The organism is Rhizobium redzepovicii (genome assembly GCF_019793435.1).
Lineage (GTDB): Bacteria > Pseudomonadota > Alphaproteobacteria > Rhizobiales > Rhizobiaceae > Rhizobium > Rhizobium redzepovicii.
In genome coordinates this window covers 114,783-170,963 of the sequence record NZ_JAILYH010000001.1, presented here as the reverse complement: position 1 = coordinate 170,963, position 56,181 = coordinate 114,783, and the positions used below count along the sequence as shown (strand labels likewise).

Annotated in this window: 54 protein-coding genes (2 of these 54 running past the window's edge); 23 read left to right on the top strand and 31 right to left on the bottom strand. The window is 62.8% G+C overall.

Annotated elements, in window-relative coordinates; translation table 11 throughout:
* Positions 1–482, bottom strand: partial view of a sulfate ABC transporter substrate-binding protein gene (locus K6N12_RS00795; protein WP_183778023.1) — the start only. 544 nt of this gene lie to the left of the window's left edge; 482 of the gene's 1,026 nt are visible here — the first part of the coding sequence; the start codon lies at positions 480–482; its stop codon lies beyond the left edge, outside the window.
* 359 nt (positions 483–841) lie between these two features.
* Between K6N12_RS00795 and K6N12_RS00790 the strand changes: the two genes are divergently transcribed.
* Positions 842–1,858, top strand: a complete 1,017-nt coding sequence (locus K6N12_RS00790) for a porin (protein ID WP_183778025.1) — start codon at positions 842–844, stop codon at positions 1,856–1,858.
* 49 nt (positions 1,859–1,907) lie between these two features.
* Here the strand turns inward: K6N12_RS00790 and K6N12_RS00785 are convergent, their stop codons facing one another.
* The 8 genes from K6N12_RS00785 to K6N12_RS00750 all read right to left on the bottom strand — a co-directional run bounded on the left by K6N12_RS00785 (position 1,908) and on the right by K6N12_RS00750 (position 11,238).
* Entirely contained in the window at positions 1,908–2,363 is a 456-nt protein-coding gene (locus K6N12_RS00785) for a PTS sugar transporter subunit IIA (RefSeq protein WP_183778027.1), read from the bottom strand.
* A gap of 41 nt (positions 2,364–2,404) precedes the next feature.
* A complete protein-coding gene (locus tag K6N12_RS00780) occupies positions 2,405–3,097 on the bottom strand; it encodes a response regulator transcription factor (protein WP_183778029.1) in 693 nt (230 codons plus the stop codon).
* Positions 3,094–5,802 (bottom strand): sensor histidine kinase, encoded by a 2,709-nt coding sequence (locus tag K6N12_RS00775; protein WP_222148573.1) that lies wholly within the window; start codon positions 5,800–5,802, stop codon positions 3,094–3,096. Before K6N12_RS00775 ends, K6N12_RS00780 begins: the two co-directional genes overlap by 4 nt.
* A 204-nt stretch (positions 5,803–6,006) precedes the next feature.
* Complete coding sequence (gene kdpC, locus K6N12_RS00770; protein WP_183778033.1) at positions 6,007–6,576, bottom strand: potassium-transporting ATPase subunit KdpC; 570 nt, start codon at positions 6,574–6,576, stop codon at positions 6,007–6,009.
* A 13-nt stretch (positions 6,577–6,589) separates the two neighbouring features.
* Complete coding sequence (gene kdpB / locus K6N12_RS00765; protein ID WP_222148572.1) at positions 6,590–8,650, bottom strand: potassium-transporting ATPase subunit KdpB; 2,061 nt, start codon at positions 8,648–8,650, stop codon at positions 6,590–6,592.
* Positions 8,651–8,715: 65 nt separating this feature from the next.
* Complete coding sequence (kdpA, locus tag K6N12_RS00760; RefSeq protein ID WP_183778037.1) at positions 8,716–10,419, bottom strand: potassium-transporting ATPase subunit KdpA; 1,704 nt, start codon at positions 10,417–10,419, stop codon at positions 8,716–8,718.
* Between the two features lie 69 nt (positions 10,420–10,488).
* Complete coding sequence (locus K6N12_RS00755; protein ID WP_003594574.1) at positions 10,489–10,578, bottom strand: K(+)-transporting ATPase subunit F; 90 nt, start codon at positions 10,576–10,578, stop codon at positions 10,489–10,491.
* 300 nt (positions 10,579–10,878) lie between these two features.
* Positions 10,879–11,238, bottom strand: coding sequence for a copper resistance CopC family protein (locus K6N12_RS00750; protein WP_222148571.1), 360 nt, complete (start codon positions 11,236–11,238; stop codon positions 10,879–10,881).
* A 495-nt stretch (positions 11,239–11,733) separates the two neighbouring features.
* Between K6N12_RS00750 and K6N12_RS00745 the strand changes: the two genes are divergently transcribed.
* On the top strand, positions 11,734–12,777 hold the full coding sequence (locus tag K6N12_RS00745) for an NAD(P)-dependent alcohol dehydrogenase (RefSeq protein WP_183778042.1): 1,044 nt from the start codon (positions 11,734–11,736) through the stop codon (positions 12,775–12,777).
* Between the two features lie 15 nt (positions 12,778–12,792).
* Here K6N12_RS00745 and K6N12_RS00740 read toward each other — a convergent pair whose 3' ends face one another.
* From K6N12_RS00740 to K6N12_RS00725, 4 genes are all read right to left on the bottom strand, one after another.
* A complete protein-coding gene (locus K6N12_RS00740) occupies positions 12,793–13,362 on the bottom strand; it encodes a DedA family protein (RefSeq protein WP_183778044.1) in 570 nt (189 codons plus the stop codon).
* Positions 13,363–13,395: 33 nt separating this feature from the next.
* Positions 13,396–14,763: an FAD-containing oxidoreductase gene (locus K6N12_RS00735; protein ID WP_183778046.1), complete on the bottom strand. Its 1,368-nt coding sequence runs from the start codon at positions 14,761–14,763 to the stop codon at positions 13,396–13,398.
* Positions 14,760–15,221, bottom strand: coding sequence for a DUF4126 family protein (locus K6N12_RS00730; protein WP_183778048.1), 462 nt, complete (start codon positions 15,219–15,221; stop codon positions 14,760–14,762). Before K6N12_RS00730 ends, K6N12_RS00735 begins: the two co-directional genes overlap by 4 nt.
* 89 nt (positions 15,222–15,310) lie before the next feature.
* Positions 15,311–16,498, bottom strand: a complete 1,188-nt coding sequence (locus K6N12_RS00725; RefSeq protein ID WP_183778051.1) for an acyl-CoA dehydrogenase — start codon at positions 16,496–16,498, stop codon at positions 15,311–15,313.
* Positions 16,499–16,672: 174 nt separating this feature from the next.
* On the opposite strand from K6N12_RS00725, the gene K6N12_RS00720 reads away from it, so the two are divergent.
* On the top strand, positions 16,673–17,011 hold the full coding sequence (locus tag K6N12_RS00720) for a cupin domain-containing protein (protein ID WP_097629064.1): 339 nt from the start codon (positions 16,673–16,675) through the stop codon (positions 17,009–17,011).
* Here the strand turns inward: K6N12_RS00720 and K6N12_RS00715 are convergent, their stop codons facing one another.
* The gene (locus tag K6N12_RS00715; protein ID WP_183778053.1) at positions 17,012–17,965 is read right to left on the bottom strand and encodes a LysR family transcriptional regulator; all 954 of its coding nucleotides are present in this window, start codon (positions 17,963–17,965) and stop codon (positions 17,012–17,014) included.
* A gap of 175 nt (positions 17,966–18,140) precedes the next feature.
* Between K6N12_RS00715 and K6N12_RS00710 the strand changes: the two genes are divergently transcribed.
* The 7 genes from K6N12_RS00710 to mmsB all read left to right on the top strand — a co-directional run bounded on the left by K6N12_RS00710 (position 18,141) and on the right by mmsB (position 25,273).
* Entirely contained in the window at positions 18,141–19,346 is a 1,206-nt protein-coding gene (locus K6N12_RS00710) for an ABC transporter substrate-binding protein (RefSeq protein WP_097628948.1), read from the top strand.
* Between the two features lie 5 nt (positions 19,347–19,351).
* Positions 19,352–20,134 carry an ABC transporter ATP-binding protein gene (locus tag K6N12_RS00705; RefSeq protein ID WP_097628949.1) on the top strand — a complete coding sequence of 261 codons (783 nt, stop codon included), beginning with the start codon at positions 19,352–19,354 and terminating at the stop codon, positions 20,132–20,134.
* A complete protein-coding gene (locus K6N12_RS00700) occupies positions 20,134–20,835 on the top strand; it encodes an ABC transporter ATP-binding protein (protein ID WP_222148570.1) in 702 nt (233 codons plus the stop codon). The genes K6N12_RS00705 and K6N12_RS00700 overlap by 1 nt, the downstream gene beginning before the upstream one ends.
* A 4-nt stretch (positions 20,836–20,839) precedes the next feature.
* Positions 20,840–21,727, top strand: a complete 888-nt coding sequence (locus K6N12_RS00695) for a branched-chain amino acid ABC transporter permease (RefSeq protein WP_003553893.1) — start codon at positions 20,840–20,842, stop codon at positions 21,725–21,727.
* Position 21,728: 1 nt separating this feature from the next.
* The gene (locus K6N12_RS00690) at positions 21,729–22,718 is read left to right on the top strand and encodes a branched-chain amino acid ABC transporter permease (RefSeq protein ID WP_131710857.1); all 990 of its coding nucleotides are present in this window, start codon (positions 21,729–21,731) and stop codon (positions 22,716–22,718) included.
* 68 nt (positions 22,719–22,786) lie between these two features.
* Positions 22,787–24,382 carry a GMC family oxidoreductase gene (locus tag K6N12_RS00685; RefSeq protein ID WP_183778057.1) on the top strand — a complete coding sequence of 532 codons (1,596 nt, stop codon included), beginning with the start codon at positions 22,787–22,789 and terminating at the stop codon, positions 24,380–24,382.
* 9 nt (positions 24,383–24,391) lie between these two features.
* The gene (gene mmsB, locus K6N12_RS00680) at positions 24,392–25,273 is read left to right on the top strand and encodes a 3-hydroxyisobutyrate dehydrogenase (protein ID WP_183778059.1); all 882 of its coding nucleotides are present in this window, start codon (positions 24,392–24,394) and stop codon (positions 25,271–25,273) included.
* 7 nt (positions 25,274–25,280) lie between these two features.
* On the opposite strand, the gene K6N12_RS00675 is transcribed toward mmsB, so the two are convergent.
* The 9 genes from K6N12_RS00675 to K6N12_RS00635 all read right to left on the bottom strand — a co-directional run bounded on the left by K6N12_RS00675 (position 25,281) and on the right by K6N12_RS00635 (position 34,178).
* Positions 25,281–26,060: an ABC transporter ATP-binding protein gene (locus K6N12_RS00675; protein WP_183778061.1), complete on the bottom strand. Its 780-nt coding sequence runs from the start codon at positions 26,058–26,060 to the stop codon at positions 25,281–25,283.
* 97 nt (positions 26,061–26,157) lie between these two features.
* Positions 26,158–26,916, bottom strand: coding sequence for a fumarylacetoacetate hydrolase family protein (locus K6N12_RS00670; RefSeq protein WP_183778069.1), 759 nt, complete (start codon positions 26,914–26,916; stop codon positions 26,158–26,160).
* 89 nt (positions 26,917–27,005) lie between these two features.
* Positions 27,006–28,385, bottom strand: a complete 1,380-nt coding sequence (locus K6N12_RS00665) for an FGGY-family carbohydrate kinase (protein ID WP_183778070.1) — start codon at positions 28,383–28,385, stop codon at positions 27,006–27,008.
* Positions 28,382–28,702, bottom strand: coding sequence for an L-rhamnose mutarotase (rhaM, locus tag K6N12_RS00660; protein ID WP_097628956.1), 321 nt, complete (start codon positions 28,700–28,702; stop codon positions 28,382–28,384). Before rhaM ends, K6N12_RS00665 begins: the two co-directional genes overlap by 4 nt.
* The gene (locus K6N12_RS00655; RefSeq protein WP_097628957.1) at positions 28,699–29,706 is read right to left on the bottom strand and encodes an ABC transporter permease; all 1,008 of its coding nucleotides are present in this window, start codon (positions 29,704–29,706) and stop codon (positions 28,699–28,701) included. Before K6N12_RS00655 ends, rhaM begins: the two co-directional genes overlap by 4 nt.
* Complete coding sequence (locus K6N12_RS00650) at positions 29,703–30,704, bottom strand: ABC transporter permease (protein WP_097628958.1); 1,002 nt, start codon at positions 30,702–30,704, stop codon at positions 29,703–29,705. The genes K6N12_RS00655 and K6N12_RS00650 overlap by 4 nt, the downstream gene beginning before the upstream one ends.
* A 9-nt stretch (positions 30,705–30,713) precedes the next feature.
* Positions 30,714–32,249, bottom strand: a complete 1,536-nt coding sequence (locus K6N12_RS00645) for a sugar ABC transporter ATP-binding protein (RefSeq protein WP_183778072.1) — start codon at positions 32,247–32,249, stop codon at positions 30,714–30,716.
* A 72-nt stretch (positions 32,250–32,321) separates the two neighbouring features.
* Positions 32,322–33,317, bottom strand: a complete 996-nt coding sequence (gene rhaS, locus K6N12_RS00640) for a rhamnose ABC transporter substrate-binding protein (RefSeq protein WP_183778074.1) — start codon at positions 33,315–33,317, stop codon at positions 32,322–32,324.
* Positions 33,318–33,365: 48 nt separating this feature from the next.
* On the bottom strand, positions 33,366–34,178 hold the full coding sequence (locus tag K6N12_RS00635; RefSeq protein ID WP_097628961.1) for a DeoR/GlpR family DNA-binding transcription regulator: 813 nt from the start codon (positions 34,176–34,178) through the stop codon (positions 33,366–33,368).
* A gap of 197 nt (positions 34,179–34,375) precedes the next feature.
* Here K6N12_RS00635 and K6N12_RS00630 point away from each other — a divergent pair, with 197 nt between their 5' ends.
* Positions 34,376–36,472, top strand: coding sequence for a bifunctional rhamnulose-1-phosphate aldolase/short-chain dehydrogenase (locus K6N12_RS00630; RefSeq protein WP_183854567.1), 2,097 nt, complete (start codon positions 34,376–34,378; stop codon positions 36,470–36,472).
* 213 nt (positions 36,473–36,685) lie between these two features.
* Entirely contained in the window at positions 36,686–37,978 is a 1,293-nt protein-coding gene (gene rhaI, locus K6N12_RS00625; RefSeq protein ID WP_222148569.1) for an L-rhamnose catabolism isomerase, read from the top strand.
* Positions 37,979–38,026: 48 nt separating this feature from the next.
* Here the strand turns inward: rhaI and K6N12_RS00620 are convergent, their stop codons facing one another.
* Complete coding sequence (locus K6N12_RS00620; RefSeq protein WP_037074429.1) at positions 38,027–38,485, bottom strand: carboxymuconolactone decarboxylase family protein; 459 nt, start codon at positions 38,483–38,485, stop codon at positions 38,027–38,029.
* Between the two features lie 127 nt (positions 38,486–38,612).
* On the opposite strand from K6N12_RS00620, the gene K6N12_RS00615 reads away from it, so the two are divergent.
* A complete protein-coding gene (locus tag K6N12_RS00615; RefSeq protein WP_183778080.1) occupies positions 38,613–39,482 on the top strand; it encodes a sigma-70 family RNA polymerase sigma factor in 870 nt (289 codons plus the stop codon).
* Positions 39,483–39,647: 165 nt separating this feature from the next.
* On the top strand, positions 39,648–40,862 hold the full coding sequence (locus K6N12_RS00610; RefSeq protein ID WP_183778082.1) for an amidohydrolase/deacetylase family metallohydrolase: 1,215 nt from the start codon (positions 39,648–39,650) through the stop codon (positions 40,860–40,862).
* Positions 40,863–40,900: 38 nt separating this feature from the next.
* Here K6N12_RS00610 and K6N12_RS00605 read toward each other — a convergent pair whose 3' ends face one another.
* Positions 40,901–41,740 carry an IclR family transcriptional regulator gene (locus K6N12_RS00605; RefSeq protein WP_131710852.1) on the bottom strand — a complete coding sequence of 280 codons (840 nt, stop codon included), beginning with the start codon at positions 41,738–41,740 and terminating at the stop codon, positions 40,901–40,903.
* 205 nt (positions 41,741–41,945) lie between these two features.
* On the opposite strand from K6N12_RS00605, the gene K6N12_RS00600 reads away from it, so the two are divergent.
* Positions 41,946–42,803 (top strand): SDR family oxidoreductase, encoded by an 858-nt coding sequence (locus K6N12_RS00600; protein ID WP_097629066.1) that lies wholly within the window; start codon positions 41,946–41,948, stop codon positions 42,801–42,803.
* Between the two features lie 91 nt (positions 42,804–42,894).
* Here the strand turns inward: K6N12_RS00600 and K6N12_RS00595 are convergent, their stop codons facing one another.
* Entirely contained in the window at positions 42,895–46,506 is a 3,612-nt protein-coding gene (locus K6N12_RS00595; protein WP_222148568.1) for a hydantoinase B/oxoprolinase family protein, read from the bottom strand.
* Between the two features lie 85 nt (positions 46,507–46,591).
* Between K6N12_RS00595 and K6N12_RS00590 the strand changes: the two genes are divergently transcribed.
* Complete coding sequence (locus tag K6N12_RS00590; RefSeq protein ID WP_222148567.1) at positions 46,592–47,122, top strand: winged helix DNA-binding protein; 531 nt, start codon at positions 46,592–46,594, stop codon at positions 47,120–47,122.
* A gap of 55 nt (positions 47,123–47,177) precedes the next feature.
* On the opposite strand, the gene K6N12_RS00585 is transcribed toward K6N12_RS00590, so the two are convergent.
* Entirely contained in the window at positions 47,178–47,393 is a 216-nt protein-coding gene (locus K6N12_RS00585; protein ID WP_183854552.1) for a hypothetical protein, read from the bottom strand.
* A gap of 124 nt (positions 47,394–47,517) precedes the next feature.
* Between K6N12_RS00585 and K6N12_RS00580 the strand changes: the two genes are divergently transcribed.
* Entirely contained in the window at positions 47,518–48,141 is a 624-nt protein-coding gene (locus K6N12_RS00580; protein WP_097628969.1) for a TetR/AcrR family transcriptional regulator, read from the top strand.
* Between the two features lie 71 nt (positions 48,142–48,212).
* Entirely contained in the window at positions 48,213–48,410 is a 198-nt protein-coding gene (locus K6N12_RS00575; protein ID WP_222148566.1) for a hypothetical protein, read from the top strand.
* A 102-nt stretch (positions 48,411–48,512) separates the two neighbouring features.
* On the opposite strand, the gene K6N12_RS00570 is transcribed toward K6N12_RS00575, so the two are convergent.
* Complete coding sequence (locus K6N12_RS00570) at positions 48,513–48,944, bottom strand: DUF1810 domain-containing protein (RefSeq protein WP_222148565.1); 432 nt, start codon at positions 48,942–48,944, stop codon at positions 48,513–48,515.
* A 90-nt stretch (positions 48,945–49,034) separates the two neighbouring features.
* Positions 49,035–49,313, bottom strand: coding sequence for a hypothetical protein (locus K6N12_RS00565; RefSeq protein WP_183778318.1), 279 nt, complete (start codon positions 49,311–49,313; stop codon positions 49,035–49,037).
* Positions 49,314–49,587: 274 nt separating this feature from the next.
* Between K6N12_RS00565 and K6N12_RS00560 the strand changes: the two genes are divergently transcribed.
* Positions 49,588–50,958, top strand: coding sequence for an amidase (locus tag K6N12_RS00560; RefSeq protein ID WP_183854546.1), 1,371 nt, complete (start codon positions 49,588–49,590; stop codon positions 50,956–50,958).
* A 65-nt stretch (positions 50,959–51,023) separates the two neighbouring features.
* Positions 51,024–51,884: a sugar phosphate isomerase/epimerase family protein gene (locus tag K6N12_RS00555; protein ID WP_183778094.1), complete on the top strand. Its 861-nt coding sequence runs from the start codon at positions 51,024–51,026 to the stop codon at positions 51,882–51,884.
* Positions 51,885–51,902: 18 nt separating this feature from the next.
* Here the strand turns inward: K6N12_RS00555 and betC are convergent, their stop codons facing one another.
* Complete coding sequence (gene betC / locus K6N12_RS00550) at positions 51,903–53,417, bottom strand: choline-sulfatase (protein ID WP_222148564.1); 1,515 nt, start codon at positions 53,415–53,417, stop codon at positions 51,903–51,905.
* A gap of 94 nt (positions 53,418–53,511) precedes the next feature.
* Here betC and K6N12_RS00545 point away from each other — a divergent pair, with 94 nt between their 5' ends.
* The 3 genes from K6N12_RS00545 (at position 53,512) to K6N12_RS00535 (ending at position 55,562) form a co-directional block, all read left to right on the top strand.
* Positions 53,512–54,417, top strand: a complete 906-nt coding sequence (locus K6N12_RS00545) for a choline sulfate utilization transcriptional regulator (RefSeq protein WP_183778098.1) — start codon at positions 53,512–53,514, stop codon at positions 54,415–54,417.
* An 88-nt stretch (positions 54,418–54,505) separates the two neighbouring features.
* Positions 54,506–54,706 carry a hypothetical protein gene (locus K6N12_RS00540; protein ID WP_222148563.1) on the top strand — a complete coding sequence of 67 codons (201 nt, stop codon included), beginning with the start codon at positions 54,506–54,508 and terminating at the stop codon, positions 54,704–54,706.
* Positions 54,707–54,767: 61 nt separating this feature from the next.
* Positions 54,768–55,562 carry an HpcH/HpaI aldolase family protein gene (locus tag K6N12_RS00535; RefSeq protein ID WP_222148562.1) on the top strand — a complete coding sequence of 265 codons (795 nt, stop codon included), beginning with the start codon at positions 54,768–54,770 and terminating at the stop codon, positions 55,560–55,562.
* 14 nt (positions 55,563–55,576) lie between these two features.
* On the opposite strand, the gene K6N12_RS00530 is transcribed toward K6N12_RS00535, so the two are convergent.
* Positions 55,577–56,181 carry the 3' portion of a spermidine synthase gene (locus tag K6N12_RS00530; protein WP_222148561.1) on the bottom strand. It continues 76 nt past the right edge of the window, so the window shows 605 of its 681 coding nt (coding positions 77–681); its start codon lies off the right edge, out of view; the stop codon is at positions 55,577–55,579.

Below are 56,181 nucleotides of genomic sequence, written 5' to 3'. Positions count from 1 at the left end.
CCGCCCGAGGTCTTCGGGTTCGGTGTGATCACCTGCACGTCGTCCTTGACCAGGTCGCCCCAATCCTTGATGCCCTTCGGGTTGCCCTTGCGGACGAGGAAGACGATCGTCGATGTATAAGGCGTCGAATTGTTGGGGAATTTCGTCTTCCAGTCGGCCGGGATCTTGCCGGTGGCCTTGGCGATGGCGTCGATATCGCCTTCGAGGGCAAGCGTCACGACATCGGCGTCGAGACCGTCGATGACCGAGCGGGCCTGGGCGCCGGAACCGCCATGCGAGGCCTGGATCGTGACGGCTTCACCGTTGTCCTTTTTCCACTTCGCAGCAAATGCGGCGTTGAAATCCTTGTACAATTCGCGCGTCGGATCATAGGAAACGTTAAGCAACGTCTGATCCGCGAAAGCCGGAGCGATGCTCCCGATCGCGAAGCTGCCTGCCATGACCGCGGCTGCGATGAGCCGGGTGAGCCGTTGTGTCTGCATGGGAACCCTCCTGTTATCTGTCTTAACTCTATCAAGTCAGTCGTATAATGAAACGAAGGTTCTTCCGGCACGGGCCCTGCTGGTAGAATGTCATTCCATTTGAGGGGTGATTTTGAAATGGACGTGCCGAAGTTGGCCGCGGCCAATTTATGCCGCCCGCCGTCACTCGAGCGACCGTGCTTTTTTGGCCACAGTTCCTCCACGAAAGCGCCATGGTGGCGCTGATTTTTGCCCAGATTTTGCCGCGATGACACTTGCGGATTCCTATATGGCCACCGTGCGTCCGTTTTTTCCGGCCGCTACGCGGGGGCATCCCTTGAAATGTGCCTCGCATTCCAAACCTGTTAGGGCCATTCAAAATGAATATCAGAACTATCCTTTTTGCCTCCGTTGCCGCCCTTGCCGCGGCCTCCGGAGCCCGCGCAGCCGACGCCATCGTGGCGGCGGAACCCGAGCCCGTGGAATATGTTCGCGTTTGCGACGCCTACGGAACCGGCTATTTTTATATTCCGGGGACGGAAACATGCCTTTCGGTCGGCGGCTACATCCGTACCGAAGTGCGCTTCGGCGACCAAATCTCCGGCGATTCCGACGTAAACTTCTGGACTCGCGGTCAGGTCACCTTCCAGGCCAAGAACGACACCGAGTACGGCACGCTGACCGGCGTCATCACGCTGCGTTACAATGCCGACAATGCCTCCGATCAGGAAGCTCTGCTGGATGAAGGCTATATCGACATCGCCGGTTTCCGCGTCGGTAAGCTCTACAGCTGGTGGGATGACGACATGAGCGGCGAGACCGATACGCTCGCCAGCAACGAGACCACCCACAACTCGATCCGCTATCAGTACGAGAACGGCGCTTTCGCTGCCGGTCTCTCGGTCGACGAGCTGGAAGAAGACTATGCCACCAAGCCGGGCGAAGGCCCGAACAACTTCGGTGTCGCAGGCCAGGTTTCCTACAAGGCCGGCGCCGTCAGCGCTTACCTGCTTGCCGGTTATGACACCGACACCAGCGAAGTCGCCGTCCGCGGTATCGTCTATGCCGACATCGGCCCGGGCACGCTCGGCATTGCCGGCGTTTGGGCAAGCGGCGCCAACTACTACTACGAAGAGTCCGAATGGACGATCGCAGCAGAATACGCCTTGAAGATCAACGATAAGTGGTCGGTTACCCCCGGCTTCCAGTACTTCGAAAACATCGCTCTCGAAGCTGACGGCAATGGCTTCACAGGCGGCAGCGCCTACACGACTGGCGTCACGATCGACTATCGCATCGTCGACGATCTCCGTACGAAGCTCAGCGTGCAATATCACGATGAGGACGAAGGCGACGACGAAGTGTTCGGCTTCCTGCGCTTCCAGCGCGATTTCTAAGATTGCCTGATTGCAGACGAGGAGGCGCGACCCTTGGGCCGCGCCTTTTTCATACCCTGGAGTCGGCGATGAAATCGGAATAAAATTCGTCGACCGTCCTTGCCTTGCGCATGGCGGCGAGCACGCCGTCCGATTGCAGCCGCCGGGCGATGGCGGACAAGACGTTCAGATATTCGCCGCGATTGTTCTCCCCGAAAAGCAGCACGACCGCGATATCGGTCGGGATATCGTCGATCGCCTCGAAATCCAGCGGCTGGGCGAAGCGGAGGAGCAGGCCGCGCGGGCTCGTCATGCCGTCGATCGCCGCATGCGGAATGGCGATACCGTTGCCGATCCCTGTGGAGCCGAGCTTCTCGCGCGCTTCAAGCGCTTTCAGGATGGTCTGGCCGTCGACCGAGAAAGCCTTGCCGGCCTTCTCCGCTATCCCCTGCAGCGCGCGCCATTTGGTCGGCGCCGGCACGCCGATGAAGGTGTGTTCCGGCCGGATGATGTTGGGAAGGTTCATGTCATTCTCAATACTGTTCGGGCAGCGGGAGGCAAGGGCGGTCAGTCCGGTTCCCTGAGCCGGTAGCCGACGCCGGTCTCGGTGGTGATATAGTGCGGCTGGTCGGGAATCTGTTCGACTTTTTGCCGCAGCTGCCTGATGTAGACGCGCAGATATTGCACATCCGCCGCCGGCCCCCATACCTGCTTTAAGAGAAACTGGTGGGTCAGCACCTTGCCGGCGTGCTGGGCGAGCACCCGCAGGATGTCGTATTCCTTTGGCGACAGTTTTATGTCCTGGCCGTCGACCTTGACGATGCGCTTGACGAGGTCGATCGACAGCCCGCCCGTCTGGAAGATTGCCTTTTCCCCTTGCTGCTGCAGGCGGTGGCGCAGCGCTACGCGGATGCGGGCGCCGAGTTCGTTGACGCCGAAAGGCTTGGTCACGTAATCGTCGGCGCCGCTTTCCAGCGCCGTGACGATGCCGGCCTCGTCGGTGCGGCTGGAGAGGATGACGATGGGCACGGATAGCCCATCATCGCGCCACGCCTTTAAGAGGTCGTGGCCAGATATGTCGGGCAGGCCGAGGTCGAGCACGATAAGATCGGGCAGGCTGTCGGCGACCGACTGACGGGCGCTGGCGGCATTTGCCGCTTCCTGCACCTCGTAACCTTGGGCGTTCAGGCCGACGCGGAGCAGTTTGCGGATCGGCGGCTCGTCGTCGACGACGAGGATTTTGACGGCTGAACCGGTCATTTGAGTTCATCCAGTTTCGGAATGTCGTTGGGCTTCGGCAGGCGGATGGTAAAGACGGCGCCGGGGCGACCCGTCCGGTTGCCGGCCGCGATCGTGCCGCCCATCGCCTCGATGAAGCCGCGGCAGATGGAAAGGCCAAGCCCGGTGCCGGCGCGCACCTGATCGCCCTTGCGCACCCGGTAGAAGGTGTCGAAGACACGGGTAAGATCGGCCGGCGGGATGCCCGGGCCTTCGTCGGAGACCTGCACAACGACATTGTCGGCATCGGCCCAGCCGCCGATATGGATCACCGATCCTTCGGGCGCGTATTTCGCGGCATTGTCGAGCAGGTTGAAGATCACCTGCTCGAACAGCACCGGATCGACGCGCACCATCGGCAGGTCGGCTGGAATGCTCGTCTCGGTTCTGTGCCGTTCGAGCATCTTTGCGGCGCGACGCAGTGCGCTGCCGACGATATCGCCGGCATAATGCAGCGCGCCGTTCGGCTCCATCGCGCCGGATTCGATCTTGGTCATGTCGAGCAGATTGGCGATGAAACGGTTGAGCCGCTCGGATTCGTCGACGACGGTGGAAAGCAGGTCGCTGCGATCTTCCTCCGGCATCGAGGTGAAATAATCGCGCAGCGTGCCGGCGGCGCCGAGGATGGCGGCAAGCGGGGTCTTCAGGTCATGCGAGATCGACGTGAGCAGCGCCGAACGCAGCCGGTCGGCTTCGGCCGCGAGCCTCGCCCGGTCGACATCGGCGACGAGCTGGACGCGTTCGATGGCAAGCGCCGCCTGGTCGGCCAGCGCGTCGAGCAGCCGCTGCTGCTCGGGCGTCAGCAGCGGCCCGTCGCGTCGGTCGCTGTCGAGGCCGATGACGCCGACGGCGGTGCGGCCGGTTCTCAGCGGCACGTAAAGGCGCTTGGCGCCGGGCAACGTGTCGGCGCCGCGGCCGGCGGCGTGATTGTGCTCCCAGGCCCAGCGGGCGGCGGCGATATCGGCATCGTCGAGCGTGTCGTCGGGCGGATATCCGGCCTTGACGGCGATGCTACCCTCCTCAGGCAAGAGCAGCACGACGCGGACCTTCAGCATCGAGGCGAGCTGGAAGGCGGTTGCCCAGAGCACGTCGTCGAGCGTGCCGGTGCCGGCGAGCTTCTTCGAGAAGAGATAGAGATCCTCGGTCGTTCGCGCCCGCTGCCGAGCGGCGGCGGCCTGACGCTGCACGCTCGCGGTCAGATTGCTGGCGATGATGGCGACGCCCAAAAAGAAGAACAGGGCAAGCACGCTTTCCGGATCGCTGATCGTCAGCGTGTAGCGTGGCGGCAGGAAGAAAAAGTTGAAGGACAGCGCGCTGAGGATGCAGCTGTAAAGCGCGGGCCGCAGCCCATGCAGCACGGCCGAGGTCAGCACCGCCATCAGGAAGACCAGGGCGAGGTTGCGCACGTCGAGGACCTGGTCGAGCACGATGCTGACGCCGAGCGCGATCGCGACATAGACGGTTGCCAGCAGATAAGCCCGCAAATCCAGCTGCGGCGCGGTGGCGGCCGCCTTGACGCCGCGCGCGGTGGTCCCGTCCTTCTCGGTGCCAGAGATGACGTGGACGCTGATCTCGCCGGCCTTGCGGATCAGCTCGTCGGTGATCGAGCGGCCCCACCAGTCGCGCCAGGTCGGCTTCTTCGGCGCGCCGATGACGATATGGGTGACATTGTTGGCGCTGGCGTGGCGGACGAGTTCGTCGGCCACCTCACGGCCGGGGATGGTGATGGCCTCGCCGCCGAGCTGCTCGGCAAGCCGCAGCGTCGAGGCGATCGTATCGCGCTCGGCTTCGCTGAGGTTGATCGAGCGGTTGGTCTCGACATAGACGGCCGCCCAGGGCGCCCGCAGCCGCGAGGCCATGCGAGAGGCGTAACGCACCAGCGAGGCCGACCGCGGGTGATGATCGACCGAGACGAGGACGCGTTCGCCCGCCGCCCAGGGGCCTGATATGGCGTGGGCCTGCATATGGGTGAGCAGCTGATCGTCGACACGCTGGGCGGTCTTGCGCAGCGCAAGCTCCCTCAGCGCCGTCAGATTGCCGGGCGTGAAATAGTTGGTCAGCGCCCGCTCGGCGGTGCGCGGCATGTAGACCTTGCCGTCATGCAGGCGCTTGATGAGGTCGTCCGGTGTCAGGTCGATGATCTCGACGTCGTCGGCAAGGTCGATGATCGAGTCCGGCACCGTCTCCCGCACCCGGATGCGGGTGATCTGCGAGACGACGTCGTTCAGGCTCTCGACATGTTGGATGTTCAGCGTTGAATAGACGTCGATGCCGCGGTCGAGCAGCTCCTTGACGTCGAGGTAGCGCTTCGGATGGCGGCTGCCCTCGGCATTGGTATGGGCGAGTTCGTCGACCAGCACGAGATCTGGCCTGCGGGCGAGGATGCCGTCGAGATCCATCTCCTCGAGCAGCCTTCCCTTATAGTCGATTTCGACGCGGGGGATGATCTCGAAGCCGGCGAGCAACGCCTCGGTCTCCTTGCGGCCGTGGGTCTCGACGACGCCGATGACGACATCGAAGCCATCGGCGATCTTGGCGCGGCCGGAGAGGAGCATCTCATAGGTCTTGCCGACGCCAGGGGCGGCGCCTAAGAAGATCTTCAGACGGCCGCGCGTTTCCGCCCGGGCTTTTTCGAGCAGCGCATCGGGCGATGGCCTGCCGGCCTGGTCGCGGTTGTCGTCTGGCATGCGTGTGGTCTTTCTGCCAATGCCTGTGCTTGAGGACGGGCGCTACGCCTACTGCTCCCTCATTCCCGTGCTCGTCACAGGAATCCAGCCACGCGAAGTCCTTCGCGTGAAAGGAAGTATCCCGCGTCGCAGACGCGACGCTGCTGGATCCCTGTGACAAGCACAGGGATGAGGGAAGAGAAGGCGGCACCCAGCCAACGAAACTCACTCAGTCATAGAAGCATCAAGGCTCTGGTTCAACGCCAGAACATTGACGGTGGGTTCGCCGAGAAGGCCGAGTTCGCGGTCGTGAACGGCGCCGTCGACCAGCGTCTTTACCTTGGCCTCATCCACGCCACGCGCCTTGGCCACGCGGGCCACCTGGAAGTAGGCGGCGTCGGGCGAAATGTCGGGATCGAGGCCGCTGCCCGATGCGGTGACGAGGTCGGCGGGCACCTCGGCATTGGGGTTCGTCGCCTTGTAGGCCTCGTAGTCGCCCTTGACGCGATCGATCAGTTTCTGGCTGGTCGGGCCGAGGTTCGAGCCGCTGGAGGCGGCGGCATTATAGCCGTCGCCGGCAGCCGAGGGACGGCCGTGGAAATACTTGTCTGAGGTGAAGGCCTGGCCGATCAGTGTCGAGCCGATCACCTGGCCGTTCTTCTCGACCAGGCTGCCGTTTGCCTGGGCGGGAAAGAGGGCCTGGGCCGCCCCGGTCATGGCGAGGGGGTAGAGAAGGCCGGTGATCGCGGTGGTGGCGACGATCATGACGACGGCCGGGCGAAGTTCTTTCAACATTGTTCCTGCTCCTTTAAGCGAGGCCGAGGGCTGCGACGGCCAGGTCGATCGCTTTGATGCCGATGAAGGGGACGATGATGCCGCCGAGGCCGTAGATCAGAAGGTTGCGCGACAGAAGCGCGCCGGCGCCGATCGGACGGTAGCGCACGCCCTTCAGCGACAACGGGATCAGCGCGACGATAACAAGCGCGTTGAAGATGATTGCCGAGAGGATGGCGCTTTGCGGCGTCGAAAGCCCCATGATGTTGAGCACGCCGAGTTGAGGGTAAAAGGTCAGGAACATCGCCGGGATGATGGCGAAATATTTGGCGATGTCGTTGGCGATCGAAAAGGTCGTCAGCGCGCCGCGCGTCATCAGGAGCTGCTTGCCGATCTCGACGATCTCGATAAGCTTCGTCGGGTCGCTATCGAGGTCGACCATGTTGCCGGCCTCGCGAGCGGCGACCGTGCCGGTGTTCATGGCGACGCCGACATCGGCCTGGGCAAGCGCCGGCGCATCGTTGGTGCCGTCGCCGCACATGGCGACGAGCTTGCCCTTGGCCTGCTCCTCGCGCATCAGCGCCAGCTTCATCTCCGGCGTCGCCTGGGCGAGGAAATCGTCGACGCCGGCTTCGGCAGCGATGGCCGCGGCCGTCAGTGGATTGTCGCCTGTGATCATCACGGTGCGGATGCCCATGCGGCGCAGCTCCGTGAAGCGCTCCCGGATGCCGCCCTTGACGATATCCTTCAGCTGGATGACGCCGAGCAGCCGGCCGTCGCGGGCAACGGCGAGCGGCGTGCCGCCCGATTTGGCGACCTCGTCGGCGAGCAACTGCAGTTCGCGCACGACCTCGCTGCCGTTCTTCGAAGGGGCGTCGCCGTTGACATAGGTCAGCACGGCGTCGACTGCCCCCTTGCGGATCGAAGCGCCCTCGAGGTCGACGCCGCTCATGCGACTCTGGGCGGTGAAGGGCACGAAGGTGGCCTTGAGGCTCGCCATGTCACGGCCGCGGATCGCATATTGCTCTTTGGCGAGCACGACGATGGAGCGTCCTTCAGGCGTTTCGTCGGCCAGCGAGGCAAGCTGGGCGGCGTCGGCGAGATCCTGTTCGGAAACGCCGCGAACCGGGCGGAAGCTCGTCGCCTGGCGGTTGCCGAGCGTGATCGTGCCGGTTTTGTCGAGCAGCAGCGTGTCGACGTCACCGGCAGCTTCGACGGCGCGGCCGGACATGGCGAGCACGTTGAAGCGGACGAGACGGTCCATGCCGGCAATGCCGATCGCCGACAGCAGCGCACCGATCGTCGTCGGGATCAGGGTGACGAAGAGGGCGACGAGAACGATGATCGGGATCGAGCCGCCGGCATAGATGGCAAAGCTCGGGATCGTCGCGGTGGCGAGCACGAAGATCAGCGTCATGCCGGCCAGCAATATGTTAAGCGCGATCTCGTTCGGCGTCTTCTGGCGCTCCGCACCTTCGACCAGCGCGATCATCCGGTCTATGAAGGTCGAGCCGGCGGCTGCGGTGATGCGGACGCGGATCCAGTCGGACAGCACCTGGGTGCCGCCGGTGACCGCCGAGCGGTCGCCGCCGGATTCGCGGATGACCGGGGCGGATTCGCCGGTAATTGCCGCCTCGTTGACGGAGGCCACCCCTTCGATGACCTCGCCGTCCGAAGGTATGATATCGCCGGCCTCGACCAGCACGACGTCGCCGACCTTGAGACTGGTGCCCGGCACCATGCGGTAGTCGCTGCCATTGTTGGTGGCGAGCAGCTTGGCTTGGGTTTCGGTGCGGGCCTTGCGCAGCGAATCCGCCTGCGCCTTGCCGCGGCCTTCGGCGACGGCTTCGGCGAAATTGGCAAAGAGCACGGTAAACCATAGCCAGAGATTGATCTGGAAGGAGAAGCCGAGATTGCCGTTGCCGGCTGCGAGGTCGCGCAGGAAAAGCACGGTGGTCAGCACCGAGACCGTGGCCACGACGAACATGACCGGATTTCTGGCAAGTGCGCGCGGGTCGAGCTTCTTGAAGGCGGCGCCCACGGCCGGAATGAGGATGCGACTATCGACGATACTCGCGGATTTTGCCTGGCTCATAAGAGACTCCAGCTTTGAAACGAGGATGGTGGACGAAACCTGTGACGCAGGGTCATGGCATCGCCTCAGAAGGTTTGCCCGGCGATCATGACCAGGTGCTCGACGATGGGGCCGAGTGCTAAGGCCGGGAAGAAGGTCAGGCCGCCGACGATCAGGATGGTGCCGACGAGCAGACCGACGAAGAGCGGGCCGTCCGTCGGGAAGGTGCCTGCCGAGGCCGGGACCGTCTTCTTGCCGATCAGCGAACCGGCGATGGCAAGCGCCGGGATGATGACCAGGAAGCGGCCGGCGAGCATGCCGATGCCGAGCGTCACGTTGTACCAGGGCGTGTTGCCCGTCAGTCCGCCGAAAGCCGAGCCGTTATTGGCCGCAGCCGAGGTATAGGCATAGAGGATTTCGGAGAAGCCGTGCGGGCCGGCGGTGCCGATCGAGGCGACGGCGGAGGGCAGCACCGTGGCGATCGCGGTGAAAACCAGCATGACGAGCGGCAGGCAGAGGATGGCGAGGACAGCCATCTTCATTTCCTTCGCCTCGATCTTCTTGCCGAGATATTCCGGCGTGCGGCCGACCATCAGGCCGGCGACGAAGACGGCGACGATGATGAACAGCAGGATGCCGTAGAAGCCCGCACCGACCCCGCCGACGATGATCTCGCCGAGTTGCATGTTGATCAGCGGAATGAGGCCGCCAAGCGCGGTGAACGACCCGTGCATGGCGTTGACCGCGCCGCAGGAGGCGGCGGTAGTGATGACGGCAAAGAGCGAGGAGAGGGCGACGCCGAAGCGGACTTCCTTGCCCTCCATGTTGCCACCGCCAAGACCGAAGGCGTGCATCAGCGGGTTGCCGGCCGCTTCCGCCCAATAGGTGACAACGACGCCGGCGAGGAACAGCACGCCCATCGTGGCGAGGATTGCCCAGCCCTGGCGCTGATTGCCGACCATACGGCCGAAGACATTGGTCAGCGCCGCACCGATCGCGAAGATCGAGACCATCTGGATGAGGTTGGAGATCGCATCGGGGTTTTCGAACGGATGAGCGGAATTGGCGTTGAAGAAGCCGCCGCCATTGGTGCCGAGCATCTTGATCGCAAGCTGCGAGGCGACGGGGCCGACGGCGATCGTCTGCTGCGCGCCTTCGAGCGTCGTCGCATTGACATAGGCTCCGAGTGTCTGCGGCACGCCGAGATAGACATAGACGAGCGTCAGCACGATGCAGATCGGCAGCAGCACGTAGAGAGTCGCCCTCGTCATATCGACCCAGAAATTGCCGATCGCCTTGCCCGAAGCACGCGAGAAGGCGCGGATGAAGGCGAGTGCGATCGCAATGCCGGTCGCGGCCGACACGAAGTTCTGGACGGTGAAGCCGGCCATCTGGGTGAGATAGGACATGGTGCTTTCGCCGCCGTAGTTCTGCCAATTCGTATTGGTGACGAAGCTGACGGCGGTGTTGAAGGCAAGCTCCGGCGGGACGGTCGCCATGCCGGCCGGATTATAGGGAAGCCCGGCTTGGAAGCGCTGCAGCGCATAAAGCGCGATGACGCCGAGAAGATTGAAGAGCAGCATGGCGAAGGCATAGGAGGTCCAATGCTGCTCCTCGCCTTCGCTGGTGCCGGCCGCGCGGTAAAGTCCCCGTTCGATCGGAACGAGGACGGGCGACAGGAAGGTGCGCTCGCCGCTGAAGACACGCGTCATGTAGCCGCCGAGCGGTTTGACGAGCGTAAGCACGATCCCGCAATAAAGCAGGATCTGAAGCCATCCGTTGAGGGTCATGGAGGTCAACTTTCAATACCCGGCGGCTTCTCGGTCACGTATGCGCGACCCCGGAAGCGCCGATTCTCTTCAAAAGCGTTCTGGGCGAAGCAGAGCGTAGGTGAGGTAGACGGTAAGAAACACGGTCACGGCACCGCTCAAGATATAATCGAGGGTCATCGTCGTTTCTCCGGTCAAAGCCTGTCGCAGGCTCGTGTGTAGGCAAAGCACAGCGCGAAGAATAGGATCGCGGTGCCAAGCAGAATGATATCCATCATGATCGTGACTCCTGTTGTTCTTGTTGGAGTCAGACAAGACAAAGGGCGCCATTCCCTGGGGAAGGCCGCCTTTCATGCTTTCTGGCGTGGAGATGATCGGTCGATCTCTCGGGTTTCAATATGGAGCCGGAGGCCATAAAGGTTCGAGACGGCCGGAGGGCCGTCAATATAAAAATCTTATAAATGGCTTTCAGGCAGCGAGCTAATGATCGACCCGGAACCGGTATTGGCCTTCGGCACTGCGGCCGTCCATCGAGAGGACGCGCCAGTCGACGGTATAATCGCCGGGTGCCATGGCAGGATCGAGCGGAACCTTGAAGATCGATCCCTCAGGGCCGGAGAGAAACGGCTTGCCGGTGGGAAGCGCCGTTCCCTGTGCATTCAGCAGGACGGCAGTCGAGCGGGCAAGATCGACCGGGCCGCTGAAGGTGAGCTCGAGATTGGCCGGCACCAGCCGTTCTTCCTGCTGCGGCGGGAGCGACGCTTGCTCCAGGGCCGCAGACGCTTCACCTGCGGTGAAGAGAAGGGATGCGAACAGACAGAATGACACGATCGACTTCATGATGGTCTTCCTTATCTTGCCGATCCGCATGGGCCGGAGCCGTCATGCTTCCGCGACGCCATGCCGGCGCATGGCTAATAACGCTGCAAGCGATGATTTCGATCCCTTGTCTTTACAACAATACGTACCGGCCGCGGTTGGCGGTCTTTCGGCAGTGCGGCGATCAGGTCCACAAGCCGTTGCCAGAACTGCCGCAATGACCTTGATATCGTCGGGCCGTTGGATCGATTTCCGCCGGCATTATCGTGATTTTTCTTCATCTCTCTGCCTGTCCTCGTGGCCGGGATGCTCGAATGAAGAATGTACTCCTCGACGGTCAAGGCTGGAATCATACAGAGGTCTTGGAAGACAAATCTTTCGGATTATAGGAAATGGGCATTTCATCGCATGTTGAGCAAAAGCTTGATCTCTTCGATTGAATTGCCGCCCCTTAAAGTCTTATAGTCGCTTCAACGGCACGCGACGAACCGCGGGCACAAGGGAAGGAAACCGATCATGACCAAAGTCCGTGCGCTGGTACTGGAGCGCCAGCATGAGCTTGCGCTTCGCGATATTGATCTGCCGCTCGAAACAGGGCCGGGGCAGGTCAAGATCAAGATTCATACCGTCGGCGTCTGCGGTTCGGACGTTCACTATTATACCCATGGAAAGATCGGCCCCTTCATCGTCGACGCGCCGATGGTGCTCGGCCATGAGGCGGCGGGCACGGTGGTCGAGGTCGGGGCCGGGGTGACGCATCTGAAAGTCGGCGACCGCGTCTGCATGGAACCCGGCATTCCAGATCCGAATTCCAAGGCAAGCCGGCTCGGTATGTATAATATCGACCCGGCCGTGACCTTCTGGGCGACGCCGCCGGTCCACGGCGTGCTGACGCCTGAGGTCGTGCATCCCGCCAATTATACCTTCAAGCTGCCGGACAATGTCAGCTTCGCCGAAGGCGCCATGGTCGAGCCCTTCGCGGTCGGCATGCAGGCGGCAGCCAAAGCGAAGATTACGCCTGGGGATACCGCCGTCGTCCTCGGCGCCGGCCCGATCGGCACGATGGTAGCAATCGCCGCCTTGGCCGGCGGTTGCGCCCGGGCGATCGTCGCCGATCTCGCCCAGCCGAAGCTCGATATCGCCGCGCAATATCAGGGCGTCATTCCGGTCAATATCCGCGATAAGAACCTGAGCGAAGAGGTCGTGCGGCTGACCGACGGTTGGGGTGCCGACGTCGTTTTCGAATGCTCCGGCTCGCCGAAGGCCTGGGAGACGATCATGGCGTTGCCGCGCCCGGGCGGCGTCATCGTCGCCGTCGGTCTGCCGGTCAACCCTATCGGCTTCGATGTTTCTACGGCATCGACCAAGGAGATCCGTATCGAGACGGTGTTCCGCTACGCGCACCAGTATGAGCGCTCGATCGCGCTCCTGGCATCGGGCCGCGTCGATCTGAAGCCGCTGATATCAGAGACCTTCACATTCGCAGATTCGATCAAGGCCTTCGATCGCGCCGTCGAGGCAAGGCCGAGCGACGTCAAGCTGCAGATCGTCATGGAATAAAGGCTCTAAGCGTCGCTACGAGTGCCTGGCGCTTGGTCTCATCCTGCGAAAGGCAAGGGCCGCGGCGGCGGCGACAGCCGCGGCTCCGATAGCAATCAGCAGATGGCGGTGAAGGGAAAGGTGGCCCAATATCTGCTCGATGCCGTGCCCGAACAAATAGCCAAGCGCGGTGAAAAGCTGCCCCCAGATCAAAGCGGCGATGGCATTCAGGACGACGAATTTTCCGGTCGATATCCGCGTCGTCCCGATGACGACAGGGCTGATCGTGCGCAATCCGACGAGGAAACGAAACGCAAGGATGAAGCCGGTCGGATATTTTTCCAGAAGTTGGGTAACGCGGGCGAGCGCTGGCTTTTCCATCAGCCGGCGGACGAGGCTCCATCGGGCCGCGTAACGGCCGGCAAAGAACCAGAACTGATCGCCGGCGAAGGATCCGGCCATGGCTGCGAGCGACGCCGACCAATAGGGAAGCAACCCGCGATGAGCGACCACGCCGCCGAGAAAGGCGGCCGTTTCGCCTTCGAAGGCAGCGCCCAGAAAGATTGCCAGCAGGCCGTAATTCTCGATCAGCAGTTCGATGGACACGCGGGTTCGCCTCCAGCTCTTCCCGAGGTCAGGTCACGGCTGAACCGGCTTCAGATCGCCAAGCAGCGTCGGGATCAGCTCCGACACCGTCGGATGGATCGGCACCGCCCATTGCAAGGCGGGATAGGTGGTGCCCGCATTCATCGCGTCGATAAGCCCATGGATCACCTCGTCGCCCTCGATGCCCAAGATCGCAGCGCCGAGGATCTGCTTGGTCTCGGCATCGGCAATCACCTTCATGAAGCCCCTGGTCTCGCCGCGCTCGGTGGCGCGGCCGACGCGGCTCATCGGCCGGGTCGAGACCATGATCTTGCGCCCCGACTCCCGCGCCTGTTTCTCCGTCATGCCGACGCGGCCGAGCGGCGGGTCGATGTAGAGCGCATAGGCCGGAATGCGGCTTGAGACCTTGCGGTCCTCGCCGTCGAGGAGATTGGCGGCGGCGATCTCGAAATCATTGTAGGAGGTGTGGGTGAAGGCGCCGTGGCCGTTGCAGTCGCCGAGCGCCCAGATGCCCTCGACATTGGTGGCGAGCCCGTCGTCGACGGTGATGAAGCCGCGTTTATCGGTGGCGACGCCGGCGGCATCGAGGCCGAGATCGTCGGTGTTCGGCGTGCGGCCGGTGGCGATCAGCAGATGGCTCGCATCGATTGTCGCCGAGCCGGCGGTGACGCTTACCCCGCTGCCGTTTCCGGCAAAGGCAATGTTGCCGGCATCGGTGTGCACGCCGATGCCTTCGGCACGCAGGATGTCGGCGATCGCATCCGATATATCCTCGTCCTCGCGCGATGCGAGCTTAGGGCCATGCTCGATGACGCTGACTTCGGCGCCGAAGCGGCGATACATCTGCGCAAATTCCAGCCCGATATAACTGCCGCCGATCACCGCCAGATGCCGCGGCAGCGTGTCGAGCTGGATGATCGAGGTGCTGGTGAGGTAGTCGATATCATGGATACCCGGCAGCTCGGGGATAACAGGCCGCGCGCCGACATTGAGGAAGATGCGCGGCGCAGTCAGCGTCTCGCCGTTGACGCGGACGGTCTTCGGGCCTTCGAAACGGGCATGGCCGTAGATCACGCTCATGCCGTCCATCCCGGTGAGCCAGCCGATGAGGCCGTTGCGGGCATTCATCGTCACGGTTTCGGCGCGGGCTCTGACCACCTTCATATCGATGGCGATCTCGCCGGGAATCTTGACGCCGTACGCGGCGCCGCTTCTGGCGACATGGGCGGCGCGGGCGCTGGCGACCAGCGTCTTGGTCGGCATGCAGCCGGCATTGACGCAGGTGCCACCGAGGAATTTGCGCTCGATCAGCGCCACCTTCATGCCCTTTTCCACCATGCGGGCGGCAAGCGACGGGCCGGCCTGGCCGGCGCCGATAACGATAGCGTCGAAATTTGTCATGCGACGGCTCCCACGATCAGCACCGCGCCGATGACGGCGACGGCATCCTCGATAAGGGCGGCCGGCAGGTCCTTGCCGAAGGAGGCGGCAAGCCGGCTGCGGGCGGCAGCGCCGCCATAGGTGCCCATGACGGCGCCGATCACGCCGGCTATCAGCCCGCCGAAGAGCAGGCCGCTGGCGGCCCCGATTGCAGCACCCGACAGCGCGCCTGAGACGATGCGGGCACCGAACTGCATTGGCACCTTGCGCGACGGCGTCGACGGCAGCTGGTCGGCGACCAGCTCGGTGACCGCGAGGATCGTGAAGATCCACGGCGTCCAGCGATAGCCCATGAAGGCAAGCGGCGTCTGCGACAGGTCGAACCAGCCGAGTGCTGCGCCCCAGGCGACGGCGGCCGGCGCCGTCATGGTGCGAAGGCCTGAAATGACACCAATCAGCAATGCAAGAAGCAGAAACATGCGATCCCCCTCATTGCCGGCTTTGTGCCGCGAGAGGGAAGGTTGCACATTGTCAGGCGCGTGGCAATTCGCCTTGCCCTGCAAGCGAGTTAGTTCGCAAAGGCGGCGATGCCGGTGATCGCTCGACCGATGATCAGCGCGTGGATGTCGTGGGTGCCCTCATAGGTGTTGACTACTTCGAGGTTGACGAGATGACGGGCGATGCCGAATTCGTCGGAGATGCCGTTGCCGCCGAGCATATCGCGGGCCGCGCGCGCAATCTCCAGCGCCTTGCCGCAGCTGTTGCGCTTGAGGATCGAGGTCAGTTCCACCGGCGGATGTCCTTCCTCTTTCATGCGGCCGAGCCGCAGACAGCCCTGCAGTCCGAGCGAGATCTCCGCCGCCATGTCGGCGAGCTTCTTCTGGATCAACTGGTTGGCGGCGAGCGGCCGGCCGAACTGCTTGCGCTCCAGCGTATATTGCCGCGCCCTGGCGTAACAATCCTCGGCAGCACCAAGCGCGCCCCAGGCGATGCCGAAGCGGGCCGAGTTGAGGCAGGTGAACGGTCCTTTCAGGCCGGTCACGCCGGGCAGAAGATTTTCCTCGGGCACGAAGACCCCGTCCATCACCACTTCGCCGGTGATCGAGGCGCGCAAGCCGACCTTGCCATGGATGGCAGGCGCCGAAAGCCCCTTCCAGCCCTTTTCGAGGATGAAACCGCGGATAAACCCGTCCTCGGTCTTGGCCCAGACGACGAAAACATCGGCGATCGGCGCGTTCGAGATCCAGGTCTTCGAGCCGGTGAGGCTGTAGCCGCCGTCGACCTTTTTCGCGCGTGTCGCCATCGAGCCGGGATCGGAGCCGTGATCGGGTTCGGTCAGGCCGAAACAGCCGATCCATTCGCCGGTGGCGAGTTTCGGCAGGTATTTCAGCTTCTGCGCCTCAGAGCCGAAGGTGTCGATCGGCACCATGACCAGCGAGGACTGCACGCTCATCATCGAACGATAGCCGCTGTCAACCCGCTCGACCTCGCGGGCGATCAGGCCGTAGGCGGTGTAACCGAGGCCGGCGCCGCCGTAATCCGGCGAGATCGTCGGGCCGAGCAGGCCGAGTTCGCCCATTTCGCGGAAGATTTCAGGGTCGGTCTTTTCATTGCGGAAGGCGTCGAGAACGCGGGGCGCGAGCTTTTCCTGCGCATAGGCATGGGCCGTATTCTGCACCATGCGCTCCTCGTCGGTCAGTTGCTCCACCAAGCGGAACGGGTCGGCCCAGTCGAAAACCTCGCGCGTATGCTGCATGTCGGCGCCTCCTCACCCTTGACTCAGGCTTGCCTCGCTCAAGGTCGCATAAACCCGCCAGCCGACCGCGTCAACAGAAGGCCGCCTCATCGAAAAGACAGGGCGCGCCATCTTTTCAAAAGCGCCGGCATGCTCCACTTTGCCGGCGATCGATTCTGGAACGAGGAGACGGAAATGTCGTCAAGCGATCTGTTCGTATCGGCTGAAGGCGCCGAATGGGTCAATCCCGAGCCCGGCGTTACCAGGCGCATCATGACCTGTCTTCCGGAGATGATGATGGTTGAAGTCGCCTTCGAGAGCGGTGCCGTCGGTGCGGCCCATTCGCATCCGCACATCCAGGCAAGTTATGTCGCCGAGGGCAGCTTCGAGGTAACGATCGACGGCCGGACCGAGGTGCTCAAGCAGGGCGGCAGCTTCATCGTGCCCCCCAATCTCGTCCACGGCGTCAAGGCGCTGGAAAAGGGCCGACTGATCGATAGCTTCACGCCGCACCGGGCTGAATTTCTCAAATAGTCAGCTTTCGGCTTCCGAGCGACGCGCCGGGCCGGCGGGAGTGACATAGGGTGGCACGAAGCGAGCATCCTCGCCGCGCACCGCCTCGCGCAGAAAGTCGATGACGGCGCGCACCCGCGGCGCCTGTTTCAGGTCGCGGTGGCAGGTGATCCAGTAATGGCGCTTGAGGTCGACCTCCTCGGGCAGCACGCGCACGAGCTCGGGATAACGGCTGGCGAAAAAATAGGGCAGGATGCAGAGGCCGAGGCCGTTTCGGGTGGCGGTGAGCTGGGCGAAGATGCTGGAACTCTGGAATTGCGGCTTGATGCGCGGATGCACATCGCTGAGATAATCCAGGCCCGGCGCGAAAATCATTTCCTCGATATAGCTGACGAAGGGATGCTCAAGCAGGTCCTCGCGGCAGGTGATGGCAGGCGCTTTCGCCAGATAGTCGCGCGAGCCATAGATCTGCAGGTGATAATCGGTCAGCTTCTCGGCAAAATAAGGCCCACCCTTCGGCTCGTCGAGCACGACGGAAAGATCGGCCTCCTTGCGCGACAGCGACATGATCTGCTGAATCGTCACCAATTCGAGCGAGAGATGCGGATGCTGGGCGGCAAAGCGGTGCAGAACGGTCGCAAAGAAGAAATTGGCAAAACCCTCGGGCGCGCTGAAGCGCACGAGGCCGCGCTGTGCCATCGAGCCATCGGCGAGGTCGGCGCGCAGCCGCTCGGTCTCCTGCTCCATTTTCTCGGCCGTTTCGACGAAACGCGTGCCCATGGCGGTCAGCACATAACCGCGCGGATTGCGCTCGAAAAGCTTGACCTTGAGGGTGAATTCCAGCCGGTCGATGCGCCGCGAGACGGTCGCATGGCTGGAGCGCAGCTGGCGGGCCGCCGTCGACAGCTGTCCGGTGCGGGCGACGGCTAGAAAAAACTGAAGATCGTCCCAAGTAAACTGCGGCGGATTGTTCATCGCGATCCCCATCTGTTCAAAAACGAACAGATACTGTTTGGAATTAGTTGTAAACCACCCGTTGCTTCAACGCGGAATTTCCGTGATCGTAGGGAGAGGGTCCGTCGTTCTGAGGAGTGCGGCTGGCCAAATCTGAACAGAACCGCAATCTGGCTCATCTCTGGGAGGAGAGAATATGCGTAAGAATCTCGTTGCATCAGTTGCATTTCTGCTGGCGAGCAGCACCGCGGTGCTCGCGCAGAGCGCGACCGACGGCAAGGTCAAGATCGGCATCCTGAACGACCAGTCGGGCGTCTATGCCGATTTTGGCGGCAAGTCTTCCGTCGAAGCCGCCAAGATGGCGGTCGAGGATTTCGGCGGCAAGGTACTTGGTGTGCCGGTCGAGATCGTCGATGCAGACCACCAGAACAAGCCTGATATTGCCTCCAACATCGCCCGCCAGTGGTATGACACCGAGCAGGTGGATGCGATCATGGAACTGACGACCTCGTCGGTGGCGCTCGCCGTGCAGGCGATCGCCAAGGAAAAGAAAAAGATCGACATCGTCACCGGTGCGGCGACGACCGATCTGACCGGCAAGGCCTGCTCGCCCTACGGCTTCCATTGGGCCTACGACACCCATGCGCTCGCCGTCGGCACTGGCGGTGCACTGGTCAAGCAGGGCGGCGACAGCTGGTTCTTCCTGACCGCCGACTATGCTTTCGGCTATTCGCTGGAGCAGCAGACCACCGACTATGTCAAGGCGAGCGGCGGCACGGTCGTCGGCGCCGTCCGCCATCCGCTGTCGACTCAGGATTTCTCGTCCTTCCTGCTGCAGGCGCAATCCTCAGGCGCCAAGGTGATCGGCCTTGCCAATGCCGGCCTCGATACCTCGAACGCCATCAAGCAGGCGGCCGAATTCGGCATCACACAGGGCGGCCAGCATCTGGCGGCGCTGCTCTTCACGCTCGCCGAAGTCCATGGCCTCGGCCTCGAAGCGGCGCAGGGGTTGACGCTCACCGAAGGTTTTTACTGGAATCGCGACGACGAAAGCCGGGCCTTCGCCAAGAAATTCTTCGCCCGCACCGGCAAGATGCCGAATATGATCCACACCGGCACCTATTCGGCGGTGACGCAATATCTGAAGGCGGTGCAGAAGGCCGGCACCGACGAGACGGAAGCCGTCGCCAAACAGCTGCATGAAATGCCTGTCGATGACGTCTTCGGTCGCGGCGGCACGGTCGGCGCCAACGGCCGCATGATCCACGACATGTACCTGCTGCAGGTCAAGAAGCCGGCCGACAGCAAGGAGCCGTGGGACTACTTCAACGTTCTCGCCACCATTCCTGGCAAGGAAGCCTATATCGACCCCGCCAAGAGCGGCTGCGATCTGGTGAAGTGAGCGCAATGGCGGTTTCCGCGATTGAAACTAAGGAAAAACCGCGGGTGGTCTTATCCGCCCGCGGCCTGCGCCGCGATTTCGGCGGCTTCACCGCCGTCAAGAACGTCGATCTCGACGTGCATGATGCCAGCGTGCATGCGCTGATCGGCCCGAACGGCGCCGGCAAGACGACGGTCTTCAACCTGCTGACCAAGTTCCTGCAGCCGACATCGGGCACGATCACGCTGATGGGCACCGACATCACCGGAACGCCGCCCGACAGGGTGGCGCGCATGGGGCTGGTGCGCTCCTTCCAGATCTCGGCGGTCTTCCCGCATCTCTCCGTTCTCGACAATGTGCGCGTGGCGCTGCAACGGCCGAACAATCTTTCCACCCAGTTCTGGCGGCCGCTCTCGGCGCTCGACCGGCTGAACGAGCGCGCCGAGCAGCTGCTCGCCAGCGTCGGGCTTTCCAAGGAGCGCGATCATATCGCCGCCGATCTTTCCTACGGCCGCAAGCGGGTGCTGGAGATCGCCACGACGCTGGCGCTCGATCCGAAGGTGCTGCTGCTCGACGAGCCGATGGCCGGCATGGGGCTTGAGGATGTCGGCGTCGTCTCGGCGATCATCCGCGATGTCGCCCGCGACCGGGCGGTGCTGATGGTTGAGCACAATCTCTCCGTCGTCGCCAATATCTGCCAGCATGTCACCGTGCTGCAGCGCGGCGAGATCCTTGCCGAGGGCGATTATGCCACTGTCAGCCAGGACGAGCGCGTGCGCGTGGCCTATATGGGCACGGAGGAGCATTGATGGCCGCTCTCCTCGAAATTCAGGGATTGAACGCCTGGTACGGCGAAAGCCATGTCCTGCACGGCGTCGACATGCGGGTGGCCGAAGGCGAGACGATCACCATTCTCGGCCGCAACGGCGTCGGCAAGACGACGACGCTGCGCACCATCACCGGCATCGTGCGGGCCCGCAAGGGCAGGATCAGCTTTGGCGGCGGCGACATGATGCAGGTGCCGCTGCACAAGACGGCGCATCGCGGCATCGGCTTCGTGCCGGAGGAGCGCGGCATCTTCTCGACGCTCACCGTGTCGGAAAACCTGCTGCTGCCGCCTGTCGTGGCGAAAGGCGGCATGACGCTCGACGAGATCTACGAGCTCTTCCCCAATCTCTACGAACGCCGCGGCAGCCCCGGCACCAAACTGTCAGGCGGCGAGCAGCAGATGCTGGCGATCGCCCGGATCCTGCGCACCGGCGTCCGGCTGCTCATTCTCGACGAACCGACGGAGGGGCTCGCCCCGGTCATCGTCCAGCGCATCGGCGAGGTGCTGCAGACGCTGAAAGGGCGCGGCATGACGATCCTGCTCGTCGAGCAGAATTTCCGTTTCGCCAGCCGTATTGCCGATCGCTTCTATCTGATGGATCATGGGCAGATGGTGTCGGAATTCCCGGTCGGCGAACTGCCGCAGCGCATGGATACGCTGCACAAGGTTCTGGGAGTGTGACCAGATGACGATGATCTTCGGCATTCCCCTGCAGGCGCTGCTCGGCCAGCTGCTGATCGGCCTGATCAACGGCTCGTTCTACGCGCTGCTCAGCCTTGGCCTCGCCATCATTTTCGGCCTGCTCAGGGTGATCAATTTCGCCCATGGCGCGCAATATATGCTCGGCGCCTTCGTCGCATATCTGCTGCTCACCTATGCGGGCATCGGCTATTGGCCGTCGCTGATCCTGGCGCCCGTCATTGTCGGCCTTGCCGGGGCGATCATCGAGCGGCTGTTCCTGCGCCGGCTCTACGATCTCGATCCTCTCTATGGCCTGCTCTTCACCTTCGGGCTGGCGCTGGCGGTCGAAGGCACGTTCCGTTATCTCTACGGCTCCTCCGGCCAGCCCTATGCGACGCCGGCAGCACTGGCCGGCGGGGCCAATCTCGGCTTCATGTTCCTGCCGATCTATCGCGGCTGGGTGGTCGTGGTCTCGCTTGTCGTCTGCCTCGGCACATGGCTGCTGATCGAGAAGACCAAGCTCGGTGCCTATCTCCGGGCCGCCACCGAAAACGCGGTGCTGGTGCAAGTCTTCGGCGTCAACGTGCCGGTGCTGCTGACGCTGACCTACGCGCTCGGCGCCGGTCTTGCCGCCTTTGCCGGCGTGCTGGCGGCGCCGATCTACCAGGTCTCGCCGCTGATGGGCTCGAACATGATCATCGTCGTCTTCGCCGTGGTCGTCGTCGGCGGCATGGGATCGATCATGGGCGCGATCATCACCGGTTATGTGCTCGGCATCGCCGAGGGCCTGACCAAGGTCTTCTATCCCGAGGCTTCAAACATCGTGATCTTCGTCATCATGGCGATCGTGCTTCTCATCAGGCCCGCGGGCCTCTTCGGCCGGGATGCTTGACATGGCTGACATCACCGACACCATTCGAACGGAAAGAAGCCGGACCGCCCTTTCGGTCCAGGCGGGCTTCCTCGCCATCGGGCTGCTGCTGCTGCTTCTGGCGCCGTTCTTCTTCTATCCGATCTTCCTGATGAAGCTGCTGTGCTTCGCGCTGTTTGCCTGCGCCTTCAACCTGCTGCTCGGCTATACCGGCCTGCTGTCCTTCGGTCATGCCACCTTCTTCGGCGGGGCGGCCTATTTCACCGCCTATACAGTGAAGGCATGGGGCCTGCCGCCGGAACTCGGAATCCTGATCGGCGTGGCGGGTGCGGCGTTCCTCGGGTTGGTGATGGGCTTCTTCGCCATCCGCCGCCAAGGCATCTACTTCGCGATGATCACGCTGGCGCTGTCGCAGATGTTCTTCTTCTTCTGCCTGCAAGCGAAGTTTACCGAAGGCGAGGACGGCATCCAGTCGGTGCCGCGCGGCCATCTCTTCGGCTTCATCGATCTGAACAGTTCCACCAACATGTATTATTTCGTGCTTGGTGTGTTCATCGTCGGTGTGCTGATCATCTGGCGTTTCATCAACTCGCCCTTCGGCATGATCCTCAAATCGATCCGTGAGAACGAAAACCGGGCGATCTCGCTCGGTTATTCCGTGGCGCGTTACAAGCTCGGCGCCTTCGTCATGTCGGCAGCGCTTGCGGGGCTGGCGGGCGCGGTGAAATCGATCGTCTTCCAATTCGCGACCCTGACCGACGTCGCCTGGCAGATGTCGGGCGAGGTGATCCTGATGACACTGCTCGGCGGCATCGGCACGCTGATCGGCCCGCTCTTCGGCGCCGGGCTGGTGGTGGCGCTGGAAAATTACCTCGCCACCTCGGAATTCCCGGTGACGATCATCACCGGCATCGTCTTCATGATCTGCGTGCTGATCTTCCGCCGCGGCATCATCGGCGAATTCTACGCTTCGCGGCTGGGGCGGAAGCTGGGCTTCGTCTATCGCCGCTGAACGGGCGGACCTCTTCCCGTCCGCGGGGAGGGGAAGCGGCAAGCATCTGGAGTTCGTGCAGGGCACACATGGATCGTTACGACTATATCATCATCGGGGCGGGCAGTGCCGGCTGCGTGCTGGCCAACCGGCTGTCGGCCGATGGCCGGAGCCGGGTGCTGCTGCTTGAAGCCGGGGGCAGCGACAATTACCATTGGATCCACATCCCGGTCGGTTATCTCTATTGCATCAACAATCCGCGCACCGACTGGTGTTTCACCACCGCGCCGGAAGCCGGATTGAACGGCCGGGCGCTGAGCTACCCCCGCGGCAAGGTGCTCGGCGGCTGCTCGTCGATCAACGGCATGATCTATATGCGCGGCCAGGCGCGCGATTACGATCTCTGGCTGCAGATGGGCTGCAGCGGCTGGGGCTGGGACGATGTCCTGCCCTTCTTCCGCAAGTCCGAGGATTTTTATCGCGGCGAAGACGAGATGCACGGCGCCGGCGGCGAATGGCGCATCGAGAGAGCGCGGGTGCGCTGGGCGGTGCTCGATGCCTTTCAGCAGGCGGCGAGAGAAGCCGGCATTCCGGAGACGGCGGATTTCAACCGCGGCAGCAACGAGGGTTCCGGCTATTTCGACGTCAACCAACGTTCCGGCATTCGCTGGAACACCTCCAAAGCCTTCCTGCGCCCGGCGCGCAAGCGCTCCAACCTGAGCGTTCTGACCAAGGCGCAGGTCCGGCGGCTGCTGGTCGAGGAGGGGGCCGTCGCCGGTGTCGAATTCCAGCACGATGGCGTGGCGAAACGTGCCTATGCGGGCAAGGAAACCATCCTTTCGGCCGGGTCGATCGGTTCGCCGCATATTCTGGAGCTCTCAGGGATCGGCAGGGGCGAGGTTCTCCAGCGGGCGGGCGTCGATGTCATCACCGAGGTGAAGGGCATTGGCGAGAACCTGCAGGACCATCTGCAACTGCGGCTCGCCTATAAGGTGACCGGCGTTCCGACACTGAACGAGAAGGCGACGAAGCTGATCGGCAAGGCGGCGATCGGGCTCGAATATCTCGTCCGCCGCTCCGGGCCGATGGCGATGGCGCCGAGCCAGCTCGGCATCTTCACCCGCTCGGGCCCGGACCGGGAAACGCCCGACCTGCAATATCACGTACAGCCGGTCTCGCTGGAGAAGTTCGGCGATCCCGTCCATCCGTTCCCGGCGATCACGGCCAGCGTCTGCAATCTGAGGCCGGAAAGCCGGGGCTCGGTACACCTGTCGAGCCCGGATTTTGCCGCGCAGCCGACGATCAGCCCAAGGTACCTCTCGACGCAGCGCGATCGTGACATAGCTGTCCGTTCGATACGGTTGACGCGCAGGATCGTCGCGCAGCCTTCCTTCGCGAGGTTCCGGCCGGAGGAATTCAAGCCCGGTCCCGCCTATCAGACCGAAGTCGATCTGGAGCGGGCGGCGGGCGATATCGGCACGACGATCTTCCATCCCGTCGGCACCTGCCGCATGGGCGCCGACAGGGACAGCGTCGTCGATCCGCGGCTGAGGTTCCGGGCGCTCGGCAAGCTCAGGATCGCCGATGCCTCGGTGATGCCGTCGATCACCTCGGGCAATACCAATTCGCCGACGATCATGATCGCCGAAAAGGCAGCGGCGATGATCCTCGAAGACAATCGATAGGAGAAGACCATGGCAAGGATCGCATTCATCGGGCTTGGCAACATGGGCGGGCCGATGGCGGCCAATCTCGTCAAATCGGGTCACGAGGTCCTCGGCTTCGATCTCGCGGCCTCGGTGCTGAAGGCGGCTGAGGCGGGCGGCGTCAAGCCGGCAAGCCATGCCAGCCAGGCGGTCAAGGACGCGGAGATCGTCATCACGATGCTGCCGCAGGGCAGGCACGTGCTGACGGCCTGGACCGATATCCTGCAGGCCACGGCGCAGGGCACGCTTGTCATCGATTGCTCCACCATCGACGTCGACAGCAGCCGCAAGGCGCATGAGATGGCCAAGGCCGCAAGCTGCCTGTCGCTCGACGCGCCCGTCTCCGGCGGCACCGGCGGGGCGAGCGCCGGCACCCTGACCTTCATGGCGGGCGGCTCGGACGAGGCCTTCGCCAGGGCGAAACCCATTCTCGAGGCGATGGGCAAGAAGATCGTCCATTGCGGCGAGGCCGGTGCCGGCCAGGCGGCAAAGATCTGCAACAACATGATCCTCGGCATCTCGATGGTCGGCGTATGCGAGGCCTTCGTGCTCGCCGAAAAACTCGGCCTCTCGCATCAAGCGCTGTTCGACGTCGCCTCGACTTCATCCGGCCAGTGCTGGTCGATCAATACCTATTGCCCGGTGCCCGGGCCGGTGCCGACCTCGCCGGCCAACAACGACTACAAGCCGGGTTTTGCCGCGGCACTGATGCTGAAGGATCTGAGACTGTCGCAGGAGGCAGCGCTGGCGAGCGGCGCGTCAACGCCGATGGGTGCCGAAGCGGCCCAGCTTTTTGCGCTCTTCGAAAAGCAGGGTAACGGCGGACGGGATTTCTCCGCCATCATCGAGATGTTTCGGGAAAAGCCGTAAACGAAACCTACAGGAGATAGCTGACCGGCTCGTTTCGAACCGGATGGGGAAAGACGCCCATGCCGACGCCGAAAATCGAGTGCAGCTTGTCAGCCTGCATGATCTCGCCAGGCGTGCCTTCGGCGGTGATCTGGCCGCGGTTGAGCGCGACGATCGCGTCGCAATAGCGTGCGGCGAGGTTGATATCGTGCAGCACGATGATAACGGTCAGCCCGCGTTCGTGGCTGAGCTCCTGCACCAATGAGAGGACGCTTGCCTGATGGGCAAGGTCGAGCGCGGAGGTGGGCTCGTCGAGCAGCAGGCAGCGGGCGTCCTGGGCGAGCATCATGGCGATCCAGGCGCGCTGACGCTCGCCGCCGGACATGTTGGCGACGAGACGGTCGGCAAAATTCTCGAGCTCGGTACGGACGATCGCGTCCTCGACCTTGTTACGATCGGTGGCGGTGAAGCGGCCGAGCGTGCCGTGCCAGGGAAAACGGCCAAGCGCGATCAGTTCCCGCACGGTCATCCCATCGGTTGCCGGCGTGAATTGCGGCATGTAGGCGATATGCCGGGCAAACTCGCGGGCGCCCCAATCACCGGCCGGCTTGCCGCCGAAGGCGATGGCGCCGGATTTCGGCGCGACCTGGCGGGCGATGATCTTCAAAAGCGTGCTTTTGCCGGAGCCGTTCGGCCCCACCAGACCGTAGATACGGCCCTGCTCGAGCGTCAGGTCGATGCCACGCAGGATGGATTTCGGCCCGATGGCATATTCGATTCCCGACAGGGCAAGGAAAGGCGAAGGCATGGTCTGCTCCGGGTTCGGTGTCGCACGGGTTCGGGGAGGGCGAACCCTCCCTTTCCTTGCAAAACTAAACCGGAATTGTCAACTTACGCTTCGGACATTAACCCTTCGACACGGAGAAGTGCAGTTTGCTGTCCCCGAACAGGATGTCGATCTCGCCAGGTTCGGTCAGTTCGATCGCGCCGCTCAACGTACCTGTGGTGATCAGCGCGCCTGCCTTCAGCGATGTCTCGGGGCGCAGACCGTCATTGGCGTAATCGACCAGCCAGGTGAGAACGTCACCCTTCGGATGCTGGGCCGGACCGTCATAGATCGTGCGGCCGCCATGGGTGACCTTGAGCGGCGTGCCGACGGCGGTATCGACGGCGCTTTTGTCGAGCTGCGGGCCGAGGACGTAGCCGCTGTTGCCGAGGCGGTCTGATGTAAACAGCAGAAAGGAGACGCTGCCGCCTTCCTTGACGGCGCTGACCAGCAGCTCGGCGCCGAGATGGACAGCGGAGATCGCCTCGACCGTGTCGGCGCGGCTATAGGGAGTGCCGGTGCGGATCGGCAGATCCTTGCCAAGGCGCACGGCGATCTCGGTTTCGAATTTCATGCCCGGATACCAGGGGATGCTGGCGCTCGAGGCGGCCTCGGCATAGGGATGCAGCGGTGCGGTGACCGCCTGGCCCTGCGGCGAGACCGTCACCTTCCAGGCATTGCTGGAGATGTCGTCGGCGGAAGTCAGGAAATTCTGCGCCTCCATCGCCTGATGCAGATCGGCCGGCAGCGTGAAAGTGCCGGTTTCCTCCTGCCTGCCGGCCTGGCGCAGGCTATGAAGCCGGGCCGCGAGCCCGCGCGGATCGAATGTCTCTGTCATGCTGTCTCCTCGAATTGATTTTCGAGGGGCACACTAACCGCAAGGCAGGGGGGAGCAAGGACGTTGTTGAGCCGTATTTGGAAAAGCTCTTATTCCATCGCCGCGTACCAGCGATCGCGATAGGCGGCCAGCTCCGCGATCTCGGCAGGCGGAACACGCGTTTCGGCGCCGGATACCGGCCGGATGCCGGTGAGAAGGGCGGCACCCTGGCTGGTGCCGGTCGAGCCGGGAAGGGCGAGGACCTCGCGGCCGGCAAGCGCCGCAAGCAGCTTCAGATAGGTCTCGTTGAGCGCAAAGGGACCCTCGACGATAACCGGGCCTTTGGCGCCGATCAGTCCGAGACAGGCATCGGTCATCAAAGCGAGATAGAGGCAAGCGGCGGCGTGGCGCTCCTCGCGGCTCGCTCCTTCGGCGCCGATCCAGCGGCTTGCCTTGCCGGGAAAAGGTCCGGAGCCGGGGGCCATGTTAGGCAGCAGCATCACGCCCTTTTCGATGGCTGGGCCGATCGCCGCCTGGGCGGCCTTTTCACCGACGGGACCGATCTCGGCCGAAAGGATTTCGAACTCCCGCCCGCCCATGAAACGCGAGGAGGGGACGGCCCGGCCATAGGCATCGACATTGGCGAGCGCATCGCGTTTGGCATCGAGGTGATCGAGATCGCCGCCGACGCCGAAATTGATGACCCAGGTGCCGGTGGAGACGACGGCGAAGGGGGCTTCCCGATGGACCAGATGCGGCAGCAGCGAGGCGTTGGAATCGTGAATGCCGCAATAAACCCGCACCGGCGCGGCAAGCCCGAGCTCTTCGGCGATCCCGGGCAGGACCGGGCCGAGCGCATCGAAGGCGGAGCGGATCGGCGCCATCAGCGCGCGGATGCCGAGCCTGTCGACGAGCGACGAATAGTCTGATGTTTTCGGGTTCCAGAGGTCGGTGTGGCAGCCGAGCGAGGTCAGCTCGTTGGCGGCGACACCGGTCAGCCGCGCCGTCCAATATTGCGCATAGGTGAGAATAGTCGCGACCTTGGCGAATGCCTCGGGGAAGGCGCTCTTCTGGTAGTGCAGCTGTGCGCCGACATTGAGGCCCATCGTAAGCCGCGGCGAGAAGGTTTCGTCGAAGGCGGGACGCAAGGCCGTATAGGCATCGCGGATTTCCTCGGGGTATTCATGTTCGTAGTCGATCACAGGCATGGCGAGTTCACCGTGCCGATCGAGCAGGGCGGCTGCGGCGCCGTGGGTGGTGATCGAAATGGCGTCGAAGCCCGGTTCCCTCGCCAGGCGCTTCAACGCATCGAGCGCGAAGGACCAGAGCGCCTCTATGTCGTAATGCGGGTAGGGGCCGGTCTTTATCGTAACGTTCGGCCGTTTCAGCACGGCGATCTCGGCGCCCGTCCCGCTGTCGAGCACGACAACCTTGGCATTGGTCTTGCCGATGTCGAGTACGGCGATGCGGCGATAGGAGGGAGCGGTCATGGCATATGGAAGAGGGTGACGAGGTCGCTTTGAACAGGCGAATTATCCGGATTTACAGCCATGATGTCGGCCATGTGTGCCCACCATTTCTTCATGACCGGATGTTCCGGCAGGCTCGCCATGGTGTGGTCGGCCGGCCGCGTCAACACGCCGAACAGGGTATTGGTCTGACGGTCGAGATGGATGGAATAGTCGCTGGCCCCCGACTGATGCAGGAGATCGACCAGTTCCGGCCAGATTTCGTCATGCCGCTTGCGGTATTCGGCTTCCATGCCGGGATTGAGCTGCATCTTGAAGGCGTGTTTTTCCAAAGTCATCGGGAACTCATGAGCTTGATGCGGCGGGCGATGATCGGGATGGCAATGGTGATGATGAGGAGCAGGCCGATGAAGATCGACATGACGATGCCGGGCACGTTCAGCAGGCCGAGGCCGAAGGTGACGAGGCCCATGACGAAGGCGGCGATGACGACGCCGCCGATCGTGCCGGAGCCGCCGAGGATCGAGATGCCGCCGAGCACGACCATGGTGACAACCTCGAGCTCCCAGCCTTGCGCGATCGACGGCCGGGTCGAGCCGAGGCGCGAGGTCAGACAGACGGCGGCGATGCCGCTCATGATGCCGGTCAGCAGGAAGAGGATGAATTTGACGCGCTCGACCGGGATGCCGGAGAAGCGGGCGGCAAAGTCGTTATTGCCGATCGCATAGACCTGCCGGCCGAAATTCGTCGCATGCAGCAGAATGGCGAAGGCGATCGCCAGCACGATGAACAGCACGAATTCGAAGGAGAATACCCAGACGACATAACCCTGGCCGAAATAGGCGAAGTCGGCGGGATATTTGCCATAGGCCTGATCGCCGAGCACGATATAGGAAATGCCGCGGAAAAGACTCATCGTACCGATGGTGACGACGATTGACGGCAGTTTCAGCACCGAGACCAGGACGCCGTTGAAGGTGCCACAGACAAGGCCGGTGCCGATGCCGATCAGCACCAGGCCCGGCGTGCCGATGCCGAACTGGGCTGCCGCCCCCATCGCCGTCGAAGCGAGCGCGATGATCGCAGCGACCGACAGGTCGATTTCGCCCGAGATGACGAGCAGCGCCATGGCGAAGGCGATCATCGCCTTTTCCGTGAAGTTGAAGGTGGCGTCCGAGAGGTTCCAGGCATCGAGGAAATAGGGCGAGGCCAGGGAATTGAAGATGAAGATCAGGACGGCGACGCCAAAGAGCAGCACTTCCCAGCTGGCGACGATGCGCCGCAACGGCGTGCCGAGGCGATCGGGGATGACCCGCTTTTCGGGTGTGGACACGGTGCTCATGCTGCGGCCCCCGTTCTGATCTCGGCTGCGGCGCGGTCGCGCAGGATGATGCGGCCCCGGTTGCGTTCACGCCGGGCGTTGAAGGCGACGGCGAGAATGATGACGGTTCCGGAGATCGCCATCTGGGTGAAGGGTGAAATGCCGATCACCGGCAGCGCATTCTTGATGACGCCGAGGAAGAGCGCGCCGAGCACAGTGCCGGCGACCGAGCCGACGCCGCCGGCAATCGATATGCCGCCGATGACGCAGGCAGCCACGCTGTCGAGCTCGAAGCCGTTGGCGATATCGACATAGGCGACGGCATAACGCGATACCCAGAGATAGCTCGAAAGCCCGGCGAGCGCCCCTGACAGAACGAAGGCGAGGAATTTTGTCCAGCCCGTATCGATGCCGGCATAGACGGCGGCGGTCGGATTGCCGCCGGTCGCATAGGCCGAGCGGCCGAACTGGGTATATCGAAGCAGCACATACATCAGCAGCACGATGATAATGCCGACCCAGCCGAGCACGGGCAGACCGAGGATCGGCGTGCGCGGCACGGACAGGAAGATCGGCGTCATCTGGTGGGCGTTGACCCAGGCTCCGCCCGAGAGCACGAAGGCCATACCGCGATAGATGGTGAGCGTGCCGAGGGTGACGACGATCGGCGGGATTTCCAGCGCCCAGACGAGAAAGCCGTTGATCGCGCCGAGACAGGCGCCGATGACGATAGCCATCAGGATCAGCACGACGAGCGGCAGATCGGGATGGGCGGCATTCATCATCGCGATCGCCATGCCGGTAAAGGCGAGATTGGCGGCGACCGACAGGTCGATCGATTTCGTCAGGATGACCGTCATCTGCGCCAGCGCCAGGATGATCAGGATCGAGGTGTCGTTGAAGATCCCGGCGAGATTGTCCGGTGTGGCGAAATCGGCTGCCCGCGTCGAAAAGATCGCGATCATCACGACGATGATGAGGAACAGCAGGGTTTCGCGTTTTCTGATCAGTCTTGCCATACTTCTACCTCATGCATTGCCGGTGGCGGCGCGCACCAGCGCTTCCGGCGACAGTTCGGCCCGCTCGAAAATTCCGGCGGCGAGCCCTTCCTTCATCACCAGAACCCGGTCCGACATGCCGATGATCTCGGGCAGTTCGGAAGAGACCATGATGATCGACAGGCCCTCGGCGGCAAGTTCGCTGATAAAGCCGTGCACGGCCGCCTTCGAGCCGATGTCGATGCCCTTTGTGGGTTCGTCGAGAATGATCACCTTCGGCGACGTCGCCAGCCATTTGCCGATGACGACTTTCTGCTGGTTGCCGCCCGACAGCGTGCCGACCGGCACGGAAAGCGCGGCGGCGCGCAGATCCAGCCGCTCGGCATATTTGCGCGCAAGCGCGAATTCTTCCGCCGCTCTCAGAAAGCCGCGGCGCGAGGTGCGGGTGAGCGAGGGCAGCGTCATGTTCTGGAAGATCGGCATCGGCAGTGCCAGCCCGTGCCGGCCGCGTTCTTCCGGCACATAGACGATGCCGGCGCGGATCGCATCCTGTGGCGAATGGATGGTGATCTCGCGGCCTTCGAGCATCATCGTGCCGCAGAGCGGCCGGGTGATGCCGAAGAGGGATTGGGAGAGTTCCGAGCGGCCGGCGCCGATCAGCCCGTAAATGCCGAGAATCTCGCCCTTGCGCAGGGTGAAGGAAATGTCGCGGAATTCGGTGCGGTGGCTGTAGTTGCGGATTTCCAGCACCGGGCCGCCAATGGCGACATTGATCTTCGGGAAAGCGTTCTCGACGTCGCGGCCGACCATCATGCGGACGATCTCGTCCTGCGGCGTGTCCTTGAGCCGGCCCTGGCCGATGGCGCGGCCGTCGCGGAAGACGACGAAATCGTCGGCGATTTCGTAAACCTCATCGAACTTGTGGCTGATGAAGAGGATCGCCTTGCCCTGTTCCTTCAGGCCCCGGACAATGCGGAAGAGATCGTCGATTTCCTTGCGGGAAAGGGCGGCCGTCGGCTCGTCCATAATGACGATGCGGGCCTCGATCGACAGAGCGCGGGCGATCGCCACCAGATGGCGCTGCGCAATGGAGAGGTCCTTGAGCCGGATGGTCGGATCGATATTGCTTTCGAGCGCGGTCAGCAGCGTCTTCGAGCGGTTGTTCATCGCCTGCCAGTCGATGGTGCGCAGGCGCGTGCGCGGCGCATGGCCGAGGAAGATGTTTTCGGCAACCGTCAGCTCGTCAAAAAGCACGGTTTCCTGATGGATGGCGGTGACGCCGGCATCGATTGCCGCCTGGGCGCTGGCAAAACTCGTCGGCCGGCCGTCGACCAGGATCTCGCCTTCGTTCGGCCGGTAGATGCCGGTCAGGATCTTGACGAGCGTCGATTTGCCGGCACCGTTTTCGCCGATCAGCGCCGTCACCGTGCCGGGATGAAGGGCGATGCTGACATTGTCGAGCGCTTTCACGCCCGGAAAGATCTGGGAGATGCCGCGCATTTCCAGAATGGCGGGCGCATCGCCGGTTTTGCTGTCCGTGACGGTTTGTTGAAAGGCGGCGTTCATCAGATTTCTACCAAATGTCGAAAGGGAAATCCCGGCGGCAAGGCCGCCGGGATCTTATTCGTCGGCTGTGGATCAGAAGACCTTGGAGAACTGGTCGATGTTCGCAGCATTGTAGACGAAGGGATCGGCCATAGCGGCTTCGCCGTTGTCGCCGATCTTGATCTTGCCCATGCGGCCGGCTTCGATTTCGCTGCCCGGCTTGCCATCGGCATCACCCTTTGCCAGGTGATAGGCGATCTGGGTTGCGGAGTAGCCGAGGTCGATCGGGTTCCAGATGGCGAATTCCTTGGTGGCGCCCGACTTGATCGCGCCGGCCATTTCGGACGGCAGGCCGAGGCCGGTGACGTAGACCTTGCCGACGAGACCCTTGTCTTCGACGACCTTGGAAGCGGCGAGAACGCCGACCGTCGTCGGAGCGACGATGACCTTGACGTTCGGGTTCGACTTCAAGAGGCCTTCGGCTTCACGATAGGACTTGTCCGAGAGGTCGTCGCCGTAAACCGTGGTGACGAGGTTGAGACCCGGGAAATCCTTGAGCTGCTTCTTCATCTGGTCGATCCAGATGTTCTGGTTGGTCGAGGTGGTGGTTGCCGACAGGATGGCGAAGTCACCCTTGCCGCCGTCGAGATGGTCCTTGACGAGCGTCAGGCACATCTTGCCGATCAGCTCGTTGGACGAAGGGTTGAGCTGCAGGATACGGCCTTCCGGCGCAACGCCCGAATCCCAGGAGATGACCTTGATGCCGCGCTGGGTCGCCTTCTTCAGTGCGGGGACAAGTGCATCCGGATCGTTGGCCGAGACGGCGATGGCGTCGACGCCCTGGGCGATCAGCGAGTTGATGACTTCGATCTGGCCTTCGGCCGTCGTCGAGGTCGGGCCGGTGTAGATCACTTCTACGCCGCCGAGTTCCTTGGCGGCTTCCTGGGCGCCCTTGTTGGCGGCGTCGAAGAAGCCGTTGCCGAGCGATTTGACGACGAGGCCGATCTTGATGTCCTTGGCGCTGGCAGTGCCGGCCATCATAGCGACGGCAAGCGCTGCGCCGAGCGCCAGTGTCTTTGCGAATTTCATGTCACTTTCCTCCCATTAAGATTTAGACTTCCACACCTCGGCGGCGCCTCATGCGACCGACGAGGAATCCTCCTTCGCAAGCTGCGCCACCGGGGTCGCGACAACCAGCCGGACACCGGCATTCTCGACCATGCGAGCTGCCTCTTCCGAAATCCCGTCATCGGTGATGATCGCAGAGACGCGGTCGAGCGCGCAGAGAATGAGGCTCGACCGGCGATTGAATTTGCTTGAATCGACCATGACGACGAGTTCGTCGGCCTGGTGCATCAGCTTCTGCTCGCTCTGAATGATGAGGGCGTCCGCCTCCATGATGCCGAGCGGGCCGACGCCCTGGGCGCCGATGAACATGCGTCGCGCATAAAAATTGCGGATCGCGTCATTGTCGAAAGGCGACAGGATGAGGCTCTGCTCGCGATAGATCGCGCCGCCCGGCACCGTCACCGTGTTTTTGGAATGTTTGACCAGATGTTCGGCGATGGCAAAAGAATTGGTCATCACCTGCAGGCGATGGCCGGCCATGTAATGCACCATCTGGAAGGTTGTCGTGCCGCCGTTGATGATGATGGCATCGCCCGCTTCGCAGAGATCGACAGCTGCGCGGGCAATTGCACGTTTTTTATCGATGTTGACTGATTCTGAAACCCGGAAGGGCCGGCCGGCGAGATTGCCGAGCTGCGGCGGATGCACCGCTTCGGCGCCGCCGCGGACGCGACGGATCTTGCCCTGCACATGAAGAGCCGCAATGTCGCGCCGGATCGTCGCTTCGGAAGCTTCCGTCAGCTCGGCAATGTCCTGGATCGTCACCACCGACTTTTCCTGAACAGCGCTTAAGATGATGCGATGGCGTTCGCGTTCGTGCATTGGGCTCCTCCTCTTGTCACATTTATTTCGCATCCCTTAATGACTGTCAATCACAAACGATCATAAATTTTCATATTGCGATGCAGCATAATCGAATATGATCGTTTTCGATTGACAAGCACACTTTTGATGCGCGATACCGTGAGCGAAAGGGCGCGCTGATCGCGGCCCCTGACAAGCCTATATGGGAGGATGATATGGCGGCGAACGTCCGGCTTCTGGATAACCGGTGGGATGATGCATATGCGGCAGGCCTCGATGAGCCCGGCAAGCTGCTCTATCGCTCCAACCTGCTCGGCGCCGACAAGCGCATCACCAATTACGGCGGCGGCAACACCTCGGCGAAGGTGATGGAGACCGATCCGCTGACCAGCGGCACGGTCAAGGTGCTCTGGGTCAAGGGCTCCGGCGGCGATGTCGGCACCATCAAGCTCGACGGCTTTGCCACACTCTACCAGGACAAGCTGGAAGCGCTGAAATCAATCTATAAGGGCGTCGAAGACGAGGACCGCATGGTCGGCTTCCTGCCGCATTGTACCTTCAACCTCAATGCCCGCGCCGCTTCGATCGACACGCCGCTGCACGGCTTCGTGCCGTTCACCCATGTTGATCACATGCATCCCGACGCCATCATCGCCATTGCCGCATCGAAGAATTCCAAAGAGCTGACGCAGCAGATCTTCGGCGCCGAGATTGGCTGGCTGCCCTGGCGCCGTCCGGGCTTCCAGCTCGGCCTCGATCTCGAAGCCTTCGTCAAGGCGAACCCGAATGCCAAGGGCGTCGTGCTCGAAAGCCACGGCCTCTTTACCTGGGCTGATGATGCCAAGGCCTGCTACGAGCTGACGCTCGATATCATCAACAAGGCGATCGTCTGGTTTGCCGAAAAGACTGAAGGCAAGACGATTTTCGGCGGTGCCGTCGCTGAGAGTCTGCCGGTTGCCGAACGCCGCGCCATCGCTGCCCGGCTGATGCCTGAGATTCGCGGCCGCATCGGCAAGCAGGAGCGCAAGCTCGGTCATTTCGACGATCAGGACGCCGTGCTCGAATTCGTCAATTCGAAGGATTTGCGCCCGCTCGGCGCGCTCGGCACCAGCTGCCCCGATCATTTCCTGCGCACCAAGATCCGCCCGCTGATCGTCGATTTCGATCCCGCCAAGCCGGATGTCGACGCGATCGTTGCCGGCCTCGACCAGGCGCTGGAGGATTACCGCGCCGATTACGCCCGCTATTACAACGACTGCAAGCATGACAATTCGCCCGCCATGCGCGACGCCAATCCGGTCATCTTCCTCGTTCCCGGCGTCGGCATGCTGTCCTTCGCCCGCGACAAGGCGACGGCGCGCATCGCCAGCGAATTCTATGTCAACGCCATCAACGTCATGCGCGGCGCTTCGACGGTCTCGGAATATCAGGGCCTGCCGGAGCAGGAAGCCTTCGATATCGAATACTGGCTTCTCGAAGAGGCCAAGCTGCAGCGCATGCCGAAGCCGAAGAGCCTCGCCGGCCGAGTGGCCTTCGTCACCGGCGGCGCCGGCGGCATCGGCCGGGCGACCGCTGCGCGCCTCGTCGGCGAGGGCGCCTGCGTGGTGCTTGCCGATATCGACCAGGCGGCGCTTGAGGGCACCGAGGCCGATTTCGTCAAGAAGTTTGGCGCCGACGCGGTGCGCAGCGTCCGGCTTGACGTCACCAAGGAAGATGCGGTGATCGCCTCCTTTGCGGAAGCCTCGGTCGAATTCGGCGGCATCGATATCCTCGTCTCGAATGCTGGCATTGCCTCCTCCGCGCCGATCGAAGCCACCGAGCTTGCGACGTGGAACCGCAATATCGATATTCTGGCGACCGGCTATTTCCTGGTTTCGCGCGAAGCCTTCCGCCTGTTCCGCCGTCAGGCGCTCGGCGGCAACATCGTCTTCGTCGCCTCGAAAAACGGTCTCGCCGCTTCGCCGAATGCCGCTGCCTATTGCACCGCAAAGGCCGCCGAGATCCATCTCGCCCGCTGCCTGGCGCTGGAAGGTGCCGATGCCGGCATCCGCGTCAACACGGTCAACCCGGATGCGGTGCTGCGCGGTTCGAAGATCTGGAGCGGCGAATGGCGCGAGCAGCGCGCCGCCTCCTCGAAGATCGAGGTGGATGATCTCGAGGAACATTACCGCAAGCGTTCGATGCTGAAACTCAACGTGTTTCCGGAGGATATCGCCGAGGCGATCTATTTCCTGGCATCGGACCTTTCGGCAAAATCGACCGGCAATATCATCAACGTCGATGCCGGCAACGTGCAGAGCTTTACGCGGTAATTTTGATCGGCGGCGGATGCGTCTGCCCCTCACCCTAACCCTCTCCCCGTCGTGACGGGGAGAGGGACTTGCCCAACGAAATGTTGGAGTGGGACGGAGACGATGCGCCACACCCCCTTCTCCCCGTCTGAACGGGGAGAAGGTGCGGGCAGGCGGATGAGGGGCGGCCCAACGGCGGTCCCAATGTAGAAATTGCATCAGTGGGAGGAAAGAATGGCCGAGTTCAGGATCGCGCAGGATCTCATCGCGACGGATAACGACAAGCGGGCGACCGCACTGAAAGCCGATTACGAGGCGCTGGGTGCGAACCTTGACCGCCGCGGCGTCGATATCGAGGCAATCACCCGCAAGGTCGCGGAATTTTTCGTCGCCGTTCCCTCTTGGGGTGTCGGCACCGGCGGCACGCGTTTTGCCCGCTTTCCCGGCACGGGCGAGCCGCGCGGCATCTTCGACAAGCTCGACGATTGCGCCGTCATCAATCAGTTGACGCAGGCGACACCGAATGTCTCATTGCATATTCCCTGGGACAAGGCGGATGCCAAGGAATTGAGGGCCAGGGGCGATGCGCTCGGCCTCGGTTTCGATGCGATGAATTCGAACACTTTCTCTGATGGGCCGGGACAAGCCCATTCCTACAAATACGGCTCGCTCAGCCACACCGACGCGGCGACGCGGGCACAGGCGGTCGAGCACAATCTCGAATGCATCGAGATCGGCAAGGCACTCGGGTCGAAGGCGCTGACCGTCTGGATCGGCGACGGCTCGAACTTCCCCGGCCAGAGCAATTTCACCAAGGCGTTCGAGCGTTACCTCGCCTCGATGGCTGACATTTACCAGGCGCTGCCCGACGATTGGAAGCTGTTCACCGAGCACAAGATGTACGAGCCGGCCTTCTATTCGACGATCGTGCAGGATTGGGGCACCAACTATCTGATCGCCCAGACGCTCGGTCCCAAGGCTCATTGCCTCGTCGATCTCGGCCATCATGCGCCGAACACCAATATCGAGATGATCGTCGCCCGGCTGATCCAGTTCGGCAAGCTCGGCGGCTTCCACTTCAACGATTCGAAATATGGCGACGACGATCTCGATGCCGGCGCGATCGATCCCTATCGGCTGTTTCTCGTCTTCAACGAGTTGGTCGATGCCGAGCAGCGTGGGGTCAACGACTTCAACCCGGCCCATATGATCGACCAGTCGCATAATGTCACCGACCCGATTGAGAGCCTGATCAACAGCGCCAACGAAATCCGCCGCGCCTACGCGCAGGCGCTGCTCGTCGACCGCAAGGCGCTGTCCGGCTATCAGGACGACAATGACGCGTTGATGGCGTCGGAAACGCTGAAGCGCGCCTATCGCGCCGATGTCGAGCCGATCCTCGCCGAAGCCCGGCGCAGGTCCGGCGGCGCGATCGACCCGATCGCGGCCTATCGCGCCAGCGGCTACCGCAAGAAGGTTGCGGCCGAGCGCCCGGCTTCGGTTGCTGGCGGCGGCGGTATCATCTGAACTTCAGTCGCCGGCAGCGTAGGGGTGATTCGCTGCCGGCAACCGCATCTACGGCTTCCAGGCGCCGGCGATCTGCCGTGTGGCGATGTTCAGCCGATTCCAGACATTGATATTGGCGATGGCGATGACGAGGGCCGCGAGGCTCTTGCCGTCATAGTGCCGGGTCGCCTCGTCCCAGATCTCGTCGGGCACGGGGTCGGAACGGTCGCTGGTGCGGGTCACGGCCTCGGTCAGCGCAAGGGCTGCCCGCTCGGCACCGCTGAAATAGGGCGTGTCGCGCCAGGCGCTGACGGCAAAAAGCCTTTCATCGGTCTCGCCGAGCTTCTTGGCGATGCGCGGATGACCGTCGATGCAGACGCTGCAGCCGTTGATCTGGCTGGCGCGCAGATTGACGAGTTCCAGCAGCTTCGGCGAAAGGCCAGCCTCGGCCGGCACCTTCGCAAGCGCCGTCAGCGCCTGCATGGCGGCGGGAAGCACCAGGGCGGGATTTCCCATTCTCTCCTGCATGACCAATTTTTCCTGCATGATATGTCTCCTTGATGCATTTTGCTCTTCGACGATCCGCCGGCGCTGTCACACCGGCCGGGTTTCATTCGTCATGGGCTTGACGGAACGCAGCGAAGGAATGTGACGGATGAACGAGAAAAAATGGCTGGCCGATCAATTCGAGGCGAACCGGGCGCATCTGCGGGCGGCGGCCTATCGCATGCTCGGCTCGCGCAGCGAGGCTGAAGACGCCGTCCAGGAGGCCTGGCTGCGGCTCAACCGCGCGGATACGACCGACGTCGGCAATCTCGGCGGCTGGTTGACGACAGTTGTGGCGCGCATCTGTCTCGACATGCTGCGTGCGCGCAAGACCCGGCGGGAGGAGCCGCTGGAGATGCCGGTTCATGCCGCGATCGCCGATCCGGCAAACGATCCGGAGCGCGATGCGGCCTTCGCCGAATCGGTCGGCGTGGCCTTGCTCGTCGTGCTGCAGACGCTGGCGCCGGCCGAGCGTGTCGCCTTCGTGCTGCATGACATGTTCGATCTGCCTTTTGACGAGATCGCGCCGATCATCGGCCGCACGTCCGCCGCCGCCCGGCAGCTCGCAAGCCGCGCCCGCCGCCGAGTGCAGGGCACGGAAGAGGCGCCCGATGTCGATCTCGGCCACAAGCGGACGATCGCGGAAGCCTTCCTGACGGCATCGCGCAACGGTGATCTCGAGGCGTTGCTTGCCGTGCTTGCCCCCGATGTCGTCTTCCGGCCGGATGCGACGGCAGCGCGATTCGGTCCATTTGGCGGAAGGCGCGGCGCGTCCGAGGTCGCAGAGCTGTTCAAGGGCCGGGCACAGGCGGCGGAAGCCGCGCTCGTCGACGGCGAAGTCGGATTCATCGTCCGCATCAAGGACGAACTGCGCGTCGTCGTGACGCTGACCATCGCCGACGGGAGGGTGACGGTAATCGACGCCTTCGCAGATCCGGATTATCTCGAACACGTCAACTATTCCGTGCTTTCCAGCTGAAACAGACGGCGATCCGGTGCTCCTTCAGTAGGTGGATTTCAGATTGGCGCGCCTTCGCCAGCATTTTTCGCGGCCGTCCTCGTCGCGTCATTTTGCTTGACAGGCGCACCTCCAGCTTTATTCTATTATAAAGATTTATATAACATAACTGTGGAATGACGCGATATGAGCAAGTCCGGCGACCAGGCGAAAAAGCCGCTCCTTCTCACCAATGTGAAACCGATGGCTTTCGGTGCGGGGACTGCGGAAGGGGCGCTCGACATTCTCGTCGATCGCGACGGCAAAATCGCAAAGATCGGTCCGGCGCTCGCCGTTTCTGAGGATGTGACCCGCATCGACGGCAAGGGCGCCTTCGTCTCGCCGGGCTGGATCGACCTGCATGTGCATATCTGGCATGGGGGCACCGACATTTCCATTCGTCCCTCCGAATGCGGTCTCGAGCGCGGCGTCACGACGCTGGTCGATGCCGGTTCGGCTGGTGAGGCGAATTTCCATGGCTTCCGCGAATATATCATCGAGCCCTCGCGCGAGCGCATCAAGGCCTTCCTGAACCTCGGCTCGATCGGCCTTGTCGCCTGCAATCGCGTCGCCGAGCTCAGGGATATAAGAGATATCGATCTCGACCGGATCCTTGAAGTCTACGCCGAAAACAGCGAGCACATCGTCGGCATCAAGGTGCGCGCCAGCCATGTCATCACCGGCTCCTGGGGTGTCACCCCTGTCAAGCTCGGCAAGAAGATCGCCAAGATTCTGAAAGTGCCGATGATGGTGCATGTCGGCGAACCGCCGGCGCTCTATGACGAAGTGCTGGAGATCCTCGGTCCCGGCGATGTCGTCACCCACTGCTTCAACGGCAAGGCGGGTTCGAGCATCATGGAGGACGAGGATCTTTTCAATCTCGCCGAGCGCTGCGCCTCCGAGGGCATTCGCCTCGACATCGGCCACGGCGGCGCCTCCTTCTCCTTCAAGGTGGCGGAAGCGGCGATCGCGCGCGGGCTGCTGCCGTTCTCGATCTCGACCGACCTGCACGGCCATTCGATGAATTTTCCGGTCTGGGACCTGGCGACGACGATGTCGAAGCTGCTCAGCGTCGGCATGCCCTTCGACAAGGTGGTCGAGGCCGTCACCCATGCACCGGCCTCGGTCATCAAGCTGTCGATGGAGAACCGGCTTTTGGTCGGCGCGCAAGCCGAATTCACCATTTTCGACCTTGTCGATTGCGAACTCGAGGCGACGGATTCCAACGGCGACGTTTCGGTCCTCAGCAAGCTGTTCGAGCCGCGTTACGCGGTGATGGGCGCCGATGCCGTTGCAGCCAGCCGCTACGTGCCGCGGGCGCGCAAGCTGGTGCGCCACAGCCACGGTTATTCCTACCGTTAGGACCGGCCGTCGGCTTGGTTCGGCGACCGAGGAAAGCCTTAGCGGTTGCGCCAGCCCATCAGCTTTTCGATCCGCTCCGCCGAATTGCGTACATGCGCGGTATAGTGGTTCTCGTCGGAGAAGGCTTTCTGCTCCGGCAGCACGATGGAAATGGTGGCGACGCAGTGGCCATCGCGGTCGCAGATCGGCGAGGCGATGCAGGCAACCGCATAATCCGATTCCCCCGCCTGGATCGACAGGCGCGCCTCAAAGGCCTTGGCGGCGGCTTCCGACAGCGTGCTTGGATCGATCTCGGCGCGGCCGGTCGGAGACGAGCGGGCGCAGCGCTTGAACAGCTCGATGCGCTCCTCTTCCGGCAGATGGCCGACAAGCAGGCGGCCCGACGCCGTCCAGTTCAGCGGCACCCTTGTGCCGACGCGCGACGCCACCTGGAAGTGGCTCGGGCCATCGGCCATGGCAAGCACCAGCATATAATCACCGTCGCGGCCGCAGACCTGCACGGTTTCGCCGGCCTGGCGGCAGAGATCGTGCATTTCGTGGGTGGCGATGCTCATGAAATCCAGCGACCGGGCATAGGCGAGCCCGTAGTGATAAAGCCGTGCGCCGAGCCAGATGGAACCATCAGCCTGGCGTGTCAGCATGTTCTTCTCGACCAGATCGTCGACGATGACGTAGACGGTCGACAGCGGCGCCTTCACGGCCTTGGCGATGGCATAGACACCGGCAGGCGATCCCGTCTCATAGAGATGATCGATCACCTGAAGCGCCCGGTCGATACCGCTGACGCGCGCGCGCCGCGCGCCCTTGCCGGCGGCTTCCTCGGAATGGCCCTCGTCTTCGGCGTAAACTGCGGGTGATGTTTTTCCGTCCAATTCCATGCACCTCGTTAAAACTGCGATCATGTTACATTACTATGGCATAGCGGTCGCTGTGGCAAATCGCAACATTTTGTAGGTTGATCGTGCGGAGGAATGCGGCAGCGAGATTATTCTCTGTACGGTGTGCCCGCTCGGAAAGAACTCGATCAAAACCTTGGAACAACAAACCGCAGCCTGAGTTTGACCCTGAACCCAGGAGGTCATGATGACGAATTATCCGACGCCGCCGTTCCCATCCCAGAAACAGCCGATGCCCGGTTTTACCGCGCAGATGGACCCGGTTCCCGACCATGGCGAAAAAAGCTATCGCGGTTCCGAGCGGCTGAAGGGCAAGCGGGCGATCATCACCGGCGGCGATAGCGGCATCGGCCGGGCGGTGGCGATCGCCTATGCCAGGGAAGGCGCCGATATCGTAATTTCCTATCTCGACGAGGATGAGGATGCCGACGAGACGAAGCGGCTGGTCGAGGAGGCCGGTCGCAAGGCCGTGCTGGTCAGCGGCGATATCCAGGATCCGGCTCTGTGCCGGCAGATCGTCGAGACGGCGGTCAAGGAGCTCGGCGGTATCGACATTCTCGTCAACAATGCGGCCCATCAGGCGAGCTTCAAGAGCATCGACGAAATCAGCGACGAGGAGTGGGAACTGACCTTCAAGGTCAATATCCATGCGATGTTCTATCTGACCAAGGCGGCCGTTCCCCACATGAAGCCCGGCAGCTCAATCATCAACACCGCCTCGATCAACTCCGACAGTCCGAACCCGACACTGCTTGCCTATGCGACGACCAAGGGCGCGATCCAGAATTTCACCGCCGGCCTTGCCCAGCTTCTGGCCGAGAAGGGCATCCGCGCCAATGCCGTGGCGCCGGGGCCGATCTGGACGCCACTCATTCCCTCGACGCTGCCCGAGGAAAGCGTCAGCAATTTCGGCAAGCAGGTGCCGATGAAACGGCCCGGCCAGCCGGCGGAGCTGGCTACAGCCTATGTGATGCTGGCCGATCCCTTGTCGAGCTATGTCTCCGGCACGACAATCGCGGTCACTGGCGGCAAGCCGATCCTTTGACGCAAGTCGCCTGGGATTGGCGGTTCCGGGTTAAAGACATGCGTGAAACAAGGAGCTGAAGCGGGTCGATCAAAGTTTGACGTGACGCGTTTCAGTCCGGCTTGCCGTAGCCACCGCCGGTCGGCGTCGTGACGATCACGGCGTCGCCGGCGGCGAGCATTGTCTGGTCGCAGCCGTCAAGTCTTTCGACGGTGCCGTTCGCGCGGCGGATCTCGGTTTTTCCCAGCTGCCCGTCTTCTCCGCCGAAAAGGCCGAAAGGCCGGATCGTGCGATGCGAGGAGAGAATGCTGCAATCCATCATCTCCAGGAAGCGGATGGTGCGCTCGGTGCCGCCGCCGGAACTATACTGTCCCTTGCCGCCAGAACCGCGGCGGATGTGGAAATCTTCGAGCACGACGGGAAAGCGGAATTCTAGCACTTCGGGATCGGTCAGCCGCGAATTGGTCATATGCGCGTGCACGCCGTCGGCGCCGCTGAAGCCGGTGCCGTCGTTGAGCAGGCCGGCGGGGCCGCCGGCGCATATCGTCTCGTAATATTGATAGGCGGCGTTGCCGAAGGTCAGGTTGTTCATCGAGCCCTGGGCTGCCGCGAGCGTTCCGAGCGCTCCGAACAGCGCATTCGTCACATGCTGGCTGGTCTCGACATTGCCGGCGACGACGGCGGCCGGATAGGCTGGGCGAAGCATCGACCCGTCCGGCACGATGATCCGGATCGGCCGAAGGCAGCCGGCATTCATCGGGATCGGTTGCTCGACCATGACGCGGAAGACATAGAGCACGGCGGCGCGCGTCACCGGTTCCGGCGCATTGAAATTGGTCGGCTGTTGCGCGCTCGTGTCGGTGAAATCGACCATCGCCTCACGTGCCTGCCTGTCGACGGTGATCTTCACCTTGATGACGGCGCCCTGATCGGTGGGATAGGTGAATTCGCTGTCACTGAGGCGGGCGATCACCCGGCGGACGCTTTCTTCGGCATTGTCCTGCACATGGCCCATATAGGCTTCGACGACGTCGAGCCCAAAATGGGAAACCATCTTGCGCAACTCCTGCACGCCCTTTTCGTTGGCAGCGATCTGCGCCTTGACGTCGGCAAGGTTCTGAGCCGGATTGCGGGCGGGATAGGGATGGTCGGTCAGCATCGCCGCGAAGTCCGCTTCGCGGAAACGGCCTTTGTTGACCAGCAGGAAATTGTCGATCAGCACGCCTTCCTCGTCGACCTTCGTCGCTCGCGGCGTCATCGAACCCGGCGCCTTGCCGCCGATATCGGCATGATGGCCACGCGAGGCGACGTAAAACAGGATCACCTCTCCGGCATCGTCGAAAACAGGGGTGACGACGGTGATGTCGGGCAGATGCGTGCCGCCATTATAAGGCGCGTTGAGCGCGAAGACGTCGCCCGGATGGATGCGGCCTTCGTTGAGGCGGATGATGGTTTCGACCGAACGATCCATCGAGCCGAGATGCACCGGCATATGCGGCGCATTGGCGACGAGTGCGCCGGTGCGGTCGAAGACGGCGCAGGAGAAATCGAGCCGCTCCTTGATATTGACCGAATGCGCGGTGTTCTGCAGCGTCACGCCCATCTGCTCGGCGATCGCCATGAACAGATTGTTGAAGACTTCGAGCATGACCGGATCGGCATTGGTGCCGATCGCGGCATGGCGGGCAAGTGGGATCTCGCGGGTGAGGACGATATGATCGTGGCCGGTGAGCCGCGCCTGCCAGCCGGCTTCGACGACGATCGTCTGATGTGCTTCGATGACAAGGGCAGGCCCTCTGAGGATGGCGCCGGGCTTCAGCGCGTCGCGCTTGAAAATTCCGGCGTCCTGCCATGTTCCGCCGGAATAGAAGCGGGTCGTGCGCAGCGCTTCCGGCTCGAAGACTTTCGCCTCCCTATAAGCTTCCTCGATATCGGCGCCGCCGCCGATGCCCTCGACTTCGATGGAATCGACGACAGTGGGCCGGTCTTCGAAGATGAAGCCGAACTGTTTCTTATGGGCGATGGCAAAGGCCTGCACCATCTCCTCCTGTGGCCCGAAGGCGACGGGCAGGGCGGTGTCGGTGCCCTTATATTGCAGGTGCAGCCGGGTGACGACCTCCATGTCGGCGGCCTCGACGCCTTGCAGCGTCAACTCCTCGCGCACCTCCGCCTCCAACCCGGCCCTGATCTCGCCGATCGTCACCAACGCCGTAGCAAGTTCGGTCAGCACCGCGCGCTGGCGGGTGGCGCGGATATCGGCGAGGCCCATGCCATAGGCCGAAAGGATGCCGGAGAAGGGGTGGATCAGCACTCTTTTCATGCCGAGGCTATCGGCGACGAGGCAGGCATGCTGGCCGCCGGCGCCGCCGAAACAGGTGAGCGCATAGCCCGAAACGTCATAACCGCGCTGGACCGAGATCTTTTTGATGGCATTGGCCATGTTCTCGACAGCGATGGCGAGGAAACCGTCGGCGGCGTCCTCAGCCGTCCGACCGCCGCCGATCGTCTTTGCCATCTCGGCAAAGGCGGCGTGCACCGCCCCGGCATCGAGCGGCTGGTCCTGTCTCGGGCCGAAGATCGCCGGGAAGAATTCCGGGAGGAGCTTGCCGGTCATGATGTTGGCGTCGGTGACGGTGAGCGGGCCGCCGCGGCGATAGGATTTCGGGCCGGGCGTGGCGCCGGCTGATTCAGGGCCGACGCGGAAGCGCGAACCGTCAAAGCTCAGGATCGAACCGCCGCCGGCGGCCACCGTGTGGATCTTCATCATCGGCGCGCGCATGCGCACGCCGGCGACTTCGGTCTCGAAGGCGCGCTCCAGTTCACCGTCGTAATGCGACACATCCGTCGAGGTGCCGCCCATGTCGAAGCCGATCATCTGGCCGAAGCCGGCAATGCGCGACACCTCGACCGCGCCGACCACGCCGCCGGCGGGGCCTGAGAGGATCGCATCCTTACCCTGGAACAGATGCGCGTCGGTCAGCCCGCCGGAGGACTGCATGAACATCAGCTTCGGGCCTTGCCCCTCGACGGCGCCGAGTTCGGTGGCGACCTGATCGACATAGCGCCGGAGAACCGGGGACAGATAGGCGTCGACGACGGCAGTGTCGCCGCGGCCGACGAGCTTGATCAGCGGGGAAACGACGTGCGAGGGCGAGATTTGTGTGAAGCCGATCGCGCGCGCGATGGCGGCGGCCCGTTGCTCATGCTCGGGATAGCGGTAGGCGTGCACGAAGACGATGGCGACGGCGCGCAGGCCCTCGGCATAGGCGGCTTCGAGCGCCTGCCGCAGCCTGCCCTCGTCGAGCGGACGTTCCACCGTGCCGTCCGCCAGCACGCGCTCGTCGGCCTCGATGACGCCGGCATAGAGCAGTTCCGGCTTGACGATCTTCTTGGCGAAGATATCGGCGCGGGCCTGGTAGCCGATCTCCAGCGCATCGCGGAAACCTTTGGTCGTCACCAGGAGGGTCGGATCCCCCTTGCGTTCCAAGAGCGCATTGGTGGCGACCGTCGTTCCCATCTTCACCGCGCCGATGCGCTCGGAAGGGACAGGATCACCGGCTTTGAGCCCGAGCAGTTCGCGAATGCCGTGCACGGCCGGGTCGCGATAGGCTTCCGGATTTTCCGAAAGCAGCTTGTGGGCGATCAGCGCACCGTCGGGACGGCGTGCGACGATATCGGTGAAGGTGCCGCCGCGATCGATCCAGAAATCCCACTGTCCGCCCATCGTCCGGCCTCCTGTTGAACTGAAAATTTATTGACGATTTATGGATAAAATGTCAACGTTTCCTCTCGGATCATGGAGGGTGGACATGACAGATGGGCGTGGAAGACAAGCGGAAATCGGGCCGATCGTCTCCTCCGCACATCTGGCCGATGGCGCGCTTCCGGCTCTTTCGGAGCTGGAGTTCGGCCTTATCCTCGCCGGCAATGCCTTCGACCGCTGGATGGTACGCTGCATGACGGCGGCTGGCGAGCCTGGATGCGCCCCGATCGACGTTCTGGTGCTGCATTCGGTGGCGCACCGGCAGCGGCCGAAACGGCTCGGCGATCTGTGCAGCGTGCTCGGCGTCGAGGATACTCATCTGGTGATTTATGCGATCAAGAAGCTGGAAAAGCGCGGCCTCGTGAAAAGCACGCGTGCAGGCAAGGAGAAGCTGATCGCCGCCACCGAAAAGGGCTTGGAAATCTGCCTGAAATATCGGGCGGTGCGCGAAGCGCTGCTGGTGGAATCGGTCAAGGGGTTGGGGCTCGATGCCGCAGCGGCATCGGCGGTGGCGGCGACGCTCAGGGCGCTTTCCGGCCACTATGATCAAGCAGCAAGGGCCGCCGCCTCTATCTGACGACAGCCCTTGACGGGGGCAGGGAGAGATCCCCCGAAATTTTCAGGCAGCGTGTTCAGCCGAAGCAGGGCATCGCCGGCAGATTGGTGCGGTTTGCGATCGCTCCAATGATGTTGCCGACCGGCGTCGAGCGCGGTTCGCGTTTGCCGGCGGCCGTCTCAAGGAGTTGCTTGAAATCTTCAAGCTTCACGCCGTCGGCGCGCAACACCATGGCGATCAGGGGGTCGCGAAGGGCTTCGGATATCGTCAGGTCGTCTCTGGTCTTTCTCATGGTTGTCCTCCTTTCGTGGGCGGTCGCCCGTGTTCCACTTTGCGCTGCCGTGTTCTCATTGACTTTCGCGTTTGGTGGTGTTACCGGTAAGTAACAATGCATTTGTTACCGATCGGTCACATCGATGTCAAGGACTACGTCCGCAAAAAAATCAGAAACTTCGAATGAAATCTCCGCAGCCGTCCCAGAAGATCGCATCCCGCCGCGGGAACGTATCGTCTCGACCGCCTCGGAGCTTTTCCGCGAGCGCGGCATCCGCGGCATCGGCGTCGATGCCATCGCCGACGCGGCTCTGACCAACAAGATGACGCTCTACCGGCATTTCGGCTCGAAGGACGAGCTTGTCTGCGAGACGCTGCGCCGCGCGTCGGAAAAGGCGGGTGCGATCTGGCGCGAGCTGGAGGCGGCCTATCCCGGCAATCCGCGCGCCCAGCTCTACGCTTGGGTGGAGATGCGGGCGCAATGTCTGAACGGCGAGCCCGCCGGCTGCGATCTCGCCAATGCCGCCATCGAACTGAAGGGCGAGGGTCATCCCGCCCACGAGATGATCGAGCGCCACAAGGCAGAACAGCGTGATCGTCTGGCCGCGCTCTGTTCGGCGGCCAATGCGCGCGAGCCGGAGCTTCTTGCCGATACGCTGACGCTGCTGCTCGAAGGTGCTCGCGTCAGCCGCCAGGCGATGGGTGCTGCCAGCTGCTGCGGTCATTTCGCCAAGGCCTGCAATGCGGCGATCGCCTCTTTCGCCTGAACCGGTTTTTCGGGAACCTTACCGCTTCCATACCGTTTTTCCGTCACCGGAGGACAAGTGGAGACCGGGAGATGAACTACGTCTATCTCAAGCGCCTGTATGCCAAACGTGCCGAACTCGAAGCCAAGCTGGAGCTTCACGATGCGCGCTATTGTTTCGGCGAGGAAGAGGTCGATGACGGCACCGACAGCGACCTGCGTCAGCGGCTGAGCGAAATTTCCGACGAAATTGACGAGCTGGAAGCAGGCCGGGGCGCCAGAACAGGATGATTTCAAGCCCGGCCTGCCTGAATCCTGTTCTAAGTTAGAGAGTGCGGAAAGCTGTGAGCAGTCTCGGGCGACATTGGGCCGACCGGACCCAAATCACCTATTCTAAGTCCGGAGGATATCCATCGTCCGGTCGTCGAATTTCCCTTGATAGAAACGCTCGATCACGCGGTGAAAGGGCGAGCCATGGTCGCTGATTGCGGCAAACAAGGTCATTGACGAGCGCAGCTTCAGGTCATCGGGCGAACCGAGGATCTCATGCGCCGATCGGCCCTCCACCGACAGGATCGCCTCGACGCAGCGCAGCAGCCGGCTGGAGAGAATGGGATCGGCGAGATAGGCGGCGGCTTCCTCAGCCGAGCGGATCGCGTATTTTTCCGCCATTGGCGAGGTGCCGAGACCTGATATCTGCGGGAAGATGAACCACATCCAGTGGGAGGTCTTGCGCCCGGCTTTCAGCTCCGATAGCGCTTTTTCGTAGACGCCGTTCTGAGCGTCGACGAAACGGTCGAGATTGTAATCGATATCACCGGCCATGGTCCTTTTCCCTTTTCCTGCATTATGCAGCCTGGGCCAAGGTCTCCATGCCCGGCGAGGTGATTTTACCCGCGCGAGCCGAGCTCGCCTTCAGCAGACCCTTTCAGCGTATGGGCTGCTCTCACGGCAATGGCCGTAAGGCTGATGGTGCGGCGCGCTGTCGCCGGCGGGGGCAGCGATGGCCGATGTCGTCACCGGGTCCGTCTCATTGGAAGAATATGCGGCGAAACCGACAAAGCTCAAGAGAGCCAGCGCGGCGACGACGACAATGCGCTCGAAGCCCGAAAGTTTCTGGGCGCTGACATGTTCCACATAGTCGCGCTCCCCCAAGCCGGTGGTTTCGTCCTCTTTCACATGGAGGGTCACCATATCCTGGCGATGGGTCAAAGTTTCACAATCTGTCATCTAAATTACTCCTGCAACACATGCGGCGCCGGCCTCTCAAGAATAAACTCTCAACCCTCATGGCGGACCGACTCCCGCATGCGTGCAGCATGTGTGTCTTTAATCGCGGCAATTGAAGGGGCAATCTGCAAACTCAGTGTTCAAAAAATCGTCCTAATAAATGCAAAATATCGTGATGCTCTGGCTCGCCGGAATGATCCGGGGTAGTCCAGAGGATCATCTTTCTGTGGATCGTCCCATGAGCAAATCCTTCGGCGCGATGTCGGTCGCCCAGCTTTCCGTCCTCATTCAAGGCGGCGCGGCCGATCCGGTCGATGTGGCCGAGGCTTTCTTCGGCACCATCGCTGATTATGCCGACAAGGCGGTCTTCACCACGTTGACCGAAAGCCGCGCGATGGAGGAAGCGCGCGCCTCTTCCAAACGTCTGCGGGAAGGCCGATCGCTCGGATTGCTGGACGGCGTTCCAATCGCCTGGAAGGATCTTTTCGATATCGAAGGCCTGGCGACGACGGCGGGATCCGTCGTGCTGGCCGCCGATGCGCCGGCCAGGCGCGATGCGGCCGTCGTCGGCTTCCTCAGGCAGGCGGGCATGGTCGCTATCGGCCGCACCAATATGAGTGAATTCGCCTTTTCCGGCCTCGGCATCAATCCGCACTACGGTACGCCGGTCAATCCGCGTGGCACCGATCTCCCGCGCATTCCGGGCGGCTCGTCCTCGGGTGCCGGTGTCGCCGTCGCAGCCGGCCTGGTGCCGGTCGCGATGGGCACGGACACCGGCGGCTCGGTGCGCATTCCCGCCGCCTTCAACGGCATTGTCGGCTACAAGGCGACCCGCGGCCGTCATGCGATGGAAGGCGTCTATCCGCTGGCCAAGAGCCTGGATTCGCTGGGGCCGCTCTGCCGCAGCGTCAGGGATGCGGTGTGGATCGATGCGGCGATGCGCGGCCGGATCGCGCCTGACGTCGTCGAGCGTCCGTTGCAGGGTCTGGAACTGCTCGTGCCTGAAAATATCGTCTTCGACGGAGCCGAACCGGGCGTCATCGCCGCCTTCGAGGCCGGTTTGGAACGGCTTCAAAGGGCCGGCGCCCATGTTGCCCGTGCCGTCATTCCCGCCTTCGACGTGATTTTCGATCTGATGACGAGATATGGCCCGCTGGTCACCGCCGAAGCTTTCGCACTTCACCATGAGCGCTTGGCCGGACCGGACGCGGACAGGATGGACCACCGCGTCGTCATGCGCACCCGCCTGGGAAGCAGGACGACCCTGGCCGATTACCTGGCGATCCTCGATGCGCGCAAACGGATGATCGCGGATGTCGAGCGCCTTGTCGGCGACCGCCTGCTCGCTTTTCCGACGGTCGCCCATGTCGCGCCGCCAATCGGTCCGCTGGAGCAGGACGACGAGCTGTTCTTCGCGACCAACAACAAGACGCTGCGCAACACCGCGCTCGGCAATTTCCTCGACTGGTGCGCCGTCTCCATCCCCTGCGGCACGGGTGCCTTCGGCATGCCGGTCGGCCTGCTGCTCTCGGCCACCGCCCGTCGCGACGAAGCGCTGCTGGGAGTTGCCCTAGCCGCCGAGCCGGTCATCCGCGGCGATTTCGCCTGATTGGCAATTGAACCGCCGGGCTTTTATTGCGATTGATGGCAGGAGGAAATCTGGGAGGAAGGCACGTGCAGATCTTGCAAAACGGACGCTTCGCTGTTTCGACGTGGTCGCTGCATCGGCTGCTCGGTGCCGTTTATGGCTACAGCCCCGATCCTGACAAAAGTTCTGCGCCGAAAGAACCCTATGGCCCTGGTGCCGCGGCACTGATCGATATGCCGGCGGCGCTTGCGGCGCGGGGCGTCAATCGTCTGGAGATATGTTCCTTCCATCTGCCGAGCCTTGAGGCCGGCTATCTAAGTGAATTGCGCGACGCAATGACGGCCTCGGACGTGTTGTTCCAGACACTGCTCGTCGAGGACGGCGATCCAAGCCATCCCGAGACGGCTGAACGCGACGTCAGATGGATGGCGCAGTGGATCGATATCGCCGCTTCCCTTGGAGCGCAGAGAATGCGCGTCATCGCCGGCAAGCAGAAGCCGACCGAGGAAAACCTGAGCCGTGCCGCCCGTCACCTCGGCTGGTTGGCCGAAAAAGCCGAAGGTAGCGGTGTGCGCGTCGTCGTCGAGAACTGGTTCGACCTGCTGCCGTCGCCCGTGGAGATGAACTGGCTGCTGGATCGGCTGGACGCCAAGGTCGGCCTCAACGGCGACCTCGGCAATTGGGCAGCGCCCGCGAAATACGAGGGTCTCGCCGACATCATGCGCCGGGCGGAAATCTGCCATGCCAAGGCCGATTACACCGTTGCCGGCCTCGATGCAGAGGATTACCGCAAGTGCCTGGAGATGTGCGAGCGGGCCGGTTACGCCGGCCCCTTCACGCTGATCTACGACTCGCCCTTCTTCCCCGACGAATGGGACGGCATCCTGCTGCAGAAGCAGTTCATCGAGGATTTCCTGCGCGAGGCGCCGGCGCGCAGGACGGCCTGATCCCAAAGGATTTCGCGCTCATTCCTGGCGCGGAAACCTCTGGTTTTCCTCGAGCACGTTCAGGTCCATGTGGTTGCGCATATAGCGCTCCGAGGCCTTCTGCAGCGGCTGGTAGTCCCAGGGATAATAAGCGCCGTTGCGCAGCGCCGCGTAGACCACCCAGCGGCGCGCCTGGCTTTCGCGCACGGCTGCATCGAAATCGGCAAGGTTCCAGCGCCGCCTAGCCTGGTCGGCAAGCCTCGCCAGGGTGTCTACATGCGCCGGCTTTCCCGCCAGATTGTCCAGCTCCTGAGGATCGGCTTCTAGGTCGAACAGCATCGGCGGGTCCTTGTCGCAGAGCGAAAGCTTGTAGCGCCCGTCCCTGAGGCAAACGAGCGGCGCTTCGGAACCTTCAGCGGCATATTCCATCGGCACGGGACTGCGGCTGCCGGTACCCTCGGCGAGGCCCGCGAGATCCTCGCCCTCGGTCCATGGTTTCAACGCGGTGATGTCGATCCCGGCAAGACCGGCGAGCGTCGGCGTCACGTCGAGGTTGGAGACCGGCTGATCGATGCGTTTCGGCTTCCAGCCGGGTGCAGCAATCATCAGCGGGACGCGCGCCGATCCTTCGAAGAAGTTCATCTTGAACCAGAGGCCGCGGTCGCCGAGCATGTCGCCGTGATCAGAAACGAAGAGGATGATCGTGTTGTCGGCCATGCGGGTCCGTTCCAGCACGCCGAGCATGTCGCCGATCTTCTCGTCGACATAGGAGATATTGGCGAAGTAGCCCCGCCTTGCGCGCCGGATTTCTTCCGGGCTGATGTCGAAAGCCTCGTGGTCGCAAGCTTTCATCAGCCGCTGCGAATGCGGGTCCTGTTGCTCGAAGGCGATCGGCGCCACCGCCGGGTCAAGCGCCGGGCAGTCTTTATAGAGATCCCAGAATTTGCGGCGTGCGACATAGGGGTCGTGCGGATGGGTGAAGCTGACGGTCAAGCACCAGGGGCGTCCGTCGTGGGCGCGTGAGAGATCGAACAGCTTGCGGGTGGCGTGGTAGGCAACCTCATCGTCATATTCCAACTGGTTGGTGATCTCGGCAACGCCGGCGCCGGTCACCGAACCCAAATTGTGATACCACCAGTCTATGCGCTCGCCGGGCTTGCTATAGTCGGGCGTCCAGCCGAAATCGGCAGGGTAGATATCGGTCGTCAGGCGCTCCTCGAAGCCATGAAGCTGGTCTGGGCCGACGAAATGCATTTTGCCCGATAGCGCCGTCTGATATCCGGCGGCGCGCAGATGATGCGCATAGGTCGGAATGTCGGAGGCAAATTCCGCGGCATTGTCATAGACGCGCGTCCGGCTCGGCAATTGCCCGGACATGAAGGACGCCCGCGCCGGCGCACAGAGCGGACTTGCCGTATAGGTGTTGGCGAAGCGCACGGAACGTTCAGCCAATGCTTTCAGATGCGGCGCATGCAGGAAGTCGGCAGGCCCGTCGGGAAACAAGGTCCCGTTCAGCTGGTCCACCATCAGGATGAGAATATTCGGGCGCGCCATGTCGTTTTCCTATGCTATTTGCAGATTTTATTGAAACGCCTATTCTCACGCCTGTAAAGACGGCATTTTTGAATGCCTGCATAAAGGAATTTTTATGCCAGACCACCCGCTTGAGCTTGGATGGATGCGCATCTTCGTTGAGGTCGCGAGACTCGGGAGCTTTTCGTCGGCTGCAGCGCTGCTCGGGCTTACCCAGCCGGCCGTCAGCTACCAGATCCGCCGGCTGGAGGAGCAGTTCGGCGTCAGCCTGCTGCGCCGCCAGCATCGCGGCGTGACGCTGACTGCCGAAGGTGAACGGCTTCTCGACGTCACCGCCAAAGTGGTCGGTGACATCGATGCGCTCGCCCGCAGTTTCCGCGCCGAAGCCCAACGACCAGTTGTTCGGCTCAGAACCGACTATGCCTTTTCATCGCTTTGGCTGATCCCGCGCATGGACGGCTTTCGGCTTCTTCATCCGGAAACGGACATCCAGATCGTCGCGACGCAGCGATTTTCAGCCGGTTTTCGCGACGAAGCGGATGTCGCTGTCGTTTTCGGCACGCGGGCGGAATTCGGCGCCATCGGTACGCTTCTGCTGCGTGAAAAGGTTGTGCCGGTCTGCACGCAGGGATTTCTCGATCGCAACGGCCCGTGCGAGGATGCGAGGCAGCTTGCCAAGGCGGTACTGATCCATCTCGACACGCCGATGCCATCACCCTGGTTCGACTGGCGCAGTTATCTGACCGAATTCTCCGTCCTGCGCGACGGCCATGCCGGCCGCGGCGATATCAGCTTCAATACCTATTCGCTGGTCATTCAGGCTGCGTTGAGCGGGCAGGGCGTGGCGATCGGCTGGATGGGGCTCGTCGATACGCTGCTCCAAGCAGGCATGCTGGTCGAAGCCGGCCCGCCGCTCGAGGCGCAGGACCGCGGTTACTGGCTGGTGCCGCCGCGATCTCCAAGCCCGCATAGCGAAAGCCTCGGCGCCTGGCTGATGGGCGAAGTCGGAGGGAACGGCTGACGTGGATTATTCTCCGCAGCAGAACCCTTGCCATCGGCGGCGGCGGCCGACATTGTGGGAACGAATCCATAGCGAAAGTGACGCAAGCATGCGAACGATCGGATATATCATCGGACTGCTGATGGTCCTCCTCGGGCTGATCTGGATCGGACAGGGAAGCGGCTATTTTCCTTATCCGGCGTCGAGCTTCATGATCGCTCAAACGATCTGGGTGTTGTGGGGTGCCATTCTCGCCGCAGCCGGCATTGCTGTCATGCTCATCGTCTCGCGACTGCGCCGGAGAGTCTGAACCGCCGCCGCTGCCTGGCAGCAATGGCCGCCGGCGGTCTGAAGAATTGTGGGAGAATGGCATGGATGCAGCTGACATAGACGGCTTTGCGAACCGGATCAGGGGCAGCCGGGGCGGGATGATCTCCGCCTGGGTCGGCATTCCCGACCCCATGCTCGTCAACCATCTGGCGCAGGAGGCCTTCGATGCCGTCGTGCTGGATATGCAGCACGGCATGTGGGACATGCCGTCGGCGGCCAATGGCATCGCGCAGGTGCGCCTGGCCGGCAAACCGGCCCTGGCGCGCATCCCAGTCGGCGATTTCGCTTCCGCCTCGCGGCTGCTCGACGCTGGTGCCACCGGCATCATCGCGCCGATGATCAATTCGGCAGACGATGCGAGAGCCCTGGTCCGGACGACGAAATATCCGCCCGTCGGCGAGCGCAGCTGGGGGCCGTCATTGGCGCTGAATCATACCGGCCTGTCGGGCGACGATTATTTGAAGAACGCCAATGCGCTCACCGTTGCCATCGCCATGATCGAGACCCGCGCCGCGCTCGATGCGATCGACGGCATTCTCGATGTGACCGGCATCGACGGCATTTTCATCGGCCCTTCCGATCTTTCGATTGCGCTGTCGAACGGTGATCAGGTGGCGCCGAACGCTGCCGAAATCGACAGCGCCATGCAGCATGCCGTCGCGCGCTGCCGCGCCCACGGCAAATTCGCCTGCGCGTTCGCCGCCGACGGCGAGCGGGCCGGCGAACTATTGAAATTCGGCTTCGACCTGGTCATCGCCGGCGCCGAGACCACGCAGTTGCGCGCAGGCGCCCGCCGCGCCATCAATGCCGCCCGCAGGATCGCGTCGGCCAGTTGATTACGGTGCTTTAGTCAGCGGGCCGGCTTCACCGCCAGCCAGATCACATGGCGGGCGCCGCCGCGTTTGCCGTTGGCGCGGGTGTTGACCGCATCGACGGAAAAACCGCTGTCCCTCAGGCGGCGGGTAAAATCGGGGTCGGGGCCGGACGACCAGACGGCGAGCACGCCGCCGAGGCGAAGCGCGTCGCGGGCGGCGCGCAGGCCGGCGAAATCATAGAGCCGATCGTTGGATTTGCGGGTCAACCCATCCGGGCCATTGTCGACATCGAGCAGGATGGCGTCATAGGCCTCCTTGCCGGCACGGATCGCCTCGCCGACATCGCCTTGATGGATGGCGACGCGCGGATCGTCGAGACAGCCCTTGAAGACCTCGGCCATCGGCCCGCGCGCCCAGGCGACGACGGCCGGCACCAGTTCGGCGACGGTGACGCCGGCATTTTCGGGAAGGATGGCGAGGGCGGCGCGCAGGGTAAAGCCCATGCCGAGGCCGCCGATCAGGACCTTCGGTTTCGGATGCCCCTTGATCCGCTCCCAGGAAAGGGTCGCCAGCGCTTCTTCCGAGCCGCTGAGGCGGCTGTTCATCAGCTCGTTGGCGCCGAGCATGATCGAGAACTCGC

Bases quoted from the DNA above. Each gene is read 5' to 3' on its own strand.
- K6N12_RS00750 (WP_222148571.1), bottom strand. From the start codon at position 11,238: ATGAAGTCGATCGTGTCATTCTGTCTGTTCGCATCCCTTCTCTTCACC.
- K6N12_RS00650 (WP_097628958.1), bottom strand. From the start codon at position 30,704: ATGGCAAGACTGATCAGAAAACGCGAAACCCTGCTGTTCCTCATCATC.
- K6N12_RS00790 (WP_183778025.1), top strand. From the start codon at position 842: ATGAATATCAGAACTATCCTTTTTGCCTCCGTTGCCGCCCTTGCCGCG.
- K6N12_RS00600 (WP_097629066.1), top strand. From the start codon at position 41,946: ATGACGAATTATCCGACGCCGCCGTTCCCATCCCAGAAACAGCCGATG.
- K6N12_RS00715 (WP_183778053.1), bottom strand. From the start codon at position 17,965: ATGAACAATCCGCCGCAGTTTACTTGGGACGATCTTCAGTTTTTTCTA.
- K6N12_RS00685 (WP_183778057.1), top strand. From the start codon at position 22,787: ATGGATCGTTACGACTATATCATCATCGGGGCGGGCAGTGCCGGCTGC.
- kdpB (WP_222148572.1), bottom strand. From the start codon at position 8,650: ATGAGCCAGGCAAAATCCGCGAGTATCGTCGATAGTCGCATCCTCATT.
- rhaI (WP_222148569.1), top strand. From the start codon at position 36,686: ATGGCCGAGTTCAGGATCGCGCAGGATCTCATCGCGACGGATAACGAC.
- K6N12_RS00585 (WP_183854552.1), bottom strand. From the start codon at position 47,393: ATGAGAAAGACCAGAGACGACCTGACGATATCCGAAGCCCTTCGCGAC.
- K6N12_RS00785 (WP_183778027.1), bottom strand. From the start codon at position 2,363: ATGAACCTTCCCAACATCATCCGGCCGGAACACACCTTCATCGGCGTG.
- K6N12_RS00545 (WP_183778098.1), top strand. From the start codon at position 53,512: ATGCCAGACCACCCGCTTGAGCTTGGATGGATGCGCATCTTCGTTGAG.
- K6N12_RS00560 (WP_183854546.1), top strand. From the start codon at position 49,588: ATGAGCAAATCCTTCGGCGCGATGTCGGTCGCCCAGCTTTCCGTCCTC.
- K6N12_RS00735 (WP_183778046.1), bottom strand. From the start codon at position 14,763: ATGACAAATTTCGACGCTATCGTTATCGGCGCCGGCCAGGCCGGCCCG.
- K6N12_RS00540 (WP_222148563.1), top strand. From the start codon at position 54,506: ATGCGAACGATCGGATATATCATCGGACTGCTGATGGTCCTCCTCGGG.
- K6N12_RS00635 (WP_097628961.1), bottom strand. From the start codon at position 34,178: ATGCACGAACGCGAACGCCATCGCATCATCTTAAGCGCTGTTCAGGAA.
- K6N12_RS00725 (WP_183778051.1), bottom strand. From the start codon at position 16,498: ATGCAGCATACGCGCGAGGTTTTCGACTGGGCCGACCCGTTCCGCTTG.
- K6N12_RS00570 (WP_222148565.1), bottom strand. From the start codon at position 48,944: ATGGCCGGTGATATCGATTACAATCTCGACCGTTTCGTCGACGCTCAG.
- K6N12_RS00565 (WP_183778318.1), bottom strand. From the start codon at position 49,313: ATGGTGACCCTCCATGTGAAAGAGGACGAAACCACCGGCTTGGGGGAG.
- mmsB (WP_183778059.1), top strand. From the start codon at position 24,392: ATGGCAAGGATCGCATTCATCGGGCTTGGCAACATGGGCGGGCCGATG.
- K6N12_RS00755 (WP_003594574.1), bottom strand. From the start codon at position 10,578: ATGACCCTCGATTATATCTTGAGCGGTGCCGTGACCGTGTTTCTTACC.
- K6N12_RS00690 (WP_131710857.1), top strand. From the start codon at position 21,729: ATGGCTGACATCACCGACACCATTCGAACGGAAAGAAGCCGGACCGCC.
- K6N12_RS00720 (WP_097629064.1), top strand. From the start codon at position 16,673: ATGTCGTCAAGCGATCTGTTCGTATCGGCTGAAGGCGCCGAATGGGTC.
- K6N12_RS00630 (WP_183854567.1), top strand. From the start codon at position 34,376: ATGGCGGCGAACGTCCGGCTTCTGGATAACCGGTGGGATGATGCATAT.
- betC (WP_222148564.1), bottom strand. From the start codon at position 53,417: ATGGCGCGCCCGAATATTCTCATCCTGATGGTGGACCAGCTGAACGGG.
- K6N12_RS00615 (WP_183778080.1), top strand. From the start codon at position 38,613: ATGAACGAGAAAAAATGGCTGGCCGATCAATTCGAGGCGAACCGGGCG.
- K6N12_RS00745 (WP_183778042.1), top strand. From the start codon at position 11,734: ATGACCAAAGTCCGTGCGCTGGTACTGGAGCGCCAGCATGAGCTTGCG.
- K6N12_RS00535 (WP_222148562.1), top strand. From the start codon at position 54,768: ATGGATGCAGCTGACATAGACGGCTTTGCGAACCGGATCAGGGGCAGC.
- K6N12_RS00670 (WP_183778069.1), bottom strand. From the start codon at position 26,916: ATGACAGAGACATTCGATCCGCGCGGGCTCGCGGCCCGGCTTCATAGC.
- K6N12_RS00780 (WP_183778029.1), bottom strand. From the start codon at position 3,097: ATGACCGGTTCAGCCGTCAAAATCCTCGTCGTCGACGACGAGCCGCCG.
- K6N12_RS00655 (WP_097628957.1), bottom strand. From the start codon at position 29,706: ATGAGCACCGTGTCCACACCCGAAAAGCGGGTCATCCCCGATCGCCTC.
- K6N12_RS00610 (WP_183778082.1), top strand. From the start codon at position 39,648: ATGAGCAAGTCCGGCGACCAGGCGAAAAAGCCGCTCCTTCTCACCAAT.
- K6N12_RS00775 (WP_222148573.1), bottom strand. From the start codon at position 5,802: ATGCCAGACGACAACCGCGACCAGGCCGGCAGGCCATCGCCCGATGCG.
- K6N12_RS00675 (WP_183778061.1), bottom strand. From the start codon at position 26,060: ATGCCTTCGCCTTTCCTTGCCCTGTCGGGAATCGAATATGCCATCGGG.
- K6N12_RS00595 (WP_222148568.1), bottom strand. From the start codon at position 46,506: ATGGGCGGACAGTGGGATTTCTGGATCGATCGCGGCGGCACCTTCACC.
- K6N12_RS00665 (WP_183778070.1), bottom strand. From the start codon at position 28,385: ATGACCGCTCCCTCCTATCGCCGCATCGCCGTACTCGACATCGGCAAG.
- K6N12_RS00695 (WP_003553893.1), top strand. From the start codon at position 20,840: ATGACGATGATCTTCGGCATTCCCCTGCAGGCGCTGCTCGGCCAGCTG.
- K6N12_RS00580 (WP_097628969.1), top strand. From the start codon at position 47,518: ATGTCAAGGACTACGTCCGCAAAAAAATCAGAAACTTCGAATGAAATC.
- K6N12_RS00575 (WP_222148566.1), top strand. From the start codon at position 48,213: ATGAACTACGTCTATCTCAAGCGCCTGTATGCCAAACGTGCCGAACTC.
- rhaM (WP_097628956.1), bottom strand. From the start codon at position 28,702: ATGACTTTGGAAAAACACGCCTTCAAGATGCAGCTCAATCCCGGCATG.
- K6N12_RS00620 (WP_037074429.1), bottom strand. From the start codon at position 38,485: ATGCAGGAGAGAATGGGAAATCCCGCCCTGGTGCTTCCCGCCGCCATG.
- K6N12_RS00645 (WP_183778072.1), bottom strand. From the start codon at position 32,249: ATGAACGCCGCCTTTCAACAAACCGTCACGGACAGCAAAACCGGCGAT.
- K6N12_RS00705 (WP_097628949.1), top strand. From the start codon at position 19,352: ATGGCGGTTTCCGCGATTGAAACTAAGGAAAAACCGCGGGTGGTCTTA.
- rhaS (WP_183778074.1), bottom strand. From the start codon at position 33,317: ATGAAATTCGCAAAGACACTGGCGCTCGGCGCAGCGCTTGCCGTCGCT.
- K6N12_RS00605 (WP_131710852.1), bottom strand. From the start codon at position 41,740: ATGGAATTGGACGGAAAAACATCACCCGCAGTTTACGCCGAAGACGAG.
- kdpA (WP_183778037.1), bottom strand. From the start codon at position 10,419: ATGACCCTCAACGGATGGCTTCAGATCCTGCTTTATTGCGGGATCGTG.
- K6N12_RS00730 (WP_183778048.1), bottom strand. From the start codon at position 15,221: ATGTTTCTGCTTCTTGCATTGCTGATTGGTGTCATTTCAGGCCTTCGC.
- K6N12_RS00700 (WP_222148570.1), top strand. From the start codon at position 20,134: ATGGCCGCTCTCCTCGAAATTCAGGGATTGAACGCCTGGTACGGCGAA.
- K6N12_RS00590 (WP_222148567.1), top strand. From the start codon at position 46,592: ATGACAGATGGGCGTGGAAGACAAGCGGAAATCGGGCCGATCGTCTCC.
- K6N12_RS00710 (WP_097628948.1), top strand. From the start codon at position 18,141: ATGCGTAAGAATCTCGTTGCATCAGTTGCATTTCTGCTGGCGAGCAGC.
- kdpC (WP_183778033.1), bottom strand. From the start codon at position 6,576: ATGTTGAAAGAACTTCGCCCGGCCGTCGTCATGATCGTCGCCACCACC.